This is a genomic window from Pseudooceanicola pacificus, from assembly GCF_009789075.1.
Lineage (GTDB): Bacteria > Pseudomonadota > Alphaproteobacteria > Rhodobacterales > Rhodobacteraceae > Pseudooceanicola > Pseudooceanicola pacificus.
Map to the genome: position 1 here is coordinate 1 of NZ_WNXQ01000011.1, position 56390 is coordinate 56390.

Annotated in this window: 55 protein-coding genes and 1 pseudogene (1 of these 56 running past the window's edge); 27 read left to right on the forward strand and 29 right to left on the reverse strand. The window is 62.1% G+C overall.

The genetic code is table 11. The features are described from left to right. The first annotated feature begins 61 nt into the window (after positions 1-61). The 3 genes from GLS40_RS15390 to GLS40_RS18285 all read left to right on the forward strand — a co-directional run bounded on the left by GLS40_RS15390 (position 62) and on the right by GLS40_RS18285 (position 2376). Positions 62-1152 (forward strand): IS3 family transposase gene (locus GLS40_RS15390; protein WP_229737795.1). Its coding sequence is split into 2 segments (ribosomal slippage): positions 62-290 and positions 290-1152, totalling 1092 coding nucleotides; the frame shifts between segments, so codons are not numbered across the junction. Between the two features lie 94 nt (positions 1153-1246). Beyond that, positions 1247-1399: a hypothetical protein gene (locus GLS40_RS15395; RefSeq protein ID WP_158499054.1), complete on the forward strand. Its 153-nt coding sequence runs from the start codon at positions 1247-1249 to the stop codon at positions 1397-1399. Between the two features lie 395 nt (positions 1400-1794). Further along, entirely contained in the window at positions 1795-2376 is a 582-nt protein-coding gene (locus GLS40_RS18285) for an SDR family oxidoreductase (protein WP_444544312.1), read from the forward strand. Here the strand turns inward: GLS40_RS18285 and GLS40_RS18290 are convergent, their stop codons facing one another. Together GLS40_RS18290 and GLS40_RS18170 are read right to left on the reverse strand one after the other, a co-directional pair. After that, positions 2377-2757, reverse strand: a complete 381-nt coding sequence (locus GLS40_RS18290) for a CoA transferase (RefSeq protein ID WP_198952311.1) — start codon at positions 2755-2757, stop codon at positions 2377-2379. Further along, positions 2732-3256 carry a CoA transferase gene (locus tag GLS40_RS18170; protein WP_268892969.1) on the reverse strand — a complete coding sequence of 175 codons (525 nt, stop codon included), beginning with the start codon at positions 3254-3256 and terminating at the stop codon, positions 2732-2734. The genes GLS40_RS18290 and GLS40_RS18170 overlap by 26 nt, the downstream gene beginning before the upstream one ends. A gap of 249 nt (positions 3257-3505) precedes the next feature. Here GLS40_RS18170 and GLS40_RS15415 point away from each other — a divergent pair, with 249 nt between their 5' ends. The 4 genes from GLS40_RS15415 (at position 3506) to GLS40_RS17880 (ending at position 5334) form a co-directional block, all read left to right on the forward strand. Then, positions 3506-4264: an ABC transporter substrate-binding protein gene (locus tag GLS40_RS15415; protein ID WP_160383639.1), complete on the forward strand. Its 759-nt coding sequence runs from the start codon at positions 3506-3508 to the stop codon at positions 4262-4264. Between the two features lie 60 nt (positions 4265-4324). After that, complete coding sequence (locus tag GLS40_RS15420; protein ID WP_133119767.1) at positions 4325-4621, forward strand: hypothetical protein; 297 nt, start codon at positions 4325-4327, stop codon at positions 4619-4621. 117 nt (positions 4622-4738) lie between these two features. Further along, positions 4739-5095 carry an ATP-binding cassette domain-containing protein gene (locus GLS40_RS18270; protein WP_198952313.1) on the forward strand — a complete coding sequence of 119 codons (357 nt, stop codon included), beginning with the start codon at positions 4739-4741 and terminating at the stop codon, positions 5093-5095. Continuing rightward, positions 5077-5334 (forward strand): ATP-binding cassette domain-containing protein, encoded by a 258-nt coding sequence (locus tag GLS40_RS17880; protein WP_048534156.1) that lies wholly within the window; start codon positions 5077-5079, stop codon positions 5332-5334. The genes GLS40_RS18270 and GLS40_RS17880 overlap by 19 nt, the downstream gene beginning before the upstream one ends. 74 nt (positions 5335-5408) lie before the next feature. On the opposite strand, the gene GLS40_RS15430 is transcribed toward GLS40_RS17880, so the two are convergent. From GLS40_RS15430 to GLS40_RS15480, 11 genes are all read right to left on the reverse strand, one after another. After that, positions 5409-6563, reverse strand: coding sequence for an acyl-CoA dehydrogenase family protein (locus tag GLS40_RS15430; protein ID WP_048534159.1), 1155 nt, complete (start codon positions 6561-6563; stop codon positions 5409-5411). A gap of 6 nt (positions 6564-6569) precedes the next feature. Next, on the reverse strand, positions 6570-7691 hold the full coding sequence (locus GLS40_RS15435) for a CaiB/BaiF CoA transferase family protein (RefSeq protein WP_043752980.1): 1122 nt from the start codon (positions 7689-7691) through the stop codon (positions 6570-6572). After that, the gene (locus GLS40_RS15440) at positions 7688-8506 is read right to left on the reverse strand and encodes a citryl-CoA lyase (RefSeq protein WP_043752984.1); all 819 of its coding nucleotides are present in this window, start codon (positions 8504-8506) and stop codon (positions 7688-7690) included. The genes GLS40_RS15435 and GLS40_RS15440 overlap by 4 nt, the downstream gene beginning before the upstream one ends. After that, positions 8503-10614 carry an acetate--CoA ligase family protein gene (locus GLS40_RS15445; protein WP_202076229.1) on the reverse strand — a complete coding sequence of 704 codons (2112 nt, stop codon included), beginning with the start codon at positions 10612-10614 and terminating at the stop codon, positions 8503-8505. Before GLS40_RS15445 ends, GLS40_RS15440 begins: the two co-directional genes overlap by 4 nt. Next, on the reverse strand, positions 10607-11098 hold the full coding sequence (locus tag GLS40_RS15450) for a MaoC family dehydratase (RefSeq protein ID WP_027264371.1): 492 nt from the start codon (positions 11096-11098) through the stop codon (positions 10607-10609). The genes GLS40_RS15445 and GLS40_RS15450 overlap by 8 nt, the downstream gene beginning before the upstream one ends. Continuing rightward, positions 11095-12603 carry a class I adenylate-forming enzyme family protein gene (locus GLS40_RS15455; RefSeq protein WP_043752990.1) on the reverse strand — a complete coding sequence of 503 codons (1509 nt, stop codon included), beginning with the start codon at positions 12601-12603 and terminating at the stop codon, positions 11095-11097. Before GLS40_RS15455 ends, GLS40_RS15450 begins: the two co-directional genes overlap by 4 nt. Before the next feature lie 16 nt (positions 12604-12619). After that, positions 12620-13792 (reverse strand): acyl-CoA dehydrogenase family protein, encoded by a 1173-nt coding sequence (locus tag GLS40_RS15460; RefSeq protein ID WP_048534161.1) that lies wholly within the window; start codon positions 13790-13792, stop codon positions 12620-12622. Next, positions 13785-14534: an SDR family NAD(P)-dependent oxidoreductase gene (locus GLS40_RS15465; protein ID WP_027264368.1), complete on the reverse strand. Its 750-nt coding sequence runs from the start codon at positions 14532-14534 to the stop codon at positions 13785-13787. Before GLS40_RS15465 ends, GLS40_RS15460 begins: the two co-directional genes overlap by 8 nt. A 19-nt stretch (positions 14535-14553) precedes the next feature. Beyond that, on the reverse strand, positions 14554-15843 hold the full coding sequence (locus GLS40_RS15470; RefSeq protein ID WP_043752993.1) for a TRAP transporter large permease: 1290 nt from the start codon (positions 15841-15843) through the stop codon (positions 14554-14556). A 2-nt stretch (positions 15844-15845) separates the two neighbouring features. Continuing rightward, positions 15846-16313 carry a TRAP transporter small permease gene (locus GLS40_RS15475; RefSeq protein ID WP_157815108.1) on the reverse strand — a complete coding sequence of 156 codons (468 nt, stop codon included), beginning with the start codon at positions 16311-16313 and terminating at the stop codon, positions 15846-15848. 113 nt (positions 16314-16426) lie between these two features. Then, positions 16427-17470: a TRAP transporter substrate-binding protein gene (locus tag GLS40_RS15480; RefSeq protein ID WP_027264365.1), complete on the reverse strand. Its 1044-nt coding sequence runs from the start codon at positions 17468-17470 to the stop codon at positions 16427-16429. A gap of 312 nt (positions 17471-17782) precedes the next feature. On the opposite strand from GLS40_RS15480, the gene tnpA reads away from it, so the two are divergent. From tnpA to tnpC, 3 genes and pseudogenes are all read left to right on the forward strand, one after another. Next, positions 17783-18190, forward strand: a complete 408-nt coding sequence (gene tnpA, locus GLS40_RS15485) for an IS66-like element accessory protein TnpA (protein ID WP_043752998.1) — start codon at positions 17783-17785, stop codon at positions 18188-18190. Then, entirely contained in the window at positions 18184-18537 is a 354-nt protein-coding gene (tnpB, locus tag GLS40_RS15490) for an IS66 family insertion sequence element accessory protein TnpB (RefSeq protein WP_043753001.1), read from the forward strand. Before tnpA ends, tnpB begins: the two co-directional genes overlap by 7 nt. A 54-nt stretch (positions 18538-18591) precedes the next feature. Continuing rightward, positions 18592-20147 (forward strand): annotated as a pseudogene (gene tnpC / locus GLS40_RS15495) (IS66 family transposase). A 332-nt stretch (positions 20148-20479) separates the two neighbouring features. Here tnpC and GLS40_RS15500 read toward each other — a convergent pair. The 4 genes from GLS40_RS15500 to GLS40_RS15515 all read right to left on the reverse strand — a co-directional run bounded on the left by GLS40_RS15500 (position 20480) and on the right by GLS40_RS15515 (position 25970). Continuing rightward, positions 20480-21283, reverse strand: a complete 804-nt coding sequence (locus tag GLS40_RS15500; protein ID WP_043753004.1) for an IclR family transcriptional regulator — start codon at positions 21281-21283, stop codon at positions 20480-20482. A gap of 143 nt (positions 21284-21426) precedes the next feature. Further along, a complete protein-coding gene (locus GLS40_RS15505; RefSeq protein ID WP_160383640.1) occupies positions 21427-23526 on the reverse strand; it encodes an acetate--CoA ligase family protein in 2100 nt (699 codons plus the stop codon). Positions 23527-23564: 38 nt separating this feature from the next. Continuing rightward, the gene (locus GLS40_RS15510; protein ID WP_043753010.1) at positions 23565-24731 is read right to left on the reverse strand and encodes an acyl-CoA dehydrogenase family protein; all 1167 of its coding nucleotides are present in this window, start codon (positions 24729-24731) and stop codon (positions 23565-23567) included. 30 nt (positions 24732-24761) lie between these two features. Further along, the gene (locus tag GLS40_RS15515) at positions 24762-25970 is read right to left on the reverse strand and encodes a CaiB/BaiF CoA transferase family protein (RefSeq protein ID WP_043753015.1); all 1209 of its coding nucleotides are present in this window, start codon (positions 25968-25970) and stop codon (positions 24762-24764) included. 135 nt (positions 25971-26105) lie between these two features. Between GLS40_RS15515 and GLS40_RS15520 the strand changes: the two genes are divergently transcribed. Genes GLS40_RS15520 through GLS40_RS15545 form a run of 6 tightly spaced genes read left to right on the forward strand, consistent with a single transcriptional unit; the run spans position 26106 to position 31481 of the window. Continuing rightward, entirely contained in the window at positions 26106-27548 is a 1443-nt protein-coding gene (locus tag GLS40_RS15520; protein ID WP_235905956.1) for an acetate--CoA ligase family protein, read from the forward strand. Continuing rightward, on the forward strand, positions 27545-28216 hold the full coding sequence (locus GLS40_RS15525; protein ID WP_043753019.1) for an acetate--CoA ligase family protein: 672 nt from the start codon (positions 27545-27547) through the stop codon (positions 28214-28216). Before GLS40_RS15520 ends, GLS40_RS15525 begins: the two co-directional genes overlap by 4 nt. A 59-nt stretch (positions 28217-28275) precedes the next feature. Then, on the forward strand, positions 28276-28713 hold the full coding sequence (locus GLS40_RS15530) for a MaoC/PaaZ C-terminal domain-containing protein (RefSeq protein WP_048534163.1): 438 nt from the start codon (positions 28276-28278) through the stop codon (positions 28711-28713). After that, positions 28710-29852, forward strand: a complete 1143-nt coding sequence (locus GLS40_RS15535) for an acyl-CoA dehydrogenase family protein (RefSeq protein WP_043753022.1) — start codon at positions 28710-28712, stop codon at positions 29850-29852. The genes GLS40_RS15530 and GLS40_RS15535 overlap by 4 nt, the downstream gene beginning before the upstream one ends. Positions 29853-29899: 47 nt before the next feature. Continuing rightward, positions 29900-31072: an acetyl-CoA acetyltransferase gene (locus tag GLS40_RS15540; protein ID WP_043753025.1), complete on the forward strand. Its 1173-nt coding sequence runs from the start codon at positions 29900-29902 to the stop codon at positions 31070-31072. A gap of 4 nt (positions 31073-31076) precedes the next feature. Beyond that, positions 31077-31481 (forward strand): Zn-ribbon domain-containing OB-fold protein, encoded by a 405-nt coding sequence (locus GLS40_RS15545; RefSeq protein ID WP_043753026.1) that lies wholly within the window; start codon positions 31077-31079, stop codon positions 31479-31481. Positions 31482-31564: 83 nt separating this feature from the next. Here GLS40_RS15545 and GLS40_RS15550 read toward each other — a convergent pair whose 3' ends face one another. The 5 genes from GLS40_RS15550 to GLS40_RS15570 form a co-directional block, all read right to left on the reverse strand. Further along, positions 31565-33508, reverse strand: coding sequence for a TRAP transporter permease (locus GLS40_RS15550; RefSeq protein WP_229737788.1), 1944 nt, complete (start codon positions 33506-33508; stop codon positions 31565-31567). A gap of 89 nt (positions 33509-33597) precedes the next feature. Next, positions 33598-34569 (reverse strand): TAXI family TRAP transporter solute-binding subunit, encoded by a 972-nt coding sequence (locus tag GLS40_RS15555; RefSeq protein WP_043753029.1) that lies wholly within the window; start codon positions 34567-34569, stop codon positions 33598-33600. A 46-nt stretch (positions 34570-34615) separates the two neighbouring features. Beyond that, complete coding sequence (locus GLS40_RS15560) at positions 34616-35383, reverse strand: CoA-transferase (protein ID WP_043753031.1); 768 nt, start codon at positions 35381-35383, stop codon at positions 34616-34618. Beyond that, entirely contained in the window at positions 35380-36240 is an 861-nt protein-coding gene (locus GLS40_RS15565) for a CoA transferase subunit A (protein WP_043753034.1), read from the reverse strand. The genes GLS40_RS15560 and GLS40_RS15565 overlap by 4 nt, the downstream gene beginning before the upstream one ends. Before the next feature lie 224 nt (positions 36241-36464). Next, positions 36465-37883, reverse strand: coding sequence for a hypothetical protein (locus GLS40_RS15570; RefSeq protein WP_229737786.1), 1419 nt, complete (start codon positions 37881-37883; stop codon positions 36465-36467). A 527-nt stretch (positions 37884-38410) separates the two neighbouring features. Between GLS40_RS15570 and GLS40_RS15575 the strand changes: the two genes are divergently transcribed. The 3 genes from GLS40_RS15575 to GLS40_RS15585 are packed head-to-tail and all read left to right on the forward strand — an operon-like array spanning position 38411 to position 42044. Continuing rightward, entirely contained in the window at positions 38411-39841 is a 1431-nt protein-coding gene (locus tag GLS40_RS15575) for an MmgE/PrpD family protein (protein ID WP_043753038.1), read from the forward strand. Next, the gene (locus GLS40_RS15580; RefSeq protein ID WP_043753041.1) at positions 39841-40899 is read left to right on the forward strand and encodes an acyl-CoA dehydrogenase family protein; all 1059 of its coding nucleotides are present in this window, start codon (positions 39841-39843) and stop codon (positions 40897-40899) included. The genes GLS40_RS15575 and GLS40_RS15580 overlap by 1 nt, the downstream gene beginning before the upstream one ends. Beyond that, complete coding sequence (locus GLS40_RS15585; protein WP_043753043.1) at positions 40896-42044, forward strand: acyl-CoA dehydrogenase family protein; 1149 nt, start codon at positions 40896-40898, stop codon at positions 42042-42044. Before GLS40_RS15580 ends, GLS40_RS15585 begins: the two co-directional genes overlap by 4 nt. Positions 42045-42084: 40 nt before the next feature. Here GLS40_RS15585 and GLS40_RS15590 read toward each other — a convergent pair whose 3' ends face one another. Both GLS40_RS15590 and GLS40_RS15595 read right to left on the reverse strand, forming a co-directional pair. Beyond that, on the reverse strand, positions 42085-42903 hold the full coding sequence (locus tag GLS40_RS15590; RefSeq protein ID WP_081979669.1) for an IclR family transcriptional regulator: 819 nt from the start codon (positions 42901-42903) through the stop codon (positions 42085-42087). Between the two features lie 34 nt (positions 42904-42937). After that, positions 42938-43420, reverse strand: coding sequence for a MaoC family dehydratase (locus tag GLS40_RS15595; RefSeq protein ID WP_043753047.1), 483 nt, complete (start codon positions 43418-43420; stop codon positions 42938-42940). Between the two features lie 317 nt (positions 43421-43737). On the opposite strand from GLS40_RS15595, the gene GLS40_RS15600 reads away from it, so the two are divergent. The 8 genes from GLS40_RS15600 to GLS40_RS15635 all read left to right on the forward strand — a co-directional run bounded on the left by GLS40_RS15600 (position 43738) and on the right by GLS40_RS15635 (position 52114). Continuing rightward, positions 43738-44850 (forward strand): acyl-CoA dehydrogenase family protein, encoded by a 1113-nt coding sequence (locus GLS40_RS15600; RefSeq protein WP_043753048.1) that lies wholly within the window; start codon positions 43738-43740, stop codon positions 44848-44850. A 16-nt stretch (positions 44851-44866) separates the two neighbouring features. After that, the gene (locus GLS40_RS15605; RefSeq protein WP_043753050.1) at positions 44867-46093 is read left to right on the forward strand and encodes an acyl-CoA dehydrogenase family protein; all 1227 of its coding nucleotides are present in this window, start codon (positions 44867-44869) and stop codon (positions 46091-46093) included. Positions 46094-46142: 49 nt separating this feature from the next. Further along, entirely contained in the window at positions 46143-47288 is a 1146-nt protein-coding gene (locus GLS40_RS15610) for a TAXI family TRAP transporter solute-binding subunit (RefSeq protein WP_048534165.1), read from the forward strand. A 67-nt stretch (positions 47289-47355) separates the two neighbouring features. Then, positions 47356-49323: a TRAP transporter permease gene (locus GLS40_RS15615; RefSeq protein WP_053083393.1), complete on the forward strand. Its 1968-nt coding sequence runs from the start codon at positions 47356-47358 to the stop codon at positions 49321-49323. Position 49324: 1 nt separating this feature from the next. Next, positions 49325-49738 (forward strand): PaaI family thioesterase, encoded by a 414-nt coding sequence (locus GLS40_RS15620; protein WP_043753053.1) that lies wholly within the window; start codon positions 49325-49327, stop codon positions 49736-49738. Positions 49739-49798: 60 nt separating this feature from the next. Continuing rightward, a complete protein-coding gene (locus GLS40_RS15625; RefSeq protein WP_043753055.1) occupies positions 49799-50575 on the forward strand; it encodes an SDR family NAD(P)-dependent oxidoreductase in 777 nt (258 codons plus the stop codon). A 1-nt stretch (position 50576) separates the two neighbouring features. Further along, positions 50577-50960 carry a Zn-ribbon domain-containing OB-fold protein gene (locus tag GLS40_RS15630; protein WP_043753056.1) on the forward strand — a complete coding sequence of 128 codons (384 nt, stop codon included), beginning with the start codon at positions 50577-50579 and terminating at the stop codon, positions 50958-50960. Between the two features lie 8 nt (positions 50961-50968). Next, the gene (locus GLS40_RS15635; protein ID WP_148562940.1) at positions 50969-52114 is read left to right on the forward strand and encodes a thiolase; all 1146 of its coding nucleotides are present in this window, start codon (positions 50969-50971) and stop codon (positions 52112-52114) included. A gap of 68 nt (positions 52115-52182) precedes the next feature. Here GLS40_RS15635 and GLS40_RS15640 read toward each other — a convergent pair whose 3' ends face one another. From GLS40_RS15640 to GLS40_RS15660, 5 genes are all read right to left on the reverse strand, one after another. Then, the gene (locus GLS40_RS15640) at positions 52183-53316 is read right to left on the reverse strand and encodes a C4-dicarboxylate TRAP transporter substrate-binding protein (RefSeq protein WP_043753061.1); all 1134 of its coding nucleotides are present in this window, start codon (positions 53314-53316) and stop codon (positions 52183-52185) included. Between the two features lie 66 nt (positions 53317-53382). Beyond that, positions 53383-54690 carry a TRAP transporter large permease gene (locus GLS40_RS15645; RefSeq protein WP_043753062.1) on the reverse strand — a complete coding sequence of 436 codons (1308 nt, stop codon included), beginning with the start codon at positions 54688-54690 and terminating at the stop codon, positions 53383-53385. A 10-nt stretch (positions 54691-54700) separates the two neighbouring features. Then, a complete protein-coding gene (locus GLS40_RS15650; protein ID WP_043753064.1) occupies positions 54701-55222 on the reverse strand; it encodes a TRAP transporter small permease subunit in 522 nt (173 codons plus the stop codon). A 41-nt stretch (positions 55223-55263) separates the two neighbouring features. After that, positions 55264-56040 carry an enoyl-CoA hydratase/isomerase family protein gene (locus tag GLS40_RS15655; protein WP_048534167.1) on the reverse strand — a complete coding sequence of 259 codons (777 nt, stop codon included), beginning with the start codon at positions 56038-56040 and terminating at the stop codon, positions 55264-55266. Positions 56041-56068: 28 nt separating this feature from the next. Next, positions 56069-56390, reverse strand: the end of a protein-coding gene (locus GLS40_RS15660; RefSeq protein ID WP_229737781.1) for an acyl-CoA dehydrogenase family protein. Its footprint extends 821 nt past the window's final position; 322 of the gene's 1143 nt are visible here — the last part of the coding sequence; the start codon falls outside the window, past its right edge; the stop codon is at positions 56069-56071.

Genomic DNA, 56390 nt, shown 5'->3' on the forward strand with positions numbered 1-56390 from the left:
GCCTTGAACTCAGGCGCATGCTGCTTCCGTTTCGACATCTCTGATCTCCTTCTCGTCGAAGATCAGCAGACTGCAAATCATAGCTTATGTCAGTGTCCGAATTTCGGGGGGTAGCTCAGTTCGCCAGATCGGCGTGACGCAGCAGACTTACTATCGATGGCGCAAAGAGTATGGCGGCATGAGCCGGGACCAGCTCAAACGTCTGAAGCAGCTCGAGACTGAGAATGCCCGGCTCAGGCGCGCGGTTTCAGATCTGACGTTGGACAAGATGATCCTGACCGAGGCCGCCCGGGGAAACTACTGAGCCCCGCCCGCCGTCGTCGATGTATCGACCATGTGCGGCAGACCCTTGGCGTATCTGAGCGCCGGGCCTGCCGCACATTGGGACAGCATCGCTCGACACAGCGCAAGGTGCCCAACGGTTTGCCGGATGAAGAACGGCTGACCGATGACATCATCGCGCTGACGCGAGAGTTTGGGCGCTACGGGTATCGCATGATCACCGGGATGCTGAACAACAGCGGCTGGCATGTGAACCACAAGCGCGTCGAACGGATCTGGCGGCGGGAGGGGCTTAAAGTCCCGCTGAAACAACCCAAGAAGGGTCGGCTTTGGCTGAATGACGGCTCGTGCGTTCGGCTCCGGCCGGAACGCCCGAACCATGTCTGGTCCTATGACTTTGTCCAGGACCGGACCCACGACGGGCGAGTATATCGCACGCTCAACATCATTGACGAGTTCACGAAGGAGGCGCTGGTGATCCGTGTCAAACGCAAGCTCAATTCTGGCGATGTGGTGGATGCCTTGATTGACCTGTTCATCCTGCGCGGTCCGCCGGAATACATACGGTCCGACAATGGCGCTGAATTTATTGCCAAGAAGGTGCGGGCCTGGATTGGCGCAGTCGGTGCCAAGACGGCCTTCATTGCGCCAGGATCACCTTGGGAGAACGGTTACTGCGAAAGCTTCAACGCAAGATTCCGGGACGAGTTGCTGAACGGCGAGGTCTTCTACACGCTACGCGAAGCCCAAATCCTGATCGAGAGATGGCGTCGACACTACAACACTGTCAGGCCGCACAGCGCTCTTGGGTATCGTCCACCAGCTCCCGAGAGCATCGTCTCGATAGACCAGAGGCCGACCATGCACTAACAATCAAACCGGACCACTCGATGGGGGCAGATCAGGATGCGAAACTGCCGACCGCCAGAACCTTGAAGTCAAGCAGCAGATCGCCGAGGCGGGCGTGACCTTCGTTGACCTGCCCGCCGGAGATGTCGAAAAGCTGAACCAGATCCTGTCGACGGTTGGGTTCGAATGGGCCGAGCAACTCGATGCCCAAGGCAAGCCCGGAACCGAGATCCTGGAAGCCTTCCGGTCCGCGCTGAAAAGGAACTGATACCAGATCGTGGTCGGCCCGGCTCCTGTGTCGGGCCAGGCCACCAAAAACGCGCAGAAGTCAGCCGGTGGGTGCATCTGAATCCTGCCCTTCGACACTCAGCCTGGTCGTCCGTTATGCAGCTGAAGTCCGGGCGAGCCGTGCATACGTTCGGCCACATTGATCTGGCGTAGATGCGCCTCGCCGGTCCCGATCTCGGCGACGAGTTGATGCGCGAACGGCGCGGGCGAATTGGGTTTCGGCGATATGGCGCAGATGGGCGGCAGCGAGAGTGTCCGACCTTTTGTGTATGACTGATCCGGTCCATGCTTCATCGAAAGGACGCATGAATGACCATCTCGAAAGAAATCCTGGATGGATAACGTACAGGATCTTCCGCACATTTGATTCCGGCGATGGTTCCTTTCAGACTGGCTGACCCGGACGGTCAGAAGGATATACTTGGGACAACGATCATGCAGCGCCCGGCCCAACCGGAAGAAGTAGCCGGGGCGGTGCCGTTTCTGGCGTCCGACGAGGCATCCTATATGACCGGATCCGAAATGGTGGTCGATGGCGGCTATACCGCGCAGCAAAATGGGCGGAGCCGGAAGCTTGGGACAGGCGGGTCCGGTTGGCCGCGAACCGATCCTGGCCAGCCGGGCACCGGCTGCCCGCCTGGCCTGGTTCCGTCAGGCGTCGGCACGCGGAAGGCGGATTTCGGACAGAACCTCCTCCGTGTGCTCGCCCAGCCGCGGTGGCAGCCGGCGCACCCGGCCGGGGCTGTCCGAGAACTGGACCGGTATCCGGAGCGTCACGACGGCGCCCTCTGTCGGGTGCTCGTGGCGCTCGAAATACCCGGTTTGAACCAGATAGGGATCAACCAGCAGATCCTCCAGGCTGTTGGCCGGTCCATTCGGCACGTCGGCCGCGTCGAACCGGCGGCGCCACTCGGCGGTTGTATTCCCCGCGATTGCCTCGGCGAGGAACCAATATAACTAGTCAATGTGATCGGTGCGCAACTCTGCTGTGGCAAATCGTGGATCGTCGCGCAGCTCGGGCCGGCCTATGGCGTCGAAGAGACGCAGCCACTGGTTGTCCATCGCCGCCATCACACAGATGTGCCCGTCCTGCGTTGGATAAGGCCGATGATGGGGCGAGAATACCCGGCTGTAACCCATGCCCAGATCGGGCCGGTCGAGCGTTGCGCCCCAGAGATGCTCGATCAGATTGAAGTTGACCATCGCATCCATCATCGGCACGTTTACCTGCTGCCCGTGGCCGGTGCGCTCGCGCCAGACGAAGGCCATCGCGATGGACGATGCCTGGATGTAACCGCATAGTTGTCGGCGATTACCGTGGGTAATAGCGCGGCTCATCGGTGGCCCGGGCCATCATCCCGGCTACGCCGCTGGCGCCCTGGATCACATCGTCGAAAGCAAGCCAGTCGCGGCGCTCGCCATCCAGCCGGAAGCCAGAAGACGAGGCATGAATGATGCGGGGATTGACCGCGCGGATCGCCTCGTAGTCGACGCCCAGCCGTTCGGCGGCGCCGGGGCGTATCGAATGCACCAGCACGTCCGCGGAACGCACCAGATCAAGGAGCGCGGCCCGCGCGTCGGGTTTCTTCAGGTCGAGCACGACCGAGCGTTTGTTGCGGTTTGTATTGAGGAACAGTGCCCCCATCTTCGGGTTGCGCGACGGTCCCACCTGGCGTGTGTAGTTGCCGTCGGGTGACTCGATCTTGATGACGTCGGCCCCCATGTCGCCGAGGATCTGGATCGCCACCGGTCCAAGCACGTTGACCGAAAGATCAAGCACCCTGTAACCCGCAAGCGGTCCGTCCCCCTCGGCTGGCTGCTGCGGCTGACTGTCCATTTTCTTTTCCCTTTGCGGTATCGCACCCTTCGAGTCAGCAATGCGCGCCGTAGTCTGGCGGTCAGTCGACCCGCGACCCAAGGGCTCAGCGCCGCGAGCGAAGCTTGCGATCGCTGTATTGCTGTTCTGACGGCGTGCGTGGTCGTGGCGCTTCCGTGACGAACTTGTCCCATAGGGCCTCCTTCCATTCCTGCGAAAGGATCACACCATTAAACCGTGGGATCAAACACCTAAGCCGAAGAAATCGTGATGCCGGCGATCGTCGCCATGTCGGGAGCGATCGCCGTGACCGGACAGGATGCGCAAAAGGGGATCGCAGTTGCCCTTGAGCACATCAACGCCGATGGCGGCGTCGCCGGTCGGCCGCTGAAGATCCAACTTTACGACACACAGGGCAATCCCGGGGTGGTGCGCCAGGTGATGGAGCGGTTGACCCGCCTCGAGCGGGCTCCGGTCATCCTTGGCTGCGAGATCAGCGCAGGCACATCGGCTGCGGCGCAGTTCGCCGAGCAGGCGCGGGTTCCTCACCTGAACTCGCCGGCGGTGTCGGCCGAGCTCCTCGAGCGCGGTTACAAATGGTATTTCTCCGATCAGATCACAGCCGATACCGAGGCGGCCACGGTCGTGGAATTCTTCGAACACCTGATGACGCAAGGCGACGTCGTCCCGGCGTTGCTTTATGAAGACAGCCCGCGCGGCGCCGGAACCATCGAGCGGATCGAAGTTCTGCTGGAGGAGCGGGGCATCGAGATCGCCGCCAGCGCGCCGTATTCGCGCAGCGATCGCAACCTTCTGCCGCCGGTCAAGCGGGTGCAGACATCGAGTGCCAACATGGTGATCTGGGCCGGCTACACCGAAGATGTGGTGACCAAGCTCCAGGCAATGCAGCAGCATGACTTCAAGCCCTACATTGTCGGAATCAGTGGCGGTTCGGGTGATGTGCGCACCCCGCAACTGGTGGACAGGGGCTTCGTCGAGGACGTCAATCTCAGCACGGTGGACTACTAAAATCCCGACATGGACCGCGCCCAGCGTTTTGTGAAGGCTTACGAGTAACGGCACGGCATCGTGCCGTCAAGCTATGCGTCGATGTGCAACCGCGGTGTCTACACGCTGAAGGCCGTGCTGGAGAAGACGCTTGAGTCCGGCCAGAAACTGACGACCGAGAACCTTCGCGCCGCCATCCTTAAGATCGACATCCCCGGCGATCAGCTGATCTCGCCGTTCTCGCGGATCAAATTCGACGAACACGGCAGGAACGTCGGATCGCAGAACCTGATCGCGCAATGGAAGAACGGCGGCACGAAAAAGGTCACGATCTGGCCGCCAGAGGTGGCTGTGGAAGAGCCCAATCCTCTGAACTGATGCGAAAACTATAACCGGGGCCCAAGATGAAGCTGTCGATCGAGTCTCTCGTCTCCGGTTACGGTCTGCTCGACGCGCTCCACGGCGTCAGCATCGAGATCGGCCGAGGGCGAGGTCGTGGCTGTGATCGGACCGAACGGCGCGGGCAAATCTACCCTTCTGCGCACGATTTCGGGCCTTGTGGCCGCCCGTTCCAGAGCGATCCGCCACGATGGCAAGGAAATCGGCGGTTTTGCCGCCAGCGAGATTCCGCGCCTCGGCCTCGTCCATGTTCCTGAGGCGCGGCACGTCTTCGGGTCACTCACGGTCGAGCAAAATCTGATCGTGGGTGCGAGCGCCGCACTCGACGCGAAAGACCGAAAGGACGCCCTTTCCGATGCTGAGCCAGAAGGCCCGCGAACTTGCCGGAGGGCTCTCAGGCGGTCAGCAGCAGATGCTGGCGATCGGGCGCGCTTATGGCCCGGCCCAGCATGATCATGCTCGACGAGCCGTCGCTCGGCCCCGCGCCTCTGATGGTCGAGCAGATGTACGAGGCCCTCGACGGTCGGCGCCGCACCGGCCTGAGCATTCTTCTGGTGAAACAGGATGTCTACATGGCGCTGGATTTCGCCAGCCGCGCCTATGTTCTGGAAAACGGGACAATCGCCCTCGCCGCAGCCTCTGACGTCTTGCGCCACGACGATCACGTGCGCCGTTCGTATTTGGGAATCTGACCCGCCCTGTGCCCGCATTCCGCCTGCCATTCAGACCGGCAGCGGCGACAGACCGTGCGCAAACTGCGGACCGATCAGCCCCGTAGCGCCGAGATGCCCAGGGCCCCCTGTGCCAGAAGCAGCGCCTGAAGCTGGTTGGTGCCTTCAGCGATCGTGAGATGTCGCACATCGCGATAATAGCGCTCGACGGGGAAATCACGGGTGTATCCGGCCCCGCCGTGCACTTGCAGGGCAGTCTCGCAAACCCGCAGAGCCGTATCGGAGTTGTGACGCTTGGCCATGGAACAGGCCCGGCCGCGATCCGGTGCCCCGCGATCCAGCGCGTCAGCGGCCCGGCACGCCAGCAACCGCGAGGTTTCCACGCCAGTCAACATATCTGCGATCATCTGCTGGACCAGTTGAAACCCGCCGATCTTGCGTCCGAACTGTTCTCGCGCGCCCGCATATCGCAGCGCCGCCTCATAGGCGGCAATTGACAGGCCCAGGCAGGTGAAAGAAACGAAACAGCGCCCCACGTTCAGATAATGCTTGGCGATGGCGAACGCCTCGCCCTCGGCGCCGATCAGGTGGTCTGCGGGCAGCAATACGTCCTCAAACAGCAGCTCGCCTAGCGGGCATGAATTCATGCCCATGCTGCGGACCTCTCGGGTTGAAAACCCTGCTGTTCCCGCCTCGACCACGAAGGCCGATACCTCCGCGCGTTCGCCGTCGCCCGACCGCGCGAAAACCACCCCGAGATCGGCCCCGGTCCCGTTGGAGATATACAGTTTGCGTCCGTTCAGCCGCCAGCCATCACCGTCGCGCCGGGCCCGTGTTTCCACGTTGCTGGCGTCCGAGCCGACGTTCGGCTCGGTCAGCGCAAAAAAGGCTGTCTTGCGACCCGAAACCAGATCGCCCAGCCACATTGCCTGTTGCTCCGGCGTTCCATGCTGCGCGACGATCATCAGGACAAGGTTCGACGTGCTGACGATGCTGCGCAGCGACGGCCATACCTGAGACAGCTCGCACAGCAGCGCGCAATATGTCAGATAATCAAGCCCGGCACCGCCTTGCGCCTCTGGCAAAAGACCGCCCAGCAGGCCGAACTCGCCCATCTTCTGCAACACTTCGGGCGGCGGCGGACGGTGGGCATCCTCGTGCGCCTCGACCAGGGGCGCCACCTCGGCGTCAAGGTATTTGCGGAAGCTGCGCCGCGCCGTTTCCTGCCAGTCGTCCAGCTCAAACTGCATCGGTCCTCACTCCAGCTTTTCGGCTTGGTCCAGAATTTCGGCCTGATGCTCGCCCACTGCCGGGACGTGGCCCGCCGGATCACTCATCCCAGCCATCGGCACCGGGAAGGCCATCACCTGGGCCGCGCCGGCTGAGCGCACCATCCCGCGCGCCTTGAGCTGCGGGTCCCGGGCCAGATCCTCCAGCCCGTTGACCGGGGCGAAGGGAACATCCTCGGCCTCGAAGATCTCCGCCCAATGCGCATAGGGACGCGCGGCGATCAGCGGGGTCAGGGCGGCGCGGATATCATCCGTGCGGTCGGTGCGTGCGGCGAAGTCGTCAAGCGCAGGATCGTCGAAGCCCGTCATCCCGGTGGCACGGATCAGGCGGCGGAAGAAATGCGTCTCGATCGCGCCGATGGTGATGTATTTACCGTCGGCGGTCGCGAAGATACCATAGGCGGCGCGGCGCAGGATATCGGCCTTTGTGATCTCGCGCCCGGCCTGGCGTCCGGCGTCCCACACACCGTAGCGCGGGGCGACCCAGCTGGCCAGCGCGTCGGTGATCGCCACGTCCAGATACTGGCCCCGCCCCGTGGCGTCGCGTCCGCGCAACGCAGCAAGAATGGTGATGATGGCATACATGGCTGCCGAGAGATCCCCGATCGGCACGCCCGTCGTGTATTCAGGCGGTCCGTCGGGCGCGCCCGAGATCGCCACCGCGCCCGCCATCGCCGCGTAGTTCAGATCATGCCCCGGCCAGTCGCGCGCCGGCCCGGTCTGACCATAGCCGCTGACCGAACAGTAGACGAGGCCGGGATTGAGCGCCGAAAGCGTCTCATAGTCGATGCCCAGCCGCGCGGTCACGCCCGGGCGATAACCCTCGATCACGACGTCCGCCCGTTTGGCCAGCCGCAGGAAAGCCGCGCGGTCTGTGTCATCCTTTAGGTTCAGGGCGATGCTTTTCTTGCCGCGGTTCACGGCGGCAAAGAGGCCGGGGAACATGGCGCGCGCGGCGTCGCCCGCGGGACGTTCGACCTTGATGACCTCGGCCCCCATCTCGGCCAGTTGCTGCGTTGCATAGGGCCCAGGCAGAAGCTCGGTCAGATCGAGAACGCGAAGCCCCGAAAGCGGTGCAGTGCCAGTCATTTTTGCTCTCCCGTGCTGTCTGCGCGGTCCGGGTCGGCAATCCCGGCGCATTCCGCCGAGTCGTCCTGTTCCAGGATCATGTCCCAGATCTTCTGACCCTGCGGATTTTCGAGCTCTTCCATCAGATGCGCCAGAAGCCCGGCGGATCGGCCAATCAGGGCGAAGGCCCGCGCCCAGATCGGGGCAAGCCCCATGTCCGAAACGGTGGCCCCGACCGCGCCGGCGGCGTTGATGGGCAGCAGACGTCCATATTCCTCGCGGGCGGCGGCCTCGACGGCCGCCATGAAGCGCCAGTGCCGCCCGTCGAACCCATTCTCGCCGGCGATCCGGCGCAGGACCGGCGTGCGGGGGTCGCCGTCGACATGGATCGGATGACCGAGGCCTGGCACGATCCGGCGCGCCGCGCGAAAGGCGCGCACGGCCTCTTGCGCGCGGGCGGCATAGGCTGCGTCGTCGTCGCTGTCGGACAGCTCGCCGATCTCGTCGCGGGTAAAGGCCGCGGCGTTCTGCATGGTGCCGAGAAAATGGTTCCCCGCGCCCAGCAAGCCCGCGGCCACCGCACCCTGAAGCGATTCCGGCGCGCCGAGAATGGTCATCCGCGCGGCGATGGCGCTGGGGGTAAGGCCGTGATCGGTGGCGGTGACGATGATCGCGTTGGTCATCGCGCGGGTGCGGGCATCCGGCTCTTTCCCCGTGGCGGTGAAATAGATCATGTCGACGAAATCCATCTTGCCCAGGATCTCATCGGCCAGATCGCGCCCGCGCACATAGATGCGGTCGCGGGTGGTGAAACCGATGTCCGTCTTTGCCGTCATTGCCTTGCCTTTCCTTCTATCTCGGTCGGAGCGCGCAGGATCACCGCGTCAAGCACCGTCGCACCCGCCGGACCGGCGCGCACCGGATTGAGATCCATCTCCGCGATGTCGCCGCGCGCACCCAGGGCGGCCAGGATCACGAGAAGATCGGCCAGCGCGCCCAGATCGGCGCCGGGGCGGCCGCGCAGCGGACCCAGCAGTGCGCGTCCGCGGATCTCGTCGATCATCGCCAGCGCCTCGTCCCGCCCAAAGGGCGCGGCGCGGTGCGTGACGTCAGAAAGCGCCTCGACCATCACGCCGCCGAGGCCGAAGCTCACCACCGGGCCGAACACCGGATCGCGGTGCAGTCCCGCCATCACCTCGACGCCCGGCCCATGTTCCATGCGCTCAACCAGAGCGCGCTCCAGCCTGTGCCCCTGTGCTGAAAGCGATGTCATCATCGCGCCCCAGGCCGCCGCCAGCGCCTGCTCATCCATCAGCCCGACGGCCACGGCCCCGGCTTCGGTCTTGTGCAGAAGACCGGGCACCAGCGCCTTGAGCACCACCGGAAAGCCGATCCCGCGCGCCGCCTCGCCTGCCTGTCTGGCACTGGTCACGACCCGTCCTTCGGGCACGGTCAGACCCAGGTCGGCCAGCACCGCCTTGGCGGCAGCCTCGTCAAGCTCGCCGGGCGGAAATGCGGGTAGAGCAAGCGTGGAGGTCCCCGAGGGGCTCCAGTCGCCGCGCCAGATCAGCCGCTTCAACGCCGTCACTGCCTTGCCGAGGCTGCGAAAAGGCGCCAGCCCTGCCGCGTTCAGCGTGGCATAGCCAGCGGCGCGATGCCCGCTCATCCAGACCGGCAGGAGCAGAGCCGGGCTGTCCGGCGCCAGCGCGACCATGTCGTCGGCGGACCGGTCGGTGATCGGGCCGTAGTCGGCGGGAATCGGCAGAAGCACAACATCGGTGGCCGGGTCCCGCGCCACCAGCGACAGGCAATCGCGGTTGAGCTTGTCTTGGGTGAAGACCTGGGTGGTCAGGTCCACCGGGTTATCGACCGCCGCATAAGACGGGGCCAGCGCACGCAACCCCGCGCGGGTGCCGGGGGCCAGTTCGGACAGGATCAGCCCGGCGCTGCCCACCATATCGGCGGCCAGCGCCGCTGTGCCACCCGAGAAGGAATAGACGCAGATCCCCCGCCGCGGGGCGATGCCGGCGCGCTCGAACAGCGCCGCCGTATCGATCAATTCGTCCAGATCCTCCACCTCGACGATGCCATGCTGGCGAAACAGTGCCGAGGTGACCGCCGCCGATCCGGCAAGCGCGGCGGTGTGCGAACGGGTGGCAGCAACGCCATAGTCCGACTTGCCCACCTTCATCGCCACCACCGGCTTGCCGGCGCGAGCAGCGGCGCGGGCAGCTGCCAGAAAGCGCGGCCCGTCGCGGAAGCCTTCGGCGAGAAGGGCGATTACCTTTATGTCGGGATCGCCCACCATGTGGTACACGACATCGGCCATGGTCAGGTCCGCTTCGTTGCCGGTAGAGCACCACAGGCCAACGCCGATACCCCGTTCGCTTGCCTGGATGAAGGCGCGGCCAAGTCCGCCGCCCTGGGTGACAAGCCCAATGCCGCCGCTCAGCGTGTCGTTCTTGAATACCGGTGAAAAGGTCAGCCCAAGGCGGCGGTTGATGTTGCTCAGCCCTGGCGAGTTCGGCCCGTAGATGCGCATCCCGCTTTGCCGGGCGATTTCAGCCATCTCGGCTTCGACGGCACGGCCCTCATCCCCGGTTTCGCCAAAGCCAGAGGTGAAGACCACCGCAAACCCCGTTCCTGCTGCCGCGCAATCGCGCAAGGCGCCCACCACCGCATCGGCTGGAAGGCACACCACCGCCACATCGACGGGGCCAGGCAAGGCCGACATTGCAGAATAGGCGCGCAAACCATGCACCCTTTCACGCCCGGGGTTGACCGGAAAGATCTGCCCATCGAAGTCGGAATGCTCGGCAAGGTTCAGCAAGGTGTCGCTGCCCACGCTACGGGGCCTTTCACTGGCGCCCAGGATCGCCACGCTGCGTGGCGACAAGAGCCGCGAAAGATCGGGAAAGTCGCGGGCGACCACCGGCTTAGCCACCTTGCGGCGCCCGCCGGACGAGCAGTTTCCAGACCCCTTCCACCACGGTTTCGCCACGCTGGTTGATGACCTCGCGCCGGAACGACAGGATGCCGCGTTCGGGTTTCGAAGTCTCGCGCTTCTCGGCTACGGTAACGCGCACGCCAATCGTGTCGCCGATGAAGGTGGGGTTGGGAAAGCTGCACTGCATGTCGAGCAACCCCAGAAGCGAGGGTTCCAGGAACGTGTTCATCAGCATCCGCGTGGTCAGCCCGGACATCACCGACACCACCAGAAGCCCGTGCGCGATACGCTGGCCAAAGGCCGAATCGGCGGCATATTCGGCATCGACGTGCAGCCGGTTGAAGTCGCCTGACAGGCAGGCGAAATTCGCCACGTCGGCCTCGGTGATGGTACGGGTGGGGCTATCGAACTGGTCGCCTTCGTTCAGGTCCTCCCAGTAGAGTTGCTGGCCCTTGAGGGCCGAAAGATCGGGCCGTGTCATTGGGTTTCCTCCTCTGGCAGCGCTAGCACTGCCTCTTTCAGTTCAGCCTTGAGAACGCGGCCGGTCAGGTTGCGCGGCACCGCCGTCATAAAGACCACGCGCCGCGGGCGCTTGTATCGGTCAAGCCGGGTTTCGGCATGGGCGATCACATCGGCCGCTGTCAGCTGCGCGCCCGGCGCGGGCACGATCACTGCGCAGATCGCCTCGGTCCAGTGCGGATCGGGCAGGCCGATGCAATGCGCCTCGGCAATCGCCGGGTGGCCGGCCAGCGCCTCCTCGATCTCGGGGGCGTAGACATTGATGCCGCCGCTCTTGATGATGTCGCGCTTGCGACCCGTGAACCAGAGCAGCCCTTCGTCGTCGATCCGGCCCAGATCGCCCACGGTCAGATAGTCGCCGCGCCGGGTTTCAGCGGTCAGCGCCTCATCCTTGTAATACCCGTCGTAGCGGCTTTCGCTGCGGGTGCAGATCTCGCCGACCTCGCCCTGCGGCACCTCGTTTCCATCGTCGTCGAGCAGTTTGAGTTCCACCCCGAAGAAGGGGCGGCCGACGCAGTTGCCCGCAAGGTTGCGGCGCAGATCCCGAGCGGTCAGGTTGGCATAGGGTCCTGCTTCGCTGGAGGCGGCATAGATCATCAGCGCATCGCCGAACTTGTCGAGCGCGGCACGCTTGAGGTCGAGATACATCTCGCCGCCGCCAGATTGCAAAGTCCGCAGCGACGACAGATCGGCGCTCGCGAACCCCTCGGCCTCGACCATCCGCTGGAGCATGGCGGGCAGCAGCATGGTGGCGGTCAGCCGCTCGTCTTCGATCAGCCGCAGCGCGGCGGCCCCGTCGAAGCGGCGCATCAGATAGACGCTGGCACCCAGATAAAGCGGCAGCAGCGTATAGGTGCAGCCGGCCGACAGGCAGATCGGCAGCGCCGACAGCGCCCGGTCGTCGGGGCGGAAACGCTGCTCGATGGCGCGTTCCTCCATGCCGAAGAGACTGCGCAGCGCGCCCTTGGGCTTGCCGGTGGTCCCCGACGTGTGCAGCATGATCGTGGTGCCGTCCTGCCCTTGCGGCGGATCGGGCGGTGTGTCTGCCAGAAGGTCCGACAGGCGCGGCAGTCCTTGCGGGGCCCCGTCGCCGATGGTGACGATGTCGTCCACCACGGTCCGGAACAGATCGGCATGATCCAGCGCCGCATCGCCCAGCAGCAGGGTTTTGCTGTCCGAGCGGGCAACCACATCGGCCATGACTTCGGGCGCGATGCGATAGTTGATCGGTGCGGGAATTGCGCCTAGCCCCGTCACCGCCACATAGGCGGCAAGGAAATCGGGATGATTTTCCGAGATCACCGCCACCTTGTCGCCCGGTCCGATGCCGCGCCGCGCCAGCACCGTCATCATCCGTTCCACCCGGTCAAGGAAATCTGTGTAGGTCTGGCTGCGTCCCTCAAATACCACTGCGGGTTTCGTCGGAAACCGCCGCGCATTCAGCCTGAGGGCATAGAGAAAGGTCATCGGCTTAGCCGCCTCCTCAGGTGAAGGCCGAGATCCCGAGAACCTCGCGCCCTATGATCAATGTCTGGATTTCCGATGTGCCTTCGGGGATCAGCCCGCCGCGCGTGTCGCGGAACAACCGTTCGACGGGGTAGTCGGTCGAATAGCCCAGCCCGCCGTGCGCCTGCAGCGCCATCGAGGCCACCTCATGCGCCGCCTCGCTGGCATAGAGCTTGGCGATCGAACATTCCTTGCGCCCAGGCAGACCCGCGTCCAGCGCTTGGGCGGCACGGTCAGTCAACGCGCGCGCCGCTTCGGTGCGGATGGTCATGTCGACGATCAGCTTCTGCACCAGCTGATAGCTTCCGATCACGTTGCCGAACTGCTTGCGCGTCTTGACGTAATCGGTGGACAGGTCCAACGACCGCTGCGCCGCGCCCACCGCGCCCGCCGCCACGTTGAGCCGGCCATAATTCAACCCCGTAAGGATCGCCTTGAGGCCCTTTCCCGCAGGACCCAACAGGTTTTCCTTTGGCACCTTTGCGTCTTGAAAGGCCAGCTGCGATGTCGCGGTGGCCTTGATGAACATCGTGCCCACCCGCGAAGCTTCGAAATCGGTCTCCTCGAGGTCCACGATGAACAGACTCAGATCGCCATCACAGCCTTCCGTGAATGTCCGTGCCACCAGGATTCCGACCCGGCCGTTGACGCCGTTCGTCGTCCACAGCTTGCCGCCATTGATCAGCCAGTGGTCGCCCTTGTCCTCGGCGCGGGTCTGCACCGAGGCAACATCAGAGCCGTGGTCGGGTTCGGTGATCCCCACCCAGACCGGCATCTGGCCAGCCATGACGGGTTTCAGCCACTTTTCCTTCTGGCGCGCATCGCCCAGGTGGTGGAACAGTGCGATCACGATGTTCACGGTGTTGAGCAGAACCCGGAGTGAAAGCCAGCGGTATCCTGCTTCCTCCATCATCATCGCCCAGGTGCGATAGCTGAGGCCGTAGCCACCGGCCTCTTCCGAGAGAAGCCCGCCAAGATAGCCGAACTGGCGTAGCTCGCCCATTATCGCCCAGGGCAGATCGCCCGTCGCCTCGCATTGCGAGATGCGCTCTTCGGTCAGCTCGCGCGCCATGAAGCCCCGGATGCTGTCTCGCAGCATCCGCGTCTCTTGATCCTCGACACAGGCGGAGGCCGGGACATGTTTAGCCATATCGCCCCCCGGTGATGTGAAGCGTCTCGCCCGAGATGTATTCCGCCGCATCCGAGGCGAGGAACACCACGCCGTTGGCGATGTCGCGTTCGTTGCCAAGGCGCTGCACGGTATTCATTGCCAGAGCGCGCGACTTTATCCGGTCGTAGTTTGGAAGCGCCTCGATCATCTCGGTGGCGATGAACCCCGGCGCGATGGCATTTACGGTGACATTGAAGCGCCCCTGTTCCATCCCCAGCGCCCGGGTGAAGCCGATGATGCCGGCCTTGGCGGCGGCATAGTTGGTCTGTCCCGGATTGCCGAGATAGGCGCGAGAGGAGATGTTGATCACCCGGCCCCACTTCTGTTCCATGAAGTACGGCACCACGGCGCGCGAGCAGGTATAGGCACCCTTCAGGATCACGCCCACAACAGCGTCCCAGTCCTGTTCGGGCATCTTGGTGATGTAGTTGTCGCGCGGAAATCCGGCATTGTTGACCAGGATGTGGACGGCGCCAAATGCTTCGATCGTGCGCGAGACGAGGGCTTCGACCTGTGCCTCGTTCGTGACATCGCAGACCACGCCGATCGCGTCGTATCCGTCGGCCTCAAGAGCGGCGCGGGTGGCTTCTGTGGTTTCGGGGTCGATATCGGTGATCACCACCTTCGCCCCCTCTTCGGCCAGCGCGCGGGCGGTCACTGCGCCGATCCCGCGACCCGATCCGGTGACGATAGCCACCTTGTCCTTTAGTCCCAGTTCCAAGTTACGCTCCTTCAGGTTGTCAGTATTCGCCCGAGAACACGGTTACGATCTCGGGAAAGAATGCGATCAGGGCCAAGACCGCGAACTCGGCCAGCACGAAAGGCAGCACCCCGACAAAGACCCGTTTAAGAGGCACGCCGGTGATCGAGCTGGCGACGAAAACGTTCATTCCGATTGGGGGGGTAATCAGCCCGATTTCGACCGTTTTGGTCACCAGGATGCCGAACCAGATCGGCGAATAGCCAAGCTCCATGACCATTGGAAAGACGATCGGCATGGTCAGGATCAGGATCGCCAGCTGATCCATCACGCAGCCCAGCAGGATGTAGATCAGGATCAGGATTAAAATCACCACGCCCGGCCCGATCTCAAGCCCTTGCACGTACGAAACCAGCGCCTGCGGTGCCATGGTCAGGGTGACAAAATAGCCGAAAATGTGCGCCCCGATAATAATGGTGAAGATCATTGCAGTCGGGCGCGTTGTACGTTCGAGCGCCCCCATGAATTCGCGCCAGCCCATACGTCTGAGCAACCCGGCGGCAATCATGATCGCGCCAAAGCAGCCGACCGCGGCGGCTTCGGTCACGGTGACAGCGCCAGAATAAATCCCGGCCACGACAAAGACGAACAGCAGAACCACCGGCCAGATGTCGCGCAGTGACGCGAAGCGCTCACGCCACCCATGGCTTTGCACTGGTGGCGCCAGATCGCGGTTCAGCGTCGCCCAGACCATCGTGATCCCGGCAAAGCTGAGCGCGGTAATGAGACCCGGCAGAATGCCGGCAATGAACAGCCCGCCGATCGAGGTTTCGGTGATGATACCGTAAACCATCAGCACAACCGAAGGCGGGATCATGATCGACAACGTCCCGGCGGCCGCAACCGTGCCTACGATCATGCCGCGGTCATAGCCATATTTCTCAGCCTCGGGCGCGACGGTGCGCGCCATCGTGGCCGTCGCCGCGGTGGACGAGCCCGAAACCGCCCCGAAGCCTGCGCTGGTAAAGACCGTGGCCACGGCCAGTCCGCCGGGCAAATGGCCCACCCACCTGTTGGCGGCGCGGAACATGTCCGACGAAATCCGACTGGCCGACAGGATCTCGGCCATCAAGATGAACAAGGGAATGGCGGTCAACAGCCAAGAGGCGGTGTTGCGATACGGGGCCACCGACAGGATGCCGAGCGCCAGATTGAGCCCGCCGATCAGATACAGGCCGACGGTGCCGGCGATGCCCATCGCGAAGCCTATCGGCATCCCGACGACGAGAAGCCCCGCCAGCAATAGCGACACAGGTGCAAGAAATTCCATACTCAGCCAATCCGATCCGAAGCGCCGCGAAGGTGCTGAACGTCACCCGCCGCATTTACGAGAAGGCGCAGAACGATCAGCACGCAGCCAATCGGCGCAATCACAAGCGTGGTGACGAGAGGCGCGTCGATGTCGCCGGATGTGCGATATCCGAAGTCCCACGCCTTAAGCGCCTCGCGCGAGGCACCGTAACAGATCAGCGCAAAAAACGCGGCCGCTGCCAATCGCAAGACGACATTGAAACCGGCCCGCAGCCCTTCGGGCAGAGCATCAAACACTATCCCCACTCGCACGTGGCCATCATACATTTCCAGATAGCTCAGGCTTCCGAACACGATGATGGGCATCAGATATAGCTCTGTAGCGCCAATGACCCCTTCGATCGGGTCATTCAGGATATAGCGCGTAAAGACCTGTATGAGGATCAGCACCAGCATGACCATCATCGCAGCGCGCGACAGCCAGTTCATCCCGGTATCCACCCGGTCCATCGCTCGGCCCAGAGGACCGTGCAATCCAACTCTCGGCGACGGCACGGCGTCCTCTCGGGGATCAAGATCGTGACGGGACACGGTTGCGCGCCTTACTGCGTCTGGTGCTTTTCGATGTTCGCACGAAACATCTCCAGCACTTCGCCCGCAGGCAGTCCGCGCTCTTGCAGACCAGAGACCCAGGCATCGAACACCGGCGCTGTGGCCGATTTGACCTTTTCGCGCTGCGCTTCATCCAGAACGATGACCTCGATACCGCTGTCCCGCATCTTGTCCTCAAGCTCGGCGGCCGATCGGTCGGTTTCTTCGGCAACTCGCTGCATCGCCTCCTGCGACGCCTGTTGAATGGCCTGTTGATGCTCTGGCGACAGATCCTGCCAGACCTCCTCGCGGATCGCGTAGGGCGCCCAATACACAAAAACATCCAGACCCAGAACGGCGGTATCGATTACCTCGTCCAGCTTGTAGGAATAGATGCTGGTGGTGGGAAAGATCGTGCCGTCGACGGTGCCGGTGCGGATGGCCTGATAGGTTTCCGGGCTGGGAATATCAACCGGCGCGCCCCCCAGGGCCTTGACCGACTCCGCCATGTTCCCGGCAATGGTTTTCAGTTTCAGCCCTTTGATGTCATCAATGCCGCTAACATCCTGGTCGCGGGTGAACAGGTTGTAGGTCGAGGTCATTACACCCCAGACTGGGCGCATCCCGTTGGCCAGGAAGTCGTTTTGCAGGATCGGATCCGACGTCACCGTTTCAAAAAAAGCGGGCGTCCCGACAACGCTCTGCGAGAAAAGGCCAGGAAGCGTGTGCACGCCCGCCAGCGGCATCGTGCCCCCGTTATAGGCCGGCGGAACATAGCCGATGTCCACCACGCCTGTCTGCACCATCGAGAACATATCGCGCAGCGAACCCAACTGACCGGCACCGAAATACTGAAACTTGACCTCGCCATCGGTCAGCTCGGTTACGCGGTCCATCCAGTAGGTGGTGCCGGTCTCGACGATGTAGTGGCCGGGCGGAAAGGTATCTGCAACCTTGAGTGTCACTTCGGCCGCCGCAATTTGCGGCATCGTTCCGACCGCGATCACCAGCGCCGCCCCTGCGGCAAACCGATCGAGTTTTGTGTTTCTTGTCATGGCAGTCTTCCTCCCTGTGGCGTTGTCGATCAGCGCACCATGGTGCGGTGAACCGGTCAATGTTTATGGGTGGCCGGGAGCGCAACTGTCGCGAGATCACACATATATGCGAATACGCGAACTGAATCCGCGGCGACGCAACAGAGAAGATCGAACGCCAATCGTGGGTGGGAATCTCCAGCGCTTTCACGGCCGAAAGAAAGGATTCCGTGGCCTGCCGATCAACAGTAAGCGGCGGCTGCGCCCCACGTTGTAGATGAGCTCCGGCACTGCGAGGTGATATCCATCTCATGATGGGGAGTGTGTTTCGCAATGTGCGCGACAAATTCGTTTCTCAGATCTCTGGGCGTCGAGATCTACGGGTCAGGTCATCGGCGCTGGCCGGACGACGTGAAGGCTCGCGCTGTGGCAGAGACTTTGGAGCCGGGAGCGACCGTGAATGCGATTGCCGAGCGATATGACATCCGCCCAAACCAGCTCTCGGCTTGGCGGCGTCTGGCAAAGCAGGGCCAGCTGGTTCTTCCTCCGGCGGAACTCGGAGAGCCGGTCTTCGCGCCTCTGGTCATTTGCGATCCGACTGAGACGCCCGAGCTTTCCGACGCGAAGCCCCAGCAGGTGATCCGGATCGTCAAGGGAACAACCCGGATCGAGCTGTCTTCTGACACGTCGGCAGGTCAGATCGCCGCGATCGTGCGCGCTCTGGAAGCGCCTGCATGCTGATGCCGTCTCAAGGGGTCCGCATCCTGGTGGCGACGAAGCCGGTAGACTTCCGCAAGGGGCATGATGGACTGGCAGCCTTGGTGCAGTCGACCTTGACCGAAGATCCGTTCACCGGGACGGTCTTTATCTTTCGGGCGAATCGCGCAGACCGGATGAAGATCCTGTTCTGGGACGGCAGCGGTCTCGTCATGGCCTACAAACGGCTGGAGGAGAGCACCTTCACCTGGCCCGCGATCCGGGATGGTGCGATGACCCTGAATCGCGCCCAGTTCGAGGCGCTGTTCGCCGGGCTGGACTGGCGGCGGGTGCGGTCTCTGGAGACGCGCGCCCCCGCTGTGGCAGAGTGACTCAGGGCGGGGAAAGCCGGCCTGACAAACGCAGGAGCGGGATATGATGCCGCCATGTCCAGCGCCCTATCCCTCGACCTGTCGGCCATTCCGGAAGACCAGCGTGACGCTGTTCTGGCCGTCCTGCGCGAGCGTGATGCACTCAGGGAAGCCAACAAGCGCCTCGAGCACCTCGTCGCCGAACTGAACCAGGTCGTGCATGGCAAAAGGTCCGAGAAACTGAGTGAGGACGAGCGGCATCTGGCCTTCGAAGATCTGGAAACTGCCGTCGTCGAGGCAGAGGCCCAGCAGGATGAAGACGCCACGGCCTCGTCCGGTCCGCGGCGATCCAAGGTCGCCCGCCGCAATCGGGGCAATTTGCCTGGGAGCCTCCCCCGGATCGAGCAGATGATCGAGCCGGCCAGCCTGGAGTGTCCCTGCGGCTGCGGCACGATGCACCGGATCGGCGAGGACCGCAGCGAGCGGCTGGACATCGTGCCGGCCCAGCTCCGCGTCATCGTGACGGTTCGACCCAAGTATGCCTGCCGTGCCTACGCCGAAGGGGTCACCCAGGCGCCAGCCCCTGCCTTCCTGATCGAGGGCGGGCTGCCGACCGAGGGCGCCATTGCGTATGTGCTCGTCGCCAAGTTCGCCGACCATTTGCCTCTCTATCGCCAGAGCCAGATCCTCGCGCGTTCCGGGATCGACCTTCGGCGCAGCACGCCCGCCGATTGGGTCGGCACCGCGGCCTTCCACCTTGCCCCGGTGGTCGACCGGCTCGCCGAGCACCTGAAGGGCTCGGGCAAACTCTTCATGGACGAAACGACGGCGCCGGTTCTGGAGCCCGGGCGAGGCAGGACGAAGACTGGCTTCCTCTGGGCGCTGGCCCGAGATGATCGGGGCTGGGGCGGCGATGACCCGCCCGGCGTGGTCTTCACTTACCGCCCGAGCCGCGCCGGCGTGAACGCGGAGCAGATCCTGCAGGGCTTCGACGGCATCCTGCAGCTGGACGGCTATCCCGGCTACGATCGGCTGACGCGCCCCTCGCGCAAGGGCGGCGCGCCGATCACGGTTGCGCACTGCTGGGCACATGCCCGCCGGAAGCTGAAGGAAGTCTTCGACCGTGATGGATCGGAGATCGCCGCCGAGGGGCTGCGCCGGATCGCCGAGTTCTACCGGATCGAAACCGAGATCCGCGGCATGGGACCGGGACAGCGCCTGTCTGCGAGACAGACACGCACCGCGCCGCTGGTGGCCGAGTTCGGCGAATGGTTGCAGAGCCAGCGCCGCCGATCTCCGCCAAGTCCCGCCTCGGTGAGAAACTCGCCTATATCCACCGGCAGTGGGACGGGCTACAGACCTTCCTGCAGGACGGACGCGTCGAGATCGACTCCAATGCCGTGGAGAATCTCATCAGGCCGATCGCCCTGACGCGGAAGAACGCACTCTTCGCCGGCCACGACGAAGGTGGTCGGACCTGGGGCCGCATCGCCTCGCTCATCGCCACAGCAAAGATCAACGAAATCGAACCCTTTGTCTATCTCAAGGCGACGCTCGAGGCGATCGCGGCAGGGCATCCCGCGAACCGGATCGACGAGTTGCTACCCTGGAACTTCAAGCCGTCGAGCTGAACTCCGGTGGGGCGTAGACGCCGCTTACGATCAACACGATGATGGTCGGCCTCTTTCGCGGCGCCTCTCTTCAAGCCGGTATTCTTGGGGCGGGCCGAAACCGTGGTCGCACTGCTCTGGGCAGCGCATCCTACACCGCCCGGCCTTCGGGGATGCCGGTGCTAACGACGCCCCGCCGGTCAGGCTCAACCTTGAGCCTGACGCGAAGAGGCTATTTCCGCCGCCTGAAAATGGACCCTGAAATCGGCAAATGGCGCGTTTGGTCCGCGACCCCCAAGTCCCGTTTTCATGAAGCCGGGCCATTTTGTTACGGCACTGGCTGATGCAGACGATCAGGAAGTCAGGGACTGTTGATCCATCTTCTTCAGATTTCGAACGATTTCTTCGCGCATGATCCCTACGATCTCTGCTTCGGATCGCAAGATTACATCGGTTGGAGCGCCAACCCCGACAGCAAAAAGCCGCGAACTCAGGTGGTTAGGAAACGGCATGGAAATCAAGCCGCTCCCCTGAACCACCTGATCGGTTGAGAGGTAATAGCCCTTGGCACGGGTTTCTGCCAACGAGGCCACGAAAGCTTTCACGTCCACTGCCGGTTTGTCGGGTGCGCGATAGGCGTTGATTTTGCGGAACAAACTGCGCACTTCGTCGTCACTGAAACGACTCATCAGAACGCGCCCGACACCGGAGTTCCCCAGCGGACGACGTGTCCCGAGCGATATGTGGTGGATCGGCGAATCTTTCGGAAGGATAACTTGGACGTACTCAGCTTCGTCCCCGTTCTTGGTTGCCAGAACCACCACATGCTGCGTGCGTTCCGAGATGTTTTTGAGCAGCCGGTGGATCGTGCCTTCGCCGAACAGATCTGGATTCATCCATGACCCTAAAAGCGGAACGCGCTCGGTGGGGAAGTAGCTCTTCTTTCGGGAATCGTGGGTCAGAAATCCAAGCTTAACCAAGCTTTTGAGCAGCGCCGAGGTACTTGACTGCGGGTACCCCAGTTCCTTGGATACTTCCACGACCGACAGCGGTCGCCGAACTTCATCGAAGTACACCAAAGTCTGACAGGTGCGCGCCACCGATTTCACAATGTGATCGCCGCCTGATTTTGTTGAAATCTGTTGCGTGGTTTCCATGATCTCCTCCCTCCGCGTGCAGTTATATGCACAGCGTTCCACGCGAAAGGATGGCCGCGCTTGTGAATTCTGTCAACTGTTAGAAAACGCCGGGAGCACGCCGCAAGCGACTTGGGGATCAGGGAAGATTTCGGGTCCGGTTGTCAGTGGTCTCCTCGCATGGCGGGTATAATCACACCGTCAGCGGCGACGGCACCCTGCCCGCTTGCCCCGACGATCAATGGATTGACATCAATAGTCTCAAGCGCGGCCCCGTGATGGGCGGCAAATGCAGACAGTCGGGCAAGGGCGTTGGCGAGAGCGTCGAGGTCGCGCTCGGGTGCGCCTCGGAATGCGTCCAGCAGTTTGCGGCTGCGGATTTCGTCAATCATACGGCGCGCTTCGGCAGGTCCAAATGGTGCGACGCGGAAAGACACGTCTTCGAGGGCCTCGACAAACACCCCGCCCAGACCGAACATGACCACCGGGCCGAAAGCCGGGTCCTGGGTCACGCCGAGTATAGCCTCCAGTCCAGGTGCTGCCTGTTCCGCCACGACCAGTCCGTCGATCCGCGCACCGGGCATCTTCTCGGACGCCAGGTCCAGGATTCGTGCCCCGGCAGAGCGGACATCTTCGGCCGAATGCAAATCAAGCGCTACGCCCCCGATGTCGGATTTGTGCAGTATGTCGGGCGAGGCAATCTTCAGCACGACCGGGAATCCCATTTCTTGCGCTGCCTGGGCCGCCGCTTCGGGGGTGGTGGCCAGAGTTTCGCGCACGATCCCGATTCCGGCCTCTGCAAGCAGGGCCTTGGCCTCGATCTCGTTCACCATTCCGTCCGGCAACGGCGACAGGTTGGACAGTTCGGGGATCGGGTCCTTTTCTCCTGCCCGCGCGAAGGAACGGGCAAAATAGCGCAACGCGGCCATAGCCCGGACCGCGCGGGTCGGTTCCTCGAACACAATGAACCCCGACTTTTCATATGCGGCGCGACCCTCTGGCTCTGTCAGCGAACAGAACAGCATTGGCCGACCGGGATATTTCGCGCGGATGCGCTCAAGACCGCTTCGAATGGCTTCGTTCAGGTCGGCGACCAGACCGACCGTCGACATGAAGATGATTGCTCCGTGGATGTCGCCATCGCCGAACAACACATCCATGTTGGTTTCCAGAAGGTCGATCTGATTGACCAGCTGCGCCGTCACATCAACCGGGTTTCGGACACCGGCAAATGGCAGCACCTCTTTCAGCTTTTTCTGTGCATGATCGGGAAGCGCAGGCACGTCAAGTTTCAGCTTTTCGGCTTCGTCGGCCATCAGCACCCCAACCCCGCCCGAGACTGTCACAAGGCCCAGCCGGTCGCCCTGCATCATCGCCGCGGATTCGGCGCAGGCATAAGTCACATCGAACATTTCATCGACCGATTGCGCCCGGTAAACGCCGTACTGCCGGAAAGCCGCGTCATAGACCGAGTCTGCCCCAGCCAATGAGGCGGTATGCGATTGCGCGGCCTCTGCCCCGACCGCACTGCGCCCGACTTTCATCATGACCACCGGCTTTTCGCAGGCACGCGCCAGCTCCAGTGCCTCGACCAGCCTGTCGCGATCGGTTGCACCTTCGAGATATCCCATGATCACGCGGGTATCGTCATCTTGTGCGCAATAGGCCACGGCATCAGCAAAATCGACATCGCAGGAATTGCCCGTCGTCGCCCAGGTATTGACCCCAAGTCCGCGCATTCGAACGAGCGTCATGCAATACGAGCCGAACGCGCCGCTCTGGCTGACAATCGACACGCCGCCGGGTTTTGGCAGATGCTTCTCGACCCCGGGTGTGAATGTTGCATACAGGTTATGGCGCACATTCGCGATACCAAGGCAGTTCGGCCCCACAAGCCGTATACCGCCCTCGCGCGCGATGTCGACCATGCGCGCCTGAAGGGCGGCCCCGTCAGCATCGACCTCCGAGAAACCCGAGCTGAAGATCACCGCCCCCCGCACACCCTGGGCCGCGCACTGTTCGACCGCCTGAACGGCCAGCGGCGCGGGCAGCGCGATCACAGCCAGGTCCGGTGTCGTGGGGGCCTCCGAGATCGACGGATACGCCGTCAGGCCCTGCACCTCGGGCGATTTTGGGTTGATCGGCAGGATCGGGCCGTCGAAACCGTGCCGTTTGAGAAAATCCACCGGCCTTCCACCGATGCGCTTGGGGTCGCTTGAGGCGCCAATCACAGCTACTGAGCGAGGTTTGAAAATGGCATCCATTCCGTGAATTCGCATTGGACTTCCTTTGATGTTCGTAATTAGTAGGACTTTGGCAGGCCGAGGGCATGTTCCGCGATAAACGAAAGCACCAGTTGCGGGGTGACCGGCGCGATGCGGAACAGGATGGCTTCCCGAACAAGACGCTCGACATGGTATTCCTTGGCGTATCCGAACCCGCCGAAGGTCAGCTGCGCGGTCTGAGTCGCCTTCACCGCCGCTTCGCCCGCTAGGTATTTGCCAGCGTTGGCTTCATTACCGCAGGGCTTGCCAGCGTCATAGAGTGCGCCGGCGTGCATCGCCATCAGGTTGGCCGCCTCCAGTTCCGCCCAGCTGGCGGCCAGGGGGTGCTGTACACCCTGATTCTGACCGATTGGTCTGCCGAAAACGACGCGCTCATTGGCGTAATCCGCGGCGCGCCGAAGCGCATTCCGCCCGATTCCGACTGCTTCAGCGGCAATCAGAACCCGTTCGGGGTTCAGCCCGTGCAGGATCTGACGAAATCCCTGGCCTTCTTCGCCGATCAGATCCCCGGCAGGGATCGGAAGCCCGTCGATGAACAGTTCGTTCGAGTCGACACATTTGCGGCCCATCTTTTCGATTTCGCGCACGGTGACGAAAGATCGGTCAAGGTCGGTGTAAAAAAGGCTCAATCCTTCTGTCGGTTTCTTGACGTCCTCAAGCGGGGTCGTGCGCGCCAGCAACAGGATCTTGTCGGCCTCCTGAGCGGTTGAAATCCAGACTTTCTGGCCGTGCACCACATACCGGTCACCCTGTCGCACGGCGCGTGTTTTCAGTTTGGTGGTGTCCAGGCCGGTTGTCGGCTCGGTCACCCCGAAACACGCACGTTCGTCGCCTGCCACCAAAGGCGGAAGGTATCTCTGTTTCTGGTCATCGGTGCCGAACTTCACGACTGGGTTCAGACCGAAGATATTCATGTGAATCGCCGATGCGGCGCTGTTGCCGCCGCCGGATTCCGCAATGGCCTGCATCATAATCGCGGCATCGACGATGCCAAGACCGGCACCTCCGTACTCTTCGGGGATTGCAATCCCCAGCCAACCATCGCGGGCCAGCTTTTGATGCAGCTCTCGCGGGAAGCCGCCTACGCGATCGCGTGTCAGCCAGAACTCGTCGTCGAATTCCTCGCAGATCCGCAGGATCGCATCGCGGATTCCCTGCTGTTCGGATGTCATCTGATAGGTCATGATTTTCTCCTCACGTCTTGCAGACCGGGCTCAGCGGCCCGGTTCGGCCACAGTGCCTTGTTCGATTAGGGTGTCGATTTGCCCGGTGTCGTACGCGAGCTCTTGTAAGATTGCGCGGGTGTCGGCACCCAGTTCGCTGCGCCCAAGCCAGCGCAGCCGCCCCGGCGTCTTGTCCAGCTTTGGTACCGGCCCGACGACCTTGGTGTCGTCGCCCTCCACCCCGACAATGTCCCCCCGCGCGGCGATCTGAGGATCGGCCAGGATGTCATCGACGTCATAGACCATCGCAGCCACGGCATCGTGGGCGCTAAAAATGTCGATAACCTTCTGCGCGTCATGCTGCGCAACGAATGCCCCGAGCCGGTCAACGATTTCGTCCATATGCTTCGCAAAGCCGTCGAGGCTCTGGAACTGCGGCTGCTCCGCCCATTTTTTGCCGACTGCCGCCTCCAGGAGGCGCCGCCCGGTTGCAGCACTGCCCGCGCTGACGGTGATCCATTTACCGTCGCGGGCGCGGAACACCCCCGCAGGGGCGTAGGAATTGGGGGCCTGAAGCCCATTTCGGTCAACGGAAATCCCCGCGCCGGTGCGCGTGGGCACATGGTAGTCGATCAAGCGCAAGAGCGGCTCGAAAATGGCCAGGTCCACGACTTGCCCCCGAGCACTGCCGTTTCGCACCGCGTGCAGCGCCATCATCGTGCCGTAAGCCGCCATGAGGCCTGTGGTCGAATCCGCCGCGGGGAACCCGGGGTGCATCGGCGCATTGTCGGCAAAGCCTGTTATGTGGGCCAGCCCGCTCATTGCTTCACCCGCGCGGCCAAATCCGGGCCACGAGGCGCGCGGTCCGGTCTGGCCGTAACCCGATATCCGTACAATCACCAGATCGGGGTTCCACTCATGCAGGACCTCTGGGGCCAACCCTGCCCGTTCCAGAACACCGGGTCGAAAGTTCTCGATAAGCACATGGGCGTTTTCGACCAGCCGCCGCAGAACGGCGCGGCCATCTTCACTCTTCCAGTCCAGCGCCATCAGACGCTTGTTTCGTGCCAGGGTCTTCCACCAGGCGCCCACGCCATCGCTGGTCCGCGCGCTCAGCACCCGCAGCATGTCACCCATCCCCGGACGCTCGATCTTGACCACGTCAGCGCCAAAATCGGACAGCAATGCGCCGCACATCGGTGCCGCGATCACATGCCCCAGTTCAATCACCCTGACATCGCTCAGTGGTCCATTATCCATTTTCACGTATCTGCCTCGTTCTGCGAATTTTCCGACGTCAAGCCCTAGTTTGCGGCTCTGAAAGCCTCAGTCTGCTCGGAACCGGAATCTATTGCGAGAATAATCGAACAGCCGTTAGATCTCCGAAAGGGACCAATGTTTTTTCACTTGACGGAGGAAAGTGTGCCAGAGCCGAACACGAATCAAATGACGACACCCCGCCCCACGGTTGGCCAAGCTCTGGACGGGCTGTTCGATCCGCGCACCATCGCGGTGGTTGGCGCATCCCGCACCAAGGGCAAGTTGGGGCAGGCCGTTTTGGCCCTGCTGAAGAGCAACGGTTACAGCGGCAGGATCATCCCCGTGAACCCTTCGGGCGGCGAGATCGAAGGCCTTCCGGCTGTGCGCAGCCTGGACGAGATCGACAGCCCGATCGACGTGGTTGTGCTGGCAACGCCGGTCGGGGTCGCGCTGGACGCTCTGGAGACCTGCACCAGGCTCGATGTCAAGGTCGTGGTCGGGGTCACCTCGGGCTTTTCCGAAGCCGGCGAAGATGGGCATGAAAACGAAGAGCGCTTGCGCCGGATCATGCAAGACGCGCCCTTTCGACTGGTTGGGCCGAACTGCGAAGGTGTGGTGCGCCCCGCGTCGGACCTGCAACTGACTTTCAGCCCGATGTTCAACGATCTTCGGCCTGGTCCCGTGGCCATGATTTCCCAGTCCGGCGCACTTGCGGGCCTTATGGCTTTGCGTCTGGGCGAACGCGGCGTGGGCATCAACGCCATCGTTTCCAGCGGCAACGAAACCGACCTGACCGCAGCGGACCTGCTGGATTATCTGGGCAATGACCCCCAGACGCGGGTCGTTCTTTGCTACGTCGAGGAACTGCGTGATGGACGCCGTTTTGCCGAAGCGGCCCAGCGGCTGACCCGGGCGGGGAAGCATGTCGTCGCGGTCAAGAGCGGGCGCAGCCGCGCCGGGTCACGCGCGGTCCAATCTCATACCGGCGCCATGGCCGGGGACGACCGGGTGATCAGCGCGGTCTTTCGCGAAACCGGTGTCATCCGTGCCCGTGAGTCCGTGGCAGCCGTCGATGCCGTAACGGCGCTCGCCGCGGGTCGGCGACCGGCCGGAAACAGGGTCGGGATCATTTCTGTCACCGGCGGGCTTGGGGTCGAAATGACCGACCTGGCCGAAAGCGCGGGCTTCGAAGTTCCGGTGCTGGATGAAACGACGCAGACGGCGCTGTCGCGCTATGTGCCCTTTTATGGGTCAGTGACAAACCCGGTCGATCTGACCGGTGTGGTTTTGGCGAATCCAACATATGTCGGACGCTGTCTGGAGGCCGTTACCGCCGATCCGGGCGTGGATATTGCCATCGCAATTATCACATTTGTGCCAGATCAGCAGTTCATCGAGGCCTTGGCCGAGGCGTTCGACAACACAGACAAGCCAATCTTGATCGTCTGGACCGGTTCGGCGCGCAGCAATGCCTCGGGCGAGGCGCTGCGCGAACGAGCCGTTCCTGTCTATGATTCGCCCGCTCGGGCGGCATCGGGCCTCGCCGCCCTCGCGGTCGCGACAGGAGAAGTGGCATGACCCAAAGAGAAACACTGGAAAATTGGCAGCGTGCCGGGCGCACGGTGATCCACGAGGCCGATGCGAAGGATCTGCTGCAACGGATCGGAATCCCGGTGCCCCGACGTGACCCCGACCACGGGCGCTGTGCCGCCAAGCTGTGCCACGATGACTATCCGCATAAGTCCGATCACGGGCTCGTCCGTTTGGGTCTTTCCCCTGAAGAGGCGAAACAGGCCGCCGCGGAAATGGCGGAACGTTTTGCGGGCGGCACGGCGCTGATCGAGGAAATGGAAGAAGGGTCCGTGGCAGAATGGATCATCGGCTGCAAACGCGACGACACCTTTGGTCCGATCGTTCTGGCCGGTCCTGGCGGCATCCTTGTGGAACTGATTGATGCCGCCGAAATCAGGCTTGCGCCCGCCACGCCGCAAACTGCCGAGGCCATGGTGCGATCGGGTCCGGGGGCGCGGTTGCTGACAGGATTACGCGGCGCTGAACCGGCCGACAAAGGTGCCCTGGCAGACCTGATTTCACGCATATCTGTTTTCTTTGCCGAGAACGCCGATCTGATCTCGGAAATTGAAATCAACCCTGTGATGGTCCGGGCCGACGGGAAGGGATTGGTCGCCGCCGATGCCTTGATCGTCTTGTCTTCCAACGCGGACGAACAGGAGAAATTAACGTGATACGTCACCCTTTTGGAGAGTTGTCACTTGGCCAGACCGGCATTTCGAGTGGTCGGACGATGACCGAAACCGATGTCGTCAATTTCTGCATGTTGACTGGGAACTGGCTGGAACTTCACTCCAACGTCGAGCACGCCAAATCGTCTCTGTATGGCCAGCGCCTCGTGCAGGGCAGCCTCGTGTTCTCGATCGTCAATGCGATGATCCCCTTCGACAGTTCTGTGCTGGCCGCTTTCTATGGCTGTGACAAGCTGCGCTTTTTGCGGCCCACTTTTATCAACGACACCCTTTGGGCCCAAACCGAAATCATCGACCTGAAGGACCATGACAAAAAGCACGGTGTCGTGACCAGCAAACTGGAAGGCATCAACCAGCGGGACGAGACGGTCCTGCGCTGCGAGTTCAGCCTGTTGATCCGCAAGTCGCGTCTGGATCGCCCCGGAGAGCCGGCCAAAATCCACGCGTCGCGCGACAAAACACAAGGAGAGAGCGCATGAACTTTCTGACACCCGAGCAAGAGATGTGGCGCGCGACCGTCGAGCGTTTTGTCGAGGAAGAGATCGGCCGAGACTATATCCGCAATTGCGACCGCGAGCGCGAATACCCCTACGAAGCCTATGAAAAAGTGGCCAAGCAGGGCTGGCTCGGCATCCTGTTTTCAGAAGAGAGCGGCGGTCTTGGCGGTGACATCATGGACTATGCCCTGATGTGCGAAGGGTTGGCCAAATACGGCTTTGACTTCTCGACCGGGTTGATGGTGGCGACGTTCACCGCGATGAATGTCGAGAAATTCGGCACGCCCGAGCAAAAAGAGCGGTACATCCAGCCCTTCCTCGATGGCGACATCCGCTTTTCGATCTCGATTTCCGAACCGGGCGCGGGGTCGGATGCGGCATCGACAAAGACCCGGGCGCGGCGCGACGGCAACGGCTGGGTCGTCAACGGGCAGAAACTGTGGTGCTCGGGCGCTGCGGCCGATAACGCAATCCTTGCCATGCTGACCCGGACCGACCCCGACGCGCCCAAACACAAGGGGCTGTCGGTTTTCCTGATCCCCAATGACACCGAAGGTCTGGACATCCGCAAGCTGCCGACCATGGCGCGCCGCGCAACCGGCACCACCGAGATTTTCGTGGACGACGTGAAACTGCCGGCCGATGCGCTGCTGGGCACGGAAAACGATGGCTGGAAGATCATCACCGACCATCTGGAACTGGAACGCGTGGCCGTGGCCGCCGCCTATGTGGGCAATGCCCAGACAGCCCTAGACGATGCTCTGCGCTACGCCCACGAACGGATTCAGTTCGACAAGCCGATCTTCGACTTTCAGGTGATCCGCCACATGCTGGCCGACATGCAGACCCAGGTCGATGCCGCCCGGCTGTTGGTTTATCGCGCCGCCAGCCTGGCCGCAGCCAAGACGCCCTGCACGCGAGAGGTCTCGATGGCAAAGCTCTATGCCTCCGAGACGCTGCAGACGGTGACGCGCAACGGAATGCAGATCCTGGGTGGCCACTCGATGCTGCCCGAAGCAGATATGGAGCGGTATTTCCGCGAAGGGATGCAAAGCACCATCGGCGGCGGAACCTCGCAGATTCAGCGCACCCTCATCGCCAAGACCATGCGCCCGGGCTGACAGTTCGGGGCGCAGCGGGACAGCCCGACAAGAAGGAGAAAGAGCATATGAAGAACGGACGAGAACCGGTGGTCGTCGGCGTTGCCGATGCGCCGCTGGAGGACGGCAAGTTCGTCACAAAGGCTTCGGTCCTTGGTCATGCCGCGTTGGTGGCAAAAGCCGCCGTCGAAGAAGCCGGACTGAAACTGAGCGATGTCGACGGCCTGCTGACCGCCGGCATGTGGGGTGTCCCCGGCCCCGGCCAACTGGCCACGGTGACGCTGGGCGAATATCTGGGCATCATGCCGATATTCGTCGATGGCACGAATATTGGTGGTTCGGCATTCGAGGCCCATGTCGCACATGCTGCCATGGCGCTTCGCGAAGGCTATTGCGAGGTTGCGCTGATCGTCTACAGCTCAGACCAGAAATCCCTGCGCAGCCGCAACCTGGGGGGCCGGCCCTCGGTCCTGTCCATGCAACATGAAACACCCTTTGGGATGCCCACGCCTGTGGGCGGCTATGCGATGGCCGCGCAGCGCCACATGCACGAATACGGCACCACGTCCGAAAACCTCGCCGAAATCGCCGTCGCGACCCGGAAATGGGCACAGTTGAATCCCGAGGCGACGCGGCGCGATCCGCTGTCGATCGACGACGTACTGTCCAGCACGATGATCTCGGAGCCGCTGCACCTGCTCGATTGCTGTCTCGTCACCGACGGGGCCGGCGCCATCGTCATGACCACCGCCGAGCGGGCCAAGGACCTCAACACCCGTCCCGTCGCGGTCAAGGGCTATGGCGAGGCGCATACCCACTGGGCCATCGGCGAAATGCCGGACCTCGCCCGCCTGCTTCCCGCGCAAAAGGCCGGGGAACGCGCAATGAAAATGGCCGGGGTGAGCCATTCGGATATCGACCTGGTCGAGATCTATGACAGCTTTACCATCACCGTGCTGCTCTCGCTCGAGGCTCTCGGCTTCTGCAAGATCGGCGAGGGCGGGGATTTCGTGTCGGGCCAGCGCACTGCACCGGGCGGAGCGTTCCCAATGAACACCAGTGGCGGCGGCCTTTCGGCGCTGCATCCAGGCATGTTCGGAATGTTCTTGCTGATTGAGGCGGTCCGGCAGCTTCGCGACGAGGCCGGCGAACGCCAGGTCAAGGGCGCCGAGACCGCGCTGGTACACGGAACCGGGGGCACGCTGTCCTCTGGCGCGACCGTGATTTTGCAAAAGGACTGAACCGATGAGTACAGAAAAACCGCTTCCGGTAATCGACCATGACAGCACCCCCTACTGGGAGGCCGCGCGCCAGGGCCGCCTCGACATCCCGCTCTGCGGCGATTGCGGCAAGCATCATTTCTATCCGCGATCCGTTTGCCCGCATTGCCATTCCGACAATCTCGACTTCGATACCGTCAGCGGGCGAGGCGAGGTGCATACCTTCACCATCGCGCGCCGTCCGGCTGGGCCGGCATTCGCTGATGACGTGCCATATGTCGTGGCATTGATCGAGCTGGAGGAAGGCCCCCGGATGATGAGCCGGATCCAGACCGGCGATCCCGAGAAGGTTCATATCGGGGCCAAGGTGGAAGTGACGTTCGTCAAGGCAAACGACGAAGTGACATTTCCCTACTTCAAATTGACCTGAGGCCAGTGGCATAGCCACTTCGGGGTCGAATGTAGGAGAGCCGCCGCAGAGGGTATCTGCGGTGGCTCTTCGCTTTTCGGAGGTCACCCGGCGCGGCCGGGCTGCGGTGCTCCGTGCAGAAACCGCCACGCCAAGAGTCCGGCCAGCGCCAGCCCGCCAATGATGTCGGCCGCAGGCGCGGCGTAAAACAGCAAGGCGGCAGCCGACAGGAACAGCAACCGGCCGATGACCGGCACCTTTCCACGAAACCAGCCGCTTGTGCCGACGCTGACGGCAAAAACCGCGGCGGAGGCAACGCCCATATCCATTAGGATTTGCCCCGTGCCGCCCTGGGCCAGTATGCCCGGCCGAAACACAAACAGAAATGGCACCACATAGATCGCTCCGGCCAGCATCAGCGCGCGACCCGCCACCCGCCAGAAATTGGCCCCTGCCAGGGCGGCGGCGGCATAGACACTGGCGCAGACCGGTGGCGTGATGGCCGACAGGATCGCATAGTAGAAGACAAAAAGATGAGCCGTCAGTTCGGGTAGGCCAAGCCGCACGAGACTGGGCGCGGCGATTGCCGCCGCCAGCACATAGGAGGCCGTCGTCGGCACGTCCATGCCCAGCAGGATCGCCAGCACCGCCGCCAGCAACAGGGCCACGATCAACCCCTGACCGGACACAGAGAACAACAGGTTCGAGACTTTGACCCCGGCACCCGTCGCCGTCAGAACCTTGACGACGATGGCGGCGCAGGCAAGCAGCGCCGCGATCATCACCAGCGCCCGCCCTGCTTCGACCATCCCCTCATAGATGTCGCGGGCCAGCTTGGCCCAACAGGCCAGCACACCCTGCTTTTTTCCGTCGCGTGCGAAGGGACGCACCAGACCACAGGCCACGACCAGCACGATGATCGCACCCGCCCCTGCATAGCTTGGCGTGTAACCGTTGAAAAGGAAATAGACCATCGCCGCGATGGGAAGGAACAGCGGGATCGACTTGTCCGGCGCAAGGAATTCCGCCGGTTCGGGCATTTCGCTCCTTGGTGTCGGCTGAAGCCCTGTGCGGCGGGCATAGAGATCCACGCCGAACCATACCGCAAGGTAATAGAGAAACGCCGGACCGATCGCCGCGATGACGATATCGGTGTAGGGAATGGCCAGGAACTCGGCCATGATAAAAGCCGCCGCCCCCATCACCGGCGGCGTAAGCTGGCCGGCGGAGGAGGCGACTGCCTCAACCGCCCCGGCAAAGGCCGGCGGATAGCGCAGTCGCTTCATCGTGGGGATTGTAATCGACCCGGTCGCCATGACATTGGCCACCGCCGAGCCGGTCACCGTCCCGAACATCGCCGATGACAGGGCACAGACCTTTGCCGGACCGCCATAAGAGCGCCCGGCGATCCAGGTCGCCATTTTCATAAAGGAATCTGTCGACCCGGTGGATAACAGCAGAGCCCCCAGAAGCACATAGATCACGATGACCCGAGCCCCGATATCCGCAAGGTAGCCAAAGAGGCCAGTAGTCGAGCTGTAGAAAGTCTCGACCGCCGTACGGGCCGACACACGCGGTGGGCGCCAGGCCCCTTCGATCAGATCATGGCCGAAATAAAAATAGATCACAGTGCAAAGCGCCAGCAGCGGCAGGAACCAGCCGATCACCCGGCGCGCCGCTTCAAGAGTCAGCAGAACAGCCAACAGACCGGCCGCCTTGTCGAGCGGCCCGTAGCGCACCATGATATCCGAAAAGCGATCCCGGTTCACGATTACATAGAGGCAAACCGCGAACGCCAGTAGTCCCAGCATGATGTCCACAGCCCGTTCAATCCCGCTTCGCGCACCGGTGCGCGAGGCCCGCGCCGCATAGAGAAAGAACGCGCAGCCGATACCGAAACCGACAAAAATCGGTCGCTGAACCAGCGGTTCGAACTGTCCGAAGAGGGCATTATAGAAATGCAGCGCGACGAATGCGGCGAACAATACGCCAAGCGCCTGCTCTCCGCGCCGTTCCCAATTGGGTATTGCGGTCGATGTCTGCGTCATGTTCTCTCCGAGAGCGGTAACGGCGGGGTGCCCGCAGCACCCCGTCTGGATCAGCCTATGGCCGCCGTCGTGACGGCCCGCGATTCCGGTCAGCTTCCGGCCGCCTCTCTCCAGTAACGTTCCGCACCTGGATGATAGGTAATTCCTGCCTCCATCGTGGCGACGGCATCGGCGGCAATGTCATAGTCCGCCAGTTGTGGCCAGGCTTCGGTCAGCAGGCTCATGTTCTGGTGGATGCTGCGAGCGATGTCGTAGGCGGTCTGGTCATCCATGACACCGGTGCGGGTCAGAAAGAAAACGTTGAGCTTCGGAACGCGCATTGCTTCGGAGCCGGGAATGAGTTCTGCCGGAAGAGTTGTGAAACCGACGCCCTCCATAGCCCCAGTCGCCGCTTTCTCCTGCTCTTCGGTAAAGCCGATCAAGCGCATCTTGGTGCTGGTCATCAATTCCTGTAGACTTGCATCGACGGAGTCTGCGGCCCCGTATTTACTGTAACCGACGATTTGGCGGTTCTTGATGCCTTCCACCGCGTCCCCAACGGCGCCATGCACCAGGTCCGCGTTGATATCGAACATCGACAGGACACCGGTCGTCAACGTCTCGGCCGCCGATCCGCGGATGCCGGGATTGAACTTCTTCCCGTCCAGTTCGTCCAGCGTCGTCACACCAGACTCGTCGGTGACCGCGATCAGCAGGATCGAAGCGCTGTAAGGATAAAGCGCAACCGTATCTGGGATTGCGTTACCTTCGAACTTGCCGGTCCCGTTTCTGGCGGAGATCAGAATGTCGGTGGTGGCAAGCCCAAGGTCGATCTCGTCGCGCGCCAGCCGCAGCACATTGTCCACGCTGGCCCCGGTTTCGATCACGCTGACATTGGTGCCTTCCATACCGGTCTCGATTGCCTTGCTCATCGCAACCGAAATGGTGAAATGGCTCGACGTCGGGCTGGTCGTGCCCATCGTGAGATCCTTGGCAGATGCCGCGCCGCCAAGGGCCATCGCCCCCACAGCCGAAATAGCACCCATCGCCGCCCGGAACCCGGTCAACTTGTGTTGGAACATTTTATCCTCCCGTTTTTGACTTTAAGAGAATCGTCAGCCCGGCCGCTCAAGCACGCAAGGCCCCCGATATGTCGATCCGCTCTCTCAGAACGCGCAATTCTTCCTCCGTTGGTGGCCGCGTTTGCGGCACCTCGCCTCTGATCGCCAGATCGAACCCCGTATGACGCTGGACCTCTTCGGGCGTATTGCCCCCATGCACCGATTTCAGTTGCATTCGCAGCGTCGTCTTGTCGAATTCCATAACCGCTCGCGGCGTCACCACCAGGCGCGGCCCTTCATTGACCAACCCGGCGTCGCGTTTCGCGGCAGGCCCGGACAGATGTCCGGGTATTGTAATGAAATCGACCGTTTCCACAAAGTTTCGCGCCGTGTGCACGGTGGGGCAAATGTAATACCGCGACGAGGTGTGGCAGTATGACAGGTTCGCCGCTCCCGGCCCGCGCATCTTTGGTGCGTGCAGTGTGCCGCCGACGTGGTGCAGGTTGATGTTGCCGTACACATCGTGCTGCAAACCACTGTGAAAGAAAAAATCCAGCCCGTGATGGCTGTGGCCGAACAACTCGATAAAGGTCTCGGCGGCCTCGCAGCGGCCGAGCGCACGATCGTCCAGCATCGACGGATACAAACGCCCCGGCTCGGGGTTGAAGAACATCTCGCCGCCGACCGTCAGGTTCGGTGCATGCAGCTCGCGGGCTAGCGCAATGGCCGCCATCGGCACCAACGCGGCTGCACCCGCCGCACCCAGTTCTCCGTCGGCCAGATCGCGGGCCAACACGACGACCATCTGTTCAATTGGGGAAACCGCTGCACTCATTCGTTCCGTGCCTCGGCTTCGAGCACGGCGAAATACCCGGTTCCCCCGACCGCTTCGATGTAGTCGCTCTGGTTTTTCGGCTCGGTCAGGTGGCGGGTGATATAGGCGTCCAGCCCCGTGCTGTCGCCGGTCCGGGCGGCATCCCCCAGATCGGCGTAGGCATCAATATGTTCCTCGTCCATCGCATAGTTGGGAAAGCTCGCCGTTGGGTGCGCGCCATAGGGCACCTCGACCACGGCATCGACATAATTAGAAGGCACGGTAACCCGCGAGGGATCGTCCAGAACGACCTCGTCCGGCACGATCCGGTCCACGCTGGCAATGACCATGTCAGACGCGCGTGCCATCAGCTGATCGGCGTAGACCATCGTGCTGAGATGGCGCAGGTTTCCCCAACGGTCGGCTTCCTGCGCGTGCAAGAACGTCACTCTGGGGCGGATCGGCCCGACGGCGTGAATACGGCGGCCGGAGAACGGGCAGTCGATTTCGTGCAAAAGCGGGTTGTGCTTCAGAACGTCCGATCCGCGCAGCGCGTCGATTGGCTGGAACGGCACGCCATGAGCCGACGCCATCAGCCCGCCCACCACGGTCAGCGCATCCAGCGCGTGCGCGGTCACCTGCCCTGCCTCGACCGCGCGGCGGAAGTTCGGGCAAAGCCGGTTTTCCAGCGTAACGCCGGGAATAAAGACCTGTGCGACCGCGCCTGCCGCAATCATCAGGTCGACATCATACCCCGCGCCCGGCGAGGAATACACATGCAGACCATCTGCGCCCGCGGCCAGCAACGCGCGCACCAGTGCGACAGGGCGGCTTTGCTTGAACAGACCACCGAGACAAAGCTCGGGGCGTTCTTCCAAAGCGCCTCGTGCCAGCCGGGCTGCGTCTTGCAGGCCTGTGACCTTGCTGCGACGTGTGGGTTTCGCTTGGCCTTCCATCGTTGGGCGTGACACTCCGATAGTGATTGCGCTGACCAATCCTAGTTGACGCTATGGGGTCCATCACCTTCCGACTGGCGCAAAGCCTGATCGAACACATATGTGGAAATGCTTGCGCCCGGTCCCTCACAGGCAATTGAGACCGGTCAGAACCACCCTGCCGCGACACCGCCGCCAACGATGAGCGTGATGAGGAGGATGCTCGCAACACCGAAGATCCCGTTCCACCGCAAGCCGATGGTCAGCGGCCGCTCGCCCACGATGGAGGAGGCGTAGACCACCGCCGTGATGGCCGGTCCCATGCAGATGATGCTGCTCCAGCCACCAGCCAGCGCAAGGCCCAGAGCAAGCGGCGACAAACCTTCCACGCCGACGCGGTTGACCACCTCTGCCAGCAGGACCACCGAGATCATCGGATGCACGCCCAGCAGCCCCGTCAGAAACACCGTCATGATCAACAGCACAACAGTCGTGACCGGCCGCGTGGCCATCCAGCCCAAATGGTCGGCAATCCATTCGACCGGGGCGACTTCCAATGCGACAAGACCAATGAATCCCGCCGATGCGATCACGCTCATTTCGGTCGCGAAACCCGGTGCCTGGGTCACAAACCGGCGCGATATACCGGCAAGGCTGCCACTGCCGCTGCGCATAACCGACCAGAGCAGCGCATAGATCGGCACGATGGTGATCAGGACGGTCTGGAAACTGTACTGGGTCAACCGGTCCAGCGTGATCACGGCGGCGCCCAAAAAAAGCACATGCCCGGACACGATCAGGACGGCCCAGCGGCTCCAGTCCGGCAAGTCACCGGTCAGGGCCGGTGCCCGGCCGCGCGCCGAGGGCGGGCGCCACCATTCCACCGTGTCGAACAGCCATCCCAGAAGAAACAGAATCCCGGCCAGAGCAATCCCGTAAGGCGCTAGCTTCGTCCATTCGAGCCCCGGTATTGTGAGAATCATCAGATTGAGAGCGAATCCGAACGGCGTCCAGAAAGCGATCGAGGAAAACCCCCGCATACAGGCGCTTACCATCCTGCGCTTGCGAGCCTGGAACACGAATTCGTCCATCTCGTGCCGATGCGCCGCCAGCCCTTTCATTATGATCTCCAGCATCACCCCAAGCCCGCCGAGATTTAGAAGCACCCCGAACAGATGCCCGCCCGCACCCAGAGAGGCGTAGCGACGGGTCGGCGGCTGCAGTGTCAGGAATTCACCGGCAACCTCGACGATCGGGTCTTGGGTGGCCGCGATGCGCAGGAAGGCGACAGCCGTGAGCAGCGCGGACAGGAACACGACACGCCCGGCCGCTTCGACAAAGATGCCGGCTCGGATCCCGTCTGCCAGCGCCAGAAGGGCAATCGCGAGGGAAAAGAAAAGCAGTACCCATCCGATGCGGGCGATATAGCGAGATGCAATAACGAGATAGAGTCCGAAGAACGGCACGGCTGCAATGGACGCAATGCTGGAGGAGAAAACGCCCTGCACGATGGCTGCGCCGAGACAAATCAGCAGACATAGGGCAGTAATGCGCGTGGCGGAAGGCTTCACGGATTTATTGGACAACAACTCGCCCCACCGTTCCGAAAGCGTCCCTCATGTCTGCGAGGCGACGGCAACTGAGTTCGCTCAAGGCAAGAACGCGGAGCAAATGCGAGGTCGACTATTGCACCCTACAAGCTGTGACACGCAGGGCGTCGATCTCGTGAACGCGGGAATGGCACGAAACAACTCTCGTCGGAGCCGACCGCATTTTTCTTTGGTCTTCGAGGATACATCGTCTGGCGAAAAATGACACGACGGCACCTCGAAATATCTATTCGCAATCGCGCGCTAGTCCTCTGGACCTTATACGCCACCACCCTCAGCCAGATTTGCCATTCTTTCCGAAGCTTTACTGGTCAGGGTCAATTTCCGATTCAGCGCCGATACGGGTGGAAGTTCGACATCCAGAATGTCCAACTGCCGCAAGTATCACAATACGAAATCCTGTTCCAACACATATGTGCGAAAGTGTTGCGCCGAGAGTTGATTGCGTCTTCCTTTATCAGGCAATGTGCAGTGCAGTGCAGTGCAGTGCAGTGAAGGACAATATGGTCAGCGATTTCACCAGCCGTTTGTCGCGGTTCGTTGCCGCGCCGCACCGGCTGAGCGATGCGGACGCCGAGCAGGCCGCGCTTTGCGTTGAGGATACCATAGCCGCCATCTATGGCGGGTGGCATGAGCCGGTGGTTCGCCGGCTGGCCGCGCTCGACGCAGGTGGACCGGCAGTCCCAGCGGGGAATACTGCAGGTGGCAGCCCCGAACAGGCTGCGTTCCTGAACGCGGTTGCCGGGCATGCGCTCGATTTTGACGATGTCCACACGGTCAGCGTCACTCATCCCAGTGTTGTGATCGTGCCGGCGCTGCTGGCCATTGCGGATGTCCGGCCGGATACGGTCGATCGCATTGCCCCTGCGCTTGCGGTCGGAACAGCCGTCAATGTCGCGCTCGGTCAGATCCTGGGTTTTGACCACTACAACAAGGGCTGGCACGCAACGTCGACCATTGGGGTTCTGGCATCGGCGGCAGCGGTCGCGCATCAGCTTGGGCTCGGCGACGACGCGGTTCGCAACGCTCTGTCCCTCGCGGCGTCGCTGGCCGGGGGGATGCAGATCAATTTCGGCGCCATGGCGAAACCGATCCAGGCCGGAAACGCCGCCCTTGTCGGATTGCGGGCCACCCGGATGGCCGAGGCCGGCATCACAGGCGCCCCGGATATCTTCGCGGCGCGCGGCTTCTTCGACCTTTATGCCGGCCCGGACGGGATTGCGGCCGACCCCGCAGCGGTGGAACCGCGGATCGATCTGGGCACGGTGTCCCGCAAGCTGTATCCCTGCTGCTACCTCACCCACAGGATGATCGCCGCCGGGCGGCACCTTCACGCCGAACGCGGCGGCGAGGCGGTGCCCGAAGGATCGGTGATTGAAATGACAGTGCCCGAAAGCGTCATGGTCCCGTTGCACGTCACCGACCCCAAAGATGGAATGCAGGCCAAGTTCTGTGCCGCCTATACGCTCGCCGTGGCCCTGCAGCAGGGCCAGGTCGGGCTGGTGGATTTCGAAGGGGACAACCCCCATCGCCCCGCGGTGCGCCGGCTTATGGACATGATCAGTATCCAAACAACACCGGAATCGGGGCGGGATCACGCTGGCGTGGACCATGGGACGGTCCATGTCCGCCTGCGCAAAGGGAACGTAACCCTGGCCGAAACCTCGGTCGCGGCGCACCCCGGCTCTCCCTCGGATCCGGCAACCCCTGCCGCGATCGGCGACAAAATCGCCGATTGCCTCGGAAAATATCGCAGGGACGGGGGCGCGGCGCCCTCTGCCAGTGCGTTCCGCCGGGATCTGCGCACGCGGCTGCATCTGCCGCCACTGCGAGAGGCGTCGGCCCCCGACGGGCAAAAAAACCATGCGCGGCAGGACAAGCCCGTGAAGGAAATGTCCAGCGCCGATCAAACACCGTCTGAAAGGACCGTCTGATGGAATCGATGATTCATGACATGGCAGAGCGACTGTTCCGCGACCATGTCACCCACCGCATGCGCGAAGACGCCGCCTCGGGACAATGCCCCGAGGCGCTCTGGACGCAGATCGAGGAGGCAGGGTTAACCATGGCGCTGGTGCCAGAGGACGCAGGCGGTTTCGGCGTGCCACCCGCCGAGGCGCTCGGACTTTTGCGTATTGCCGGGGCGCATGGCCTCCCCTTGCCTCTGGCTGAAACCCTGATCGCAAATGCCGTGCTGGCGACCGCGAATATGGCCCTTCCCGGTGGCAGGCTGACCATCGCCGAAGGCGAAGCCCTGCGGTTGGAACAGCGCGGCAAGAGGGTCCATGCGAGCGGGCATCTGACACTGGTGCCCTTTGCCCGCTGGGCGAGCCTCATCGTGACCATTGCCGTCCTGGACGGTACCGATCACGTCCTGTCCCTGCCGGTGAAGGTTCTGAACGTTGCCCCGGCGCAGGATCTCGCCGGGATGCCGCGCGACGACATCAAGCTCGATCATACCCTGGCAGAGACCGATGCGGTGCCCCTACCACGACCCATGGGCGGGATGCGCCAGCTCGGCGCTCTTATCCGCAGTCTTGCCGCCGCCGGCGCGATGGAGACCATCCTGGAGATGAGCATTCAATACGCCAACGACCGGGTGCAGTTCGGACGGCCAATCGGCAAGTTTCAGGCGATCCAGCACAATCTGGCGACCATGGCCGGGGAAACCGCTGCCTCGCGCACGGCCGCCGAAATGGCGGCCGGCAGCTATGACACACCGGCCTTTGCGCTGACCGTTGCCGCCGCCAAGGCCCGCGCCGGAGAAGCGGCGGAGAAGGTCGGGGCCCTGGCCCACCAGATTCACGGGGCCATCGGTTATACGCAGGAACACGCGCTTCATCATTTCACCAAACGGATCTGGGGATGGCGTGACGACTTCGGTACCGAGCTTGACTGGACCAGGGAACTTGGGCGCGCCGCCCTGTCGAGCCCCCACGACACGTTCTGGCATTTCATCACCGACAGCGCGGCAAAAGGGGCCCCGGCATGACACTCACCGCCTTTTCGCCACCCCCGCCCGGTACCGATTTTGACGACCTCCGGCAGGAGGTCCGCACGTTCCTGGCCGAAGAGCTGGCCGATTTCCCCCCCGAAAAGCGCGCGAAATCGTGGAATGGGTTCAGCCGCGATTTTTCACGAAAGCTCGCACAGCGCGGTTGGGTCGGCATGACCTTTCCCAAGGAATACGGCGGCCACGCGCGCAATGCGTTGGAGCGCTATGTCGTGTCCGAAGAGCTGCTGGCCGCCGGTGCCCCGGTGATTTCGCACTGGATCGCAGATCGGCAGAGCGGTCCGCTCATACTTGCCAAGGGCACCGATGATCAGAAACGCCGGATCGTACCGCGCATCGCCGCGGGCGAACTGTGTTTCTGCATCGGGATGAGCGAGCCGGATTCCGGCTCGGACCTGGCGGCGACGCGCACGATGGCCACCGAGGTCGAAGGGGGGTTCCGGATCAACGGCACGAAGGTCTGGACGACCTATGCGCATGTCGCCGATTACATGATCCTGTTCTGCCGCACCGGCAAGAGCGACGACCGCCACGGCGGGATGAGCCAATTTCTGGTCGATCTCAAGGCCACCGACAACATTCAGATCACCCCGATCATCGACCTGAGCGGCGAGCATCATTTCAACCAGGTGGTATTCGACGATACCTTTTTGCCCTCCGATGCACTGCTGGGCGAAAAGGGCGAGGGCTGGTCACAGGTCATGAGCGAACTGGCGTTCGAGCGCAGCGGCCCCGAGCGGTTCCTGTCGTCGTTTGCCCTTATCGAGGAACTGATCCGATTGCTGCGCGACGACGCAACCGAAGCGCAGCAGGCCGAGATTGGCCGTTTGTCCGCGCATCTGATGGTGCTGCGGCAGATGTCACGATCGGTGGCCGGAATGTTGAACGAAGGAGAGAACCCGTCACTTCAGGCCGCCATTGTCAAAGATCTGGGAGCGCTTTTCGAAAAGGACATTCCGCGCCTGGCCCGAAGTCTTGTGTCGCGCCCGGCGGTGCCTGGCGGGAGCGATAGCTATGCGGCTGTTCTGGCGTATACGGAACTCGCCGTTCCGTCGTTTTCGTTGCGCGGCGGCACACGCGAAATTCTTCGCGGTATCATTGCGCGGGGACTCGGACTGAGATGATCCCGCCTGCGGAATGACAACAACGGCGGGCGGCACACGTCTAGTGTCGGCCGGTTTCCCCAACCTCCGAACGATAGCCGAGTGCTCGGGAGAGCTGTTCAGCGGCCGTTTTGGCAGCGGCAACATATCGCTTCTTGTTACGCTTGGCGCGCTCCAGAGGAGCACCAATCACCAATGCCCCTGCCAAGTGTCCGTCGGCGCGAAAGACCGGAACCCCGAACCCCGCTGCATCTACATGCGCGGTTCCAGCTGTACTGGAATACCCGGTCTTGCGAATCTCCGAAATTAACCCGCGCAGTTCATTTTCATCGGTGATCGAATTAGGCGTCAGCGGCTTTAATTCAGTGCGCCGAAAATAATCGTCCAGTTCCTGCTGCGTGTCAAAGGCCAGCATGACCAGCCCCGATGCCGAACAGAACAATGGCCGGTTGATCCCCTGTTGGGCGACATACCGAACGGGCTGGGGGCTTTCGATGACCGACGAATAAATGACTTTCTCGCCGTCCCGGACAGCAAACAGGATGGTTTCACCGGTCTGGTTAACCACATCATTCATCACCCCGCGCAGGACCGATTCGAACGGATGGTTGGTCAGAATTGACTGGGCGAACTGAAAAATCCTCGGACCCAGAAAGTAATTGTCTTCCTCGCGCATCAGATACCCCTTCTCGGTGAGGGGCCGAAGCAGCACCAGCAAACTGCTTTTGGGGCAATCAATCGCGATACTGAGTTCCGAAAGAGACATGTGACGTTTGCAGCGCGCCAAAAGATCGAACAACGCAAGGATACGCGTCAAGGACCGGGGCCCTTCCGATGTGCGCCCGGCGGCTTCGGCTGGGTCAGATTGCGCGGTTTTCATAGTCATGTCTCCAGTGCCGCTATCCGGAACAGGCCTATGCCTTTCCTGGCTCTTTATCCGTCGTGCGGGCCTTGATCATCCGCAGCGGCGTATACTCCAATACCTGTTCTCCGGTTTGCTTGAACACCTTGTTTCGCGTCCGCACCAATCCGCGGTTCGGACGGCTCTTCGACCGGCGCGATTCTGTTACCTCGACCTCACAATGGATGGTGTCCCCGGCAAATGTGGGTCCCATGACCTTCAGTTCCATGTCCAGAAAGGCAAAGCCTGTATGTTGCATTGTGGATTGGGTCAAGAGCCCTTCCATGAAGGTATAGACCAGCGCACCGGGCGCGGCGAAACCGGGGATATTGGATTCCTTCTCCTGGAAGTCACGATTGATGAACAAGACCTCAAGCATGCCGGTGACGCTGACAAAATTCGTGATATCGGTTTCGGTCACGGTGCGCCCAATGGTCCGAAACCTGCGCCCCACAGGCAAATCTTCGTAACAAAACCCGAGTCCTACAGTTTCCATTCCGCAAAAATCCCTTGATCAGTTCCATTTTCTGAGAGGGTTCGGCCACATGTCCTGCGCCCGGAACACGCCCCGGTTCCTTCACGCTAGGCGGCAAGCTCCGCAGCAATCAATCGACTGCCTCGTTTTTGCGGCTTTCACGTCGATTGAGCACATTCTTGATGAATCGCATTCTTAGCTCCATTGGCCCCTTTTTCCACGCCGCAGCACATATGTGGTTTTACGCGGCTGGGGCCGGATAGCGGTTGGGACATACCGAACGCGGGCCTTACCTTTTGTGAACAGGCGCCAAATGCCATGACCCGAAGAGGACCAGCATGAATTTCGGCTTTTCCGACGAACACGATGCCATACGCGACACGCTGGCACGAATGCTGAGAGATCACGCCACTCTCGCGGTGGCGCATGACTGTCTTGAGGCTGCCGACGGGTTCGATTCCGCAACCTGGACCGCCTTGGCGGACGGCGGATGGCTGGGCCTTGCAATTGCCGAAGACTACGGGGGGGCGGCGATGGGGGCGATCGAACTGGCCATTGTCGCCGAAGAGATCGGCCGTAGCCTGGCCGCCATACCTTTTGGCCCGGTTCTTGGCCTGGCGATCCCCGCGATTCAGGACTTGGGCACGCAAAGCCAAAGGGAAAATCTGCTTCCCCGGATCGCCGAAGGCCGCATGATCGTTACCGCCGCGCTTGCCGAGGATGGAGGGTCTGCACCGGAACGGGTCTCGGCAAAAGTACTGCAGGATCGCCTTTCGGGAAGGAAATCGCCAGTTTCGTTCGCATCCGATGCGTCATTCGCGATCGTCGCCGCCCTGGACGAAGGCGGCACCGCGCGCTTTTATCTGGCGGATCTTTCGGACCCCTCGGTGTCGATCAGCGCGCTGGATGCGATCGACCGCACCCGTCCGACGTCCGAGATTGTCTTTCACGACACGCCGGTTGAACTGCTTCCCGGTTCCGATCCCGCAGCGATCCGGACTCTTTTGGATGGCGCCGCAGTGTTGGCCGCCTTCGAACAGATCGGCCTGGCCGAGCGGGCGCTTTTCCTGACCAGAGACTATGCCTGCGAGCGGCAGGCGTTCGGACGCCAGATCGGCAGTTTTCAGGCGGTCAAGCACCGGCTCGCGGACATGTTCGCCAAGATCGAGCTGGCACGGTCCAATGCTTTTTTCGGCGCCTGGGCGCTGGCGAGCGGGGATGAACGGCTGTCCGAAGCGGCGGCGGTAGCACGCCTCGCGGCTCTCGATGCAGTGCAATTCACCACTGAGGAATCGGTGCAGCTTCACGGTGGGATCGGGTTCACCTGGGCGGCCGACCCGCATTTGTTTCTGCGGCGAGGATGGCAGTTGAAGGCCGAACTCGGCCTGGCCGATTTGTGGCGCGAGCGGCTGCTTTGCAATCTGGCGGACGGCCAAAGGGCCGCGAACTGACAAGGACAAAGTGCAGATGGATTTCAGCGACAGCCCGGAAGAAGCCGCGTTCCGCGCCAAGGCGCGCGACTGGCTTGATGCCAACACGACCCGCCGCAATGGAAGCGAAAAGGCCCAGGACCATTTCATGGCCCGCGACGCCGACGAAGTTGCCCGTGCGCGCGACTGGCAGGCACGAAAGGCCGACGCAGGCTGGGCGGGGCTGACATGGCCCCGTGCTTTCGGTGGGCGTGACGCCACTCCGATCGAGCAAGTGATCTGGAATCAAGAGGAAGGGCGCTACGCCGTCCCGCCCAACGTCTTTCTGATCGGGATCGGGCTGGTTGGGCCTACGGTCATGATCCACGGCACCGAAGACCAGAAAACAAGATTCTTGCCCCGGGCTCTCACGGGCGAAGACATCTGGTGCCAGCTTTTTTCCGAACCCGCCGCCGGGTCCGATTTGGCCGGTATCCGCACCCGTGCACGCCGCGAAGACGACGAATGGGTGATCTCCGGTCAGAAGGTTTGGACCTCGGGGGCGCAATATTCCACTCACGGCATCCTGCTGGCGCGCACCGATCCACAGGTGCCCAAGCACAAGGGAATGACCATGTTCCTTGTGGACATGTCCGACCCGGCCATCGAAACCCGTCCTATTCGCCAGATTTCGGGCAGCTCCAGTTTCAACGAAGTGTTCATCGACAACCTGCGCGTGCCAGACAGCGCCCGCTTGGGCGGTGTATCCGAAGGGTGGAAGGTGGCGCTGACCACACTCATGAACGAACGGTTCAGTATTTCCGTCGGCCGGGCCAGTGGCGGTGCGCGGGCCGAGGAATTGATTGATCTGGCTACCCGTGTCGAACGGAACGGTCGCCCGGCCATCGAGGACGACGAGGTGCGCGCGCGCATTGCCGATTTCATCGCGCGTCAACGCGGACTGGAATTCACCTCTTACCGGGTCATGACGTCGCTTTCGCGCGGCCAGGCACCGGGTGAAGAGGGCTCGATCGGCAAGCTGTTGCTGGGCAAGCTGCGGCAGGAAATGGGCGCTTTCGGGATGGATCTGGCGGGAACTTCGGCGGGCATATCGGCCAAGGTCGGGGATGACGTGGCGCGCTGGCGCAACGAATACCTGACCGCGCCCGGCAACCGGATTGCCGGGGGGTCGGACGAAATCCAGCGCACCATCATCGGAGAACGCATTCTCGGGCTGCCGCCCGAAGTACGCGTCGACAAGGATGTCGCATTTTCGGAGCTTTGATCCGAAAATGCGAATTCCCGGAGTAAGAACCAACAAGGAGTAGAAAATCATGAACTTCAAGTCAACTGGTATCGCTGCTGCCTTTCTGGCGATTGCCGCGTCGGCCAATGCCCAGGAAATCGAATTGCCTGACGTGATCGCTTGGTCGGCCTATGACACGGGATCAGCCGGTCATGCACATTCCATAGCCATCGGTAACATGATGCGCAGCAAATACGGATCGACGGTCCGCGTGCTTCCGGGGCGAAACGACGTCTCGCGGATGACCCCGCTCAAAAACGGGACGGTCGATTACTGCCTGTGCGGCATTGCCTCATATTTCGCCGCCGAAGGGGTTTTCCTTTTTGCTGCGCCTGAATGGGGGCCGCAGCCAATCCGGGCAGTTCTTCAGGCCGTCGGCGATTACGGACTGGGTGTCGCTGTCGCCGCCGATGCAGGCATCGAAACCATCGCGGATCTCAAGGGGAAACGGGTCGCTCGTGCCGTCAGTTCTCCCGCGATTGGCAACAACATGGAGGGACTGCTGGCCTTTGGCGACCTGACATGGGACGACGTAGAAACCGTGGAGTTTTCGGGCTATGTGAACTCTCTCAAGGGTATTCTCGAAAATCGCGTGGATGCGGCGTTTGCCCTGACGACGACGACCGTGAATTATCAGATCGAATCGAGCCCGCGCGGTCTCAAATGGCTTGAAACACCCGCGGACCAAGACGAAGCGTGGCAGCGTTATACCAGCGTGACGCCCTTCGTGACACCGCACATGGTGTCGGTGGGACCCGCCATCGACCCCGACTCGCCTCTGCCCATGGCGCTGTATCCCTATCCGCTTCTCGTCACTGAAACCGATCAGAATACCAGCGAGGTGCGCAACATCGTCGCCGCGCTTGACGCCGGGTTCGACGATTACAAGGATGCCGCCCCCGGTGCCAATGCATATGCGATCGATCGCCAGATCCTGTCTTGGGTGATGCCGTGGAGCGATGGCAGCGTTGCGTATTTCAAGGAAAAGGGCCTCTGGACCCCGGAGGCCCAGGCCAACCAAGACAAGTTGGTGGAACGGCAAGAGGTGCTCCTCCAGGCCTGGAACGCATTTGTCGACGGCGCTCCCGAGGGTGAAGAAGAATTTGCCCCTGCATGGATGGAAGCCCGTGCCGCCGCACTGGAAGAGGCCGGCCACGAAGTCTTCTTTCGCTGATGCGACACAGCGCGGCGTCCAGGGGCGCCGCGCCGGATGAAACGCAGCACAGAACGGGAGTACGGGCATGACACCAAAATCGCAGGACACGCCGGCGCAACCGACCGAAATGGGCACGCTGCCCGCCTTCGTTCGCTGGTTGCTCGTCGTCTCGGCAGTGCTGTTGACCGCGGCCTCGGTCAATCACCTCTTCAATCTGGGGTTCTTCATGAACGTCCGGTTGCTTGAAATTCACTACCTCTATGTGATGCTTCTGCTGACGCTGCCGCTGGTGTTTCTTGTCTTTCCCTGTTCAAAGTCAGATTCCTACGGATCGACGCGGTGGTGGGATTACTTTCTGGCCCTGCTGGCCCTGATCACCTGCGCCTTCTTTGCCTACTACGGGCGCAGCGTGGTGAACAAAGGGTGGGATTTCGCCGCTCCTCTTAATGCCGTGATCGCCAGCTTCGCCTTCTGGTTCCTGCTGCTCGTGGCCGCGCGCCGCACCGGCGGCTGGATGCTCTTCGCGGTAATTCTAGTGTTTTCCATCTACCCCATGGTCGCCAGCTATGCGCCCGGCCCGATCCAGGGCTTCCAGCGCTCACCCGTCGAGACGGCGATTTTCCACGCGATGAGCGGCGAAAGTGTGCTGGGCATACCGATGCGCAGCTTTGTCAATCTTGTCGTGGGGTTCATGATCTTCGGGGTCGCGATGCAACATACCGGCGCAGGTCCGTTTTTTATCGACATCGCCTTTGCCGCGCTCGGACATGTCCGGGGCGGGCCGGCCAAGGTAGGAGTTCTGACCAGCGGGCTGACCGGTTCGATGAGCGGCAGCGTGATCACCAATGTGCTGACGACCGGATCAATTACCATTCCAGCGATGAAAAAGGTGGGGTTCAGGCCCACTTATGCGGCAGGGATCGAAGCGGCGGCGTCGACGGGGGCGGTGCTGATGCCCCCTATCATGGGCGCCACGGCCTTTGTCATGGCGACATTCCTGGCGACCGACTACACCAACATCGTTTTGGCGGCGGTGCTTCCTTCGCTGTTCTACTTTTTCGGCCTGTTCGCACAAATCGACGCATACTCCGCGCGCAACGGACTGAAAGGCGTTCCGCGCGCCGACCTTCCCAGGATCGGCAAGGTGCTGCGCGAAGGCTGGTACTTTCTCGCCGTCTTCGGGCTGCTGATCTGGATGCTGCTCTACCTCAAGCGCGAGGCGATCGCTCCATTCTATGCGACCGCGCTGCTTCTTTTCCTGAACCAGCTGCTCTCAAAATCACGCTGGGGGCGAAAAGAGCTGATGAACTTTCTGATAGCCACGGGACGTTTGTTCGTCGAACTGGTTGCCATTCTTGCGGCGGTTGGGCTGATCGTCGGCGGGCTGGCGGTGACCGGGATGTCCGGGACAATCTCGAACGATCTGCTGTTCATCGCGGGCGGCAACATCTTTCTGCTTCTGCTGCTCGGGGCATTGACCAGTTTCATTCTTGGAATGGGCATGACCGTGACCGCCGCCTATGTGATTCTCGCGGTGTCGCTGGCACCCGCCCTGGTCGCCGGCGGACTCGATCCGATCGGCGTCCATTTATTTATCCTTTACTGGAGCATGCTGAGCTATATCACTCCCCCGGTCGCGCTGGCGGCTTTTGCCGCGGCGGCCATCGCCCAGGCCAAACCCTTTGCGTCTGCCTTCGAAGCGATGAAGCTTGGAAGCATCGTCTATATAATTCCCTTCTTCTTCGTCCTTGATCCGGCGTTCATCCTGCAAGCCGGTCCACTCGAAAGCCTGCTTACGGTTCTGCGCGCCGGTCTCGGCATTCTGCTGATCTGCGCCGGTATTCAGGGGTATCTGTTTGGCGTCGGGCGGATCGAAACCGGGCTGCCAGGAACAATCGCCCGCGTCCTTCTTGGTATTGCCGGTCTGGCCTTCGCCTTTCCCTCGAACGCGGGTCTGGCGGTTCCGATCCTCGGCGCGGTGGGCGCAGGTGCCGCTATGGCGGCAGTGGCGGTCGCTTTGGTGATGGTCTCGGCCAAGCAGGAGAAAGCGTAATATGAGCGCACAAGACGGCAGACCGGACATCCCCGCCCCGTTCAACGCATTGCTCGGCGTGCGCTTCGTCTCGTGGTCCGGTGGCAAAGCCGAGTTGCGGTTGCCCATCGGACGCGATCACCTGAACGGCGCTTTTTCGGTGCATGGCGGTGTCTACGCGACCATGCTGGACAACGCGGTCACCTTTTGCGCGTCCTACGCGGGGGATGGCCGCCCCGGTCATCGCTGCCTTACGCTTTCGCTTACCACCAGTTTCGTCGCCCCGGCGGCCGAAGGAGACACGCTGACGGCCCGCGCGCGCATTGTCGGGGGCGGACGCAAACTGGTTTTTGTACAGGGCGAGATCTTCAATCAGGACGGGCACCATCTGGCCCATGGCGATGCCGTGATCAAGCGGCTCGCACCACCGTCGTGACCACCTGAGTGATCCGATGGTGAGCGAGACCAAACAAACGAAGGACAAAAGGAGACAGAAATGATCAACCCGATGGCATTGGACAATCAAGTGGTTATCGTCACAGGCGCCGGACAGGGTATCGGCCGCGGTGTGGCGGCGCTGTCGGCAGAGCTGGGCGCCAAGGTCGTGGTGAACGATCTGAACGAGGACGGCGTCAAGGAAACCGCCGAACAGATCGGTGGCAATGCCCGCGCCATCGTGGGGAATGTGGCCGACCCGGACTTTCCCGGGAAGCTCGTGAAATTCGCCCTCGACGAATTCGGCGACATCAACGGGCTTGTGAACAACGCCGGGATCGTGCGCGCCGCGATGATCCACAAGATGGACCGGGCCACCTGGCAACAGGTCATCGACGTGAACCTCACCGGTGTCTTCGCCTGCCTGCAGGCCGTTGGGACCTATTACAAGGAACAGGCCGAAAAAGACCCTGAAAGCGCCGCGCGCCGTGCCATCGTCAATATCTCATCCGATGCCGGGCGTCGCGGCACCATCGGTCAGATCAATTATGGCGCGGCAAAATCCGGGGTTCTGGGTCTGACAATGAGCGCCGCGCGTGAATGGGGCCGTTACCGCATTAACGTCAATTCGGTCTGTTTCGGAATGGTCGAGACGCCAATGACTGAGACCATCCGCTCTGAAAAATTCGCCGACAGGTATATGGCGCAGATCCCGATGGGACGGATGAGCACCCCAGAAGAAGTCGCGCAGCCCGTCTGTTTCCTGTTGTCCAACGCGGCATCCTATATCACCGGCCAGCACCTGAGCGTGAACGGTGGCTTCCACATCGGGTTCTGAGATGGCCGGCATTGGACAAGGCCCAGGGCCGGACGCCGTCTTCGCCGCGAAGCTGGCCGAGGGCGTCTTCGAGATTCAGAAATGTGGCGGCTGCGGCACCCATGTATTCCATCCGCGCGTGATCTGTCCGGCCTGCGGCAGCGCGGATCTGGGATGGATCGCGCCAACCGGGAGGGGCACCGTCTATGCGCGAACGGTCGTGCGCCGAAAACCGGAACGAGGCGGCGATTACAACGTGGTTCTGGTGGACCTGGAGGAAGGGGTACGAATGATGTCGCGCATCGACGGTATCGCGCATGACCAGATTGTCGCCGGGCTGAAAGTAACCGCGTCGATCGGCGAAGGCGCCGAAGGTGACCCCGCCGTGGTTTTCCGGCCAGAATGAGAAGCAAATTGAGTTTACGGGGAAAAGCCGCCATCGTCGGTGCAGCGCTGGCAGGCTGCGGCGAGGCCCATGGCAAAAGCTCGATGGAGATCACAATCGAGGGGGTGCATGGCGCGCTTGCCGATGCGGGGATCGCACTTGGCGAGGTCGATGCCATTGCCACCTGCCAGCCGCTGGATATGCTGTCGGGTCTTACACTGGCGCAGGAATTGGGCTTGAACCCCAGGTTTACGATGAACAATCGCATGGGCGGCTCGTCGTTCCTGTCGCACACGCTCTGGGCCGCGATGCTGCTCGAATTGCGGCTCGCTGATACCGTGTTGATCTGCTACGGATCGAACCAGCGCACCGCCTCGGGCAAGCTGATGACCGCGCTTGGCCTGCCGACCTACGAGGCCCCCTACAAGCCGCTGTTCCCGCTGTCGTCCTACGCGCTTGCCGCGGACCGTCACATGACGCAATTCGGCACAACGCGCGAACAGCTGGCCGACGTGGCGGTGGCGGCCCGCGCCTGGGCAAAAAAGAACCCCGACGCTTTCATGCGCGATCCTCTGACGCGCGAGGATGTGATCGCCTCGCGGCCGGTTTCGGACCCTCTGCGGGTGCGCGACTGCTGCCTTGTGACCGATGGCGGCGGGGCGATAGTTATGCGGCGGGCCGAGACGGCCAAGGATCACCCCAGGCCACCGGTGTATCTGCTGGGCGGCGGCGAGGGCACGACGCACCGCGACATCTCCGAAATGGCGGACCTGACCGTGACCGGCGCTGCGCAATCGGGGCGAACGGCCATGGACATGGCGGGTGTCAAACCCGCGGACATCGACGTGGTCCAGCTCTACGACGCGTTCACCATCAATGTGATCCTTTTTCTAGAAGATCTGGGCTTTTGCAAGAAAGGTGAAGGCGGTGCGTTTGTGGCGAACGGCGGCATCGCGCCCGGCGGTCATCTGCCGGTCAACACCAATGGCGGCGGGCTGTCCTGCGTCCATCCCGGCATGTACGGCATCTTCACGCTGGTCGAAGCGGTGCGACAGCTGCGCGGCGAAGCCGGAGACCGCCAGATCGACGGCGCCGAGCTGGTCCTGGCCCATGGCAACGGCGGTGTCCTGTCCAGCCAGGTGACGAATATCCTGGGCACCGAAGCCACCCTCTGAACAGACGAAGGAAGCAATGAAGCGGCCCTTCTTGCGAAGGGCCGCTGTGTATTCAGGCCTGAAACGGCTCAGTTCGGGTAGGTTGCGAAGTCGATCTTGGAATAAATCTCCTGACGCAGAAGGTCTGCATAAGGCTGATGATTGTCCCGGATCGGTTGCAGCGGCTGAACCAGACCGTGCCATTTCACGATCAGTTCGCGATAGCTTGCGATCAGCGGTTCCGGATCTTCGATGCCGCGTTCCTCGCGCGAGATGCGGGCGATCTCTTCAAGATCGGCGGTGCGGAAATCGATCAGATCCTGAAGAAACTCGGGCGAGGGTTCGTGCACCTCAAGACCAAGGTCGCCGGCCTCTTTCAGCACGTCCAGATCGTCGGTTTCGTAATACACCTCGGTCTGCGCAAGGGCGTCGGGCAGGTTCTTGGCGAATTGCTCGCGTTGCTCCGGCGAAAGTGAGGCCCAGAATGTCGGGCTGGCGGCAAAGATCGAACCGGAATGGTAGGTGCCCAGCGGCAACTCCGTCAGGTGCTTGGCGACCTCGATCAGACTGTGCCCCTTGAGCGCACCGACCGGCTGCACCGCAGCGGTGACGACACCGTGGCTCATCGTGTCGTACATCTCGCTCGTCGGCACGTTTACCGGCTCTGCCCCAAGGCGTGTCGCCCAGCGGTCCCAGACCGACCCGCCCGTGCGCAGCTTGACCCCTTGCATATCCTCGATGGTCACAATCGGCTGGGTCGTCAGCAATACATAAGGCGCAGTGCTGATCCCGCTAAGCGCCACCATACCGTTCTTGGCAAACTCGTCCTTGCATGGCTGACAGTGCAGCATGACGAATTCGCTGGTCGCGCCGGCCATGGCATAGTGGTCCTCGCCCAAAAGAGCGAGATCGGCGACGAGCTGCGCATAGGGCATTTCCGACCTGAAATAGGTCAACGCCAGCAGACCTACATCGGCGACACCGTCGCGCAGGCCGGACAGTGTTGGCTTGGGGCCAAGCAAGGCGCCGCCGGTAAACAGCTTGAAGTCGAAGGCATCCGGAAATTCAGATTCGGTCATTTCGGCAAAGGCGGCATGGCCACGCGATGTCGCGTGATTGGGTGACGTCCAGTTGGATATAGTCACCCGCTTTTCGGCCAGGGCCGGTGTCGCCGCTAGAACGGCCGTCGCCGCCAGCGCGGCAAACGCATTGGTCAGTTTCATGTGGTCTCCTCCTCTTTTTCAAGACCCCGCTATTGCGCGGGGTTCGTCACGGCCGGGATGGCCAAATCAGTTGCCGAGCTCTGGCAGGAACATGATCAGTTCGGGAAATGCGACCATGATGATAAGGACCACCACATCCGCAGCCAAAAACCACAAAACACCCTTGAAAATCAGTGAAATCGGGACCGCATCTCCGACGATGCCCTTGATCACGAACACGTTCAGCCCCACCGGTGGGGTAATCAGAGCCATCTCGACCAGCTTGGTTGCAAGCACGCCCAGCCAGATCAGGCTGATATGGTTCGCCTCGTAGATCGGCAGAAGGATTGGCAGCGTCAGCAGCAGGATGCCCAGCGGATCGAGGATCATGCCCAGCAGGCAAAAGATCACGGCGGTGCCAAAAACCAGCATCACATAGCTGGCCCCCAGGTCAATCACCAAGTCCGTCATCGCTTCGGGGATACCGCTGATCGCCAGAAACCTCGAAAACAGGTTGGCACCGACCGCAATGATGAAGATCGCCGCGGTCATTTTCGCAGTGTCCATCAGCGCGATCCTGGAAACTTTCCAGTTCAGGGTGCCGCGCGCCGCCGCAATCGCGAAGGACAACGCCGCCCCGACAGCCCCGGCCTGCGTGGGTGTGAATATCCCGGTGAACAGACCGCCGAAAACGCCCACCACCAGCAAGAGCACGGGCCATGTCTCGCTCAGGGCCTCCAGCCGTTCGGACCATGTCGCGCTTTCGTCGTGCGACGGCGCGAGCGCGGGATTGATCCACACACGAACGATGATTACGGCCCAGTACCCCAGCATCGTCAGTACGCCCGGCACGATCGCGGCCAGAAACAGCTTGCTGATCGCGACCTCGGCAAAAATACCGTAGATGATCAGAAGGATGCTCGGCGGGATGAGCGACCCCATGGTGCCGGCTGCGGCAACCACGGCGGTACTCAGCCCGGGATCGTAGTCGCGCTTCAGCATTTCCGGCACCGCGATCCGGCCCATTGCCGCGGCGCAGGCCAGGCTGGAGCCGGCCGCCGCCGAAAACAGCGCCGCGCCGCCCACGCTGGCGACCGCCAGCCCCCCCGGCAGGAACGACAGCCAGACCCTGGCGGCCTTGAATATCCCGCGCGTGATGTCGGTCTGGTAACAGACGTAGCCCATCAAGAGGAACATCGGGATCGAGCTCAGCGTCCAGTGCGCGGCGAAGTCATAGGGCACCGCCGTCAGCAGGCCGAAAGCCGCGCCGCTTCCCAGCATCGCCCAGAACCCGAAGAAGGACACGATACCCAGCGCGACCGCGATCGGAACGCGCAGCAAGACCAGCAGGATGACAGAAACGATGCCGCAAAGGCCGATCTGGAAAAAGCTCACCGTTCCACTCCTATTCGTACATGTCGTGATTGGGGCCGGCCATGCCAGCGTCGGTGAAAGGCCTCTGGATCAGCTTGGCCAGCAAAAGCAGAACCATCAGCCCTGCACCAAGAGGCAGACAGAAGCGACCGGGCCAGACGGTCACCGCCGCCATACCCATGGATTTTTCTCCAATGGCGTATTTCTCGAGCGCGTCTATCCAGGTTTGCCAGGTCAGCAGGCCATAGAACACAGCCGACAATGCCAGCGCCAGCATGTCCAGAACGGTCCTGCCCGCCGCCGGGATCAGATCGTGAATCAGATCAACCTTGACGTGCTCGTTGGTAAATTCGACGAAGGGCAGCGGCAGGAAGACCAAGCCGACCATGTAATAGTATGACACGTAGTCCACCATTCCCGGCAGCGGCTCGGCGACAAACTGGCTCAGAACGACATCGATCGTCACATGGACCATCATCAGCGCCGCCAGGGCAGTCGCAATATAGGTAATAATCCGCGACACCCTGCCAAGTCGTGCAATAACTGTTTCCATCACTATCTCTTCCCTGTCGTAAAAAGGGCCAATCCGCTTGGTCATGCGCCACGGAAAACCGGTTTTCTCTTGCTCAGAAAGGCGTCGATGCCTTCGGCGTGATCCGCGCTCTTGATGATTTGCCCCTGAATGATGGCTTCTGTTTCAAGAAAGTTCTCCAGAGACGGTTGCATCGCGGCGCGCATCAGCCGCTTGGTACCGGCCAGGGCAAAGGTTGGCCCCGCGGCCAGGTCTGTCGCATAGTCCAGGGCCGCCCGGTCGAGGGCATCATCGGGATGAACCTGGCTTGCCAATCCCAGGCTCAGGGCTTCATCCGCCGGCACCATCCGCGCTGAGAAGGCAAGGTCCGTCGCACGTTGCCGACCGATCAGATTCTGAAGGAAAAACGCCGCGCCGCCATCGGGGGCCAGCCCGATCTTGCGAAAAACCTGACCGAATCTTGCCGTCTCGGAGAGCAGGATAACGTCGCAGGCGAGCGCCATGCTCAGACCGATCCCGACCGCCGGACCGCGCACCGCGGCAACCACAGGCTTCTCGCAATTGAATATGGAAAGGATCATCTGGTGTGCCCTGTACAAGCGCGCCCGATCACCCCAGACATCGTCCTTGCCCATGGTCGAAATATCCGCACCCGCACAAAAAGCGCGGCCCTCGCCCCGCAGTAATACGGCGCGAATCCGCGGGTCAGTTTGGATATCGCGAAACGCGTCCAGGAGTTCGACGCGCATGTCGAGGGTCAGCGCATTCAGCTTGTCGGGCCGGTTCAACGACACGACGGCCAGACCTTCTGAGTGTTCCACAGTGATATCGCTTGTCATGACCGCCCCTCCCTTTGGCGAAGATTCGTCAGTCAGTGAAGAGCGCCCGAGCAATCCCGTTCTTGTGTATCTGGGTCGTTCCCCCGGTGATCGTCAGCATCCGCACATCCCTCACCATCCGCTCCAACGGAAGCGAACCGAAATAGCCGTAGCCACCGAACATCTGCATGGCGTCATGGGTGACGCGCTGTGCCATTTCGGTGGCCTGAACCTTGGCGATCGAAGACAATGTTGGATCGGCCTGGCCGCGGTCGATCAGCGACAGCGCCGTATAACACAACGACCGCGCGGCCTCGATCTGCACCTTCATGTCCGACATCATCCATTGCAGCCCCTGCATCTCGGACAGC

What these genes read in the sequence shown, in the direction of transcription:
- GLS40_RS15550 (WP_229737788.1), bottom strand. Translation starts at nt 33,508, where the DNA reads ATGACGCAGACATCGACCGCAATACCCAATTGGGAACGGCGCGGAGAG.
- GLS40_RS15480 (WP_027264365.1), bottom strand. Translation starts at nt 17,470, where the DNA reads ATGACAAGAAACACAAAACTCGATCGGTTTGCCGCAGGGGCGGCGCTG.
- GLS40_RS17880 (WP_048534156.1), top strand. Translation starts at nt 5,077, where the DNA reads ATGGCCCGGCCCAGCATGATCATGCTCGACGAGCCGTCGCTCGGCCCC.
- GLS40_RS15540 (WP_043753025.1), top strand. Translation starts at nt 29,900, where the DNA reads ATGAAGAACGGACGAGAACCGGTGGTCGTCGGCGTTGCCGATGCGCCG.
- GLS40_RS15620 (WP_043753053.1), top strand. Translation starts at nt 49,325, where the DNA reads ATGAGCGCACAAGACGGCAGACCGGACATCCCCGCCCCGTTCAACGCA.
- GLS40_RS15625 (WP_043753055.1), top strand. Translation starts at nt 49,799, where the DNA reads ATGATCAACCCGATGGCATTGGACAATCAAGTGGTTATCGTCACAGGC.
- GLS40_RS15455 (WP_043752990.1), bottom strand. Translation starts at nt 12,603, where the DNA reads ATGACCTTTCTCTATGCCCTCAGGCTGAATGCGCGGCGGTTTCCGACG.
- GLS40_RS15510 (WP_043753010.1), bottom strand. Translation starts at nt 24,731, where the DNA reads ATGACCTATCAGATGACATCCGAACAGCAGGGAATCCGCGATGCGATC.
- GLS40_RS15630 (WP_043753056.1), top strand. Translation starts at nt 50,577, where the DNA reads ATGGCCGGCATTGGACAAGGCCCAGGGCCGGACGCCGTCTTCGCCGCG.
- GLS40_RS15440 (WP_043752984.1), bottom strand. Translation starts at nt 8,506, where the DNA reads ATGACGGCAAAGACGGACATCGGTTTCACCACCCGCGACCGCATCTAT.
- GLS40_RS15545 (WP_043753026.1), top strand. Translation starts at nt 31,077, where the DNA reads ATGAGTACAGAAAAACCGCTTCCGGTAATCGACCATGACAGCACCCCC.
- GLS40_RS15590 (WP_081979669.1), bottom strand. Translation starts at nt 42,903, where the DNA reads ATGAAAACCGCGCAATCTGACCCAGCCGAAGCCGCCGGGCGCACATCG.
- GLS40_RS18290 (WP_198952311.1), bottom strand. Translation starts at nt 2,757, where the DNA reads ATGAGCCGCGCTATTACCCACGGTAATCGCCGACAACTATGCGGTTAC.
- GLS40_RS15415 (WP_160383639.1), top strand. Translation starts at nt 3,506, where the DNA reads ATGCCGGCGATCGTCGCCATGTCGGGAGCGATCGCCGTGACCGGACAG.
- GLS40_RS15585 (WP_043753043.1), top strand. Translation starts at nt 40,896, where the DNA reads ATGACACTCACCGCCTTTTCGCCACCCCCGCCCGGTACCGATTTTGAC.
- GLS40_RS15530 (WP_048534163.1), top strand. Translation starts at nt 28,276, where the DNA reads ATGACCGAAACCGATGTCGTCAATTTCTGCATGTTGACTGGGAACTGG.
- GLS40_RS15475 (WP_157815108.1), bottom strand. Translation starts at nt 16,313, where the DNA reads ATGAACTGGCTGTCGCGCGCTGCGATGATGGTCATGCTGGTGCTGATC.
- GLS40_RS15640 (WP_043753061.1), bottom strand. Translation starts at nt 53,316, where the DNA reads ATGAAACTGACCAATGCGTTTGCCGCGCTGGCGGCGACGGCCGTTCTA.
- GLS40_RS18170 (WP_268892969.1), bottom strand. Translation starts at nt 3,256, where the DNA reads ATGGACAGTCAGCCGCAGCAGCCAGCCGAGGGGGACGGACCGCTTGCG.
- GLS40_RS15470 (WP_043752993.1), bottom strand. Translation starts at nt 15,843, where the DNA reads ATGGAATTTCTTGCACCTGTGTCGCTATTGCTGGCGGGGCTTCTCGTC.
- GLS40_RS15650 (WP_043753064.1), bottom strand. Translation starts at nt 55,222, where the DNA reads ATGGAAACAGTTATTGCACGACTTGGCAGGGTGTCGCGGATTATTACC.
- GLS40_RS15430 (WP_048534159.1), bottom strand. Translation starts at nt 6,563, where the DNA reads ATGCAGTTTGAGCTGGACGACTGGCAGGAAACGGCGCGGCGCAGCTTC.
- GLS40_RS15515 (WP_043753015.1), bottom strand. Translation starts at nt 25,970, where the DNA reads ATGGATAATGGACCACTGAGCGATGTCAGGGTGATTGAACTGGGGCAT.
- GLS40_RS15505 (WP_160383640.1), bottom strand. Translation starts at nt 23,526, where the DNA reads ATGGATGCCATTTTCAAACCTCGCTCAGTAGCTGTGATTGGCGCCTCA.
- GLS40_RS15555 (WP_043753029.1), bottom strand. Translation starts at nt 34,569, where the DNA reads ATGTTCCAACACAAGTTGACCGGGTTCCGGGCGGCGATGGGTGCTATT.
- GLS40_RS15460 (WP_048534161.1), bottom strand. Translation starts at nt 13,792, where the DNA reads ATGGCTAAACATGTCCCGGCCTCCGCCTGTGTCGAGGATCAAGAGACG.
- GLS40_RS15655 (WP_048534167.1), bottom strand. Translation starts at nt 56,040, where the DNA reads ATGACAAGCGATATCACTGTGGAACACTCAGAAGGTCTGGCCGTCGTG.
- GLS40_RS15500 (WP_043753004.1), bottom strand. Translation starts at nt 21,283, where the DNA reads ATGGAAACCACGCAACAGATTTCAACAAAATCAGGCGGCGATCACATT.
- GLS40_RS15575 (WP_043753038.1), top strand. Translation starts at nt 38,411, where the DNA reads ATGGTCAGCGATTTCACCAGCCGTTTGTCGCGGTTCGTTGCCGCGCCG.
- GLS40_RS15605 (WP_043753050.1), top strand. Translation starts at nt 44,867, where the DNA reads ATGGATTTCAGCGACAGCCCGGAAGAAGCCGCGTTCCGCGCCAAGGCG.
- GLS40_RS15520 (WP_235905956.1), top strand. Translation starts at nt 26,106, where the DNA reads ATGTTTTTTCACTTGACGGAGGAAAGTGTGCCAGAGCCGAACACGAAT.
- GLS40_RS15615 (WP_053083393.1), top strand. Translation starts at nt 47,356, where the DNA reads ATGACACCAAAATCGCAGGACACGCCGGCGCAACCGACCGAAATGGGC.
- tnpB (WP_043753001.1), top strand. Translation starts at nt 18,184, where the DNA reads ATGCTGATGCCGTCTCAAGGGGTCCGCATCCTGGTGGCGACGAAGCCG.
- GLS40_RS18285 (WP_444544312.1), top strand. Translation starts at nt 1,795, where the DNA reads ATGGTTCCTTTCAGACTGGCTGACCCGGACGGTCAGAAGGATATACTT.
- GLS40_RS15580 (WP_043753041.1), top strand. Translation starts at nt 39,841, where the DNA reads ATGGAATCGATGATTCATGACATGGCAGAGCGACTGTTCCGCGACCAT.
- GLS40_RS15560 (WP_043753031.1), bottom strand. Translation starts at nt 35,383, where the DNA reads ATGAGTGCAGCGGTTTCCCCAATTGAACAGATGGTCGTCGTGTTGGCC.
- tnpA (WP_043752998.1), top strand. Translation starts at nt 17,783, where the DNA reads ATGTGCGCGACAAATTCGTTTCTCAGATCTCTGGGCGTCGAGATCTAC.
- GLS40_RS15525 (WP_043753019.1), top strand. Translation starts at nt 27,545, where the DNA reads ATGACCCAAAGAGAAACACTGGAAAATTGGCAGCGTGCCGGGCGCACG.
- GLS40_RS15435 (WP_043752980.1), bottom strand. Translation starts at nt 7,691, where the DNA reads ATGACTGGCACTGCACCGCTTTCGGGGCTTCGCGTTCTCGATCTGACC.
- GLS40_RS15535 (WP_043753022.1), top strand. Translation starts at nt 28,710, where the DNA reads ATGAACTTTCTGACACCCGAGCAAGAGATGTGGCGCGCGACCGTCGAG.
- GLS40_RS15595 (WP_043753047.1), bottom strand. Translation starts at nt 43,420, where the DNA reads ATGGAAACTGTAGGACTCGGGTTTTGTTACGAAGATTTGCCTGTGGGG.
- GLS40_RS15610 (WP_048534165.1), top strand. Translation starts at nt 46,143, where the DNA reads ATGAACTTCAAGTCAACTGGTATCGCTGCTGCCTTTCTGGCGATTGCC.
- GLS40_RS15600 (WP_043753048.1), top strand. Translation starts at nt 43,738, where the DNA reads ATGAATTTCGGCTTTTCCGACGAACACGATGCCATACGCGACACGCTG.
- GLS40_RS15450 (WP_027264371.1), bottom strand. Translation starts at nt 11,098, where the DNA reads ATGACACGGCCCGATCTTTCGGCCCTCAAGGGCCAGCAACTCTACTGG.